Annotated in this window: 51 protein-coding genes (2 of these 51 running past the window's edge); 32 read left to right on the forward strand and 19 right to left on the reverse strand. The window is 65.5% G+C overall.

Going from position 1 to position 56,757, the window contains the following annotated elements:
- Window positions 1–855, reverse strand: the 5' end (the start) of a protein-coding gene (gene pdxA / locus ACIQTZ_RS03725; protein ID WP_402977620.1) for a 4-hydroxythreonine-4-phosphate dehydrogenase PdxA. Its footprint begins 1,476 nt before the window's first position; only the first 855 of its 2,331 coding nucleotides appear in the window; the start codon lies at window positions 853–855; the stop codon falls past the left edge of the window.
- 217 nt (window positions 856–1,072) lie between these two features.
- Between pdxA and ACIQTZ_RS03730 the strand changes: the two genes are divergently transcribed.
- The 10 genes from ACIQTZ_RS03730 (at window position 1,073) to ACIQTZ_RS03775 (ending at window position 10,903) form a co-directional block, all read left to right on the forward strand.
- On the forward strand, window positions 1,073–2,647 hold the full coding sequence (locus ACIQTZ_RS03730) for an ABC transporter substrate-binding protein (protein ID WP_402977622.1): 1,575 nt from the start codon (window positions 1,073–1,075) through the stop codon (window positions 2,645–2,647).
- 3 nt (window positions 2,648–2,650) lie between these two features.
- Window positions 2,651–3,586 (forward strand): ABC transporter permease, encoded by a 936-nt coding sequence (locus ACIQTZ_RS03735; RefSeq protein WP_402977625.1) that lies wholly within the window; start codon window positions 2,651–2,653, stop codon window positions 3,584–3,586.
- Window positions 3,583–4,521 (forward strand): ABC transporter permease, encoded by a 939-nt coding sequence (locus ACIQTZ_RS03740; RefSeq protein ID WP_402977628.1) that lies wholly within the window; start codon window positions 3,583–3,585, stop codon window positions 4,519–4,521. Before ACIQTZ_RS03735 ends, ACIQTZ_RS03740 begins: the two co-directional genes overlap by 4 nt.
- Window position 4,522: 1 nt before the next feature.
- Window positions 4,523–5,470, forward strand: coding sequence for an ABC transporter ATP-binding protein (locus tag ACIQTZ_RS03745; protein WP_402977631.1), 948 nt, complete (start codon window positions 4,523–4,525; stop codon window positions 5,468–5,470).
- The gene (locus ACIQTZ_RS03750; protein ID WP_402977634.1) at window positions 5,463–6,293 is read left to right on the forward strand and encodes an ATP-binding cassette domain-containing protein; all 831 of its coding nucleotides are present in this window, start codon (window positions 5,463–5,465) and stop codon (window positions 6,291–6,293) included. The genes ACIQTZ_RS03745 and ACIQTZ_RS03750 overlap by 8 nt, the downstream gene beginning before the upstream one ends.
- A gap of 33 nt (window positions 6,294–6,326) precedes the next feature.
- Window positions 6,327–7,316 (forward strand): aldo/keto reductase, encoded by a 990-nt coding sequence (locus tag ACIQTZ_RS03755; protein ID WP_402977637.1) that lies wholly within the window; start codon window positions 6,327–6,329, stop codon window positions 7,314–7,316.
- 47 nt (window positions 7,317–7,363) lie between these two features.
- Entirely contained in the window at window positions 7,364–8,140 is a 777-nt protein-coding gene (locus tag ACIQTZ_RS03760) for an HpcH/HpaI aldolase/citrate lyase family protein (RefSeq protein WP_402977640.1), read from the forward strand.
- 3 nt (window positions 8,141–8,143) lie between these two features.
- On the forward strand, window positions 8,144–9,376 hold the full coding sequence (locus ACIQTZ_RS03765) for an exo-alpha-sialidase (protein WP_402977643.1): 1,233 nt from the start codon (window positions 8,144–8,146) through the stop codon (window positions 9,374–9,376).
- A complete protein-coding gene (locus tag ACIQTZ_RS03770; protein WP_402977646.1) occupies window positions 9,373–10,050 on the forward strand; it encodes an SDR family NAD(P)-dependent oxidoreductase in 678 nt (225 codons plus the stop codon). The genes ACIQTZ_RS03765 and ACIQTZ_RS03770 overlap by 4 nt, the downstream gene beginning before the upstream one ends.
- 82 nt (window positions 10,051–10,132) lie before the next feature.
- Window positions 10,133–10,903, forward strand: a complete 771-nt coding sequence (locus ACIQTZ_RS03775) for a DeoR/GlpR family DNA-binding transcription regulator (protein WP_402977649.1) — start codon at window positions 10,133–10,135, stop codon at window positions 10,901–10,903.
- 15 nt (window positions 10,904–10,918) lie between these two features.
- Here the strand turns inward: ACIQTZ_RS03775 and ACIQTZ_RS03780 are convergent, their stop codons facing one another.
- From ACIQTZ_RS03780 to ACIQTZ_RS03805, 6 genes are all read right to left on the reverse strand, one after another.
- Window positions 10,919–12,295: a DUF3100 domain-containing protein gene (locus ACIQTZ_RS03780; protein ID WP_402977652.1), complete on the reverse strand. Its 1,377-nt coding sequence runs from the start codon at window positions 12,293–12,295 to the stop codon at window positions 10,919–10,921.
- Window positions 12,292–13,518 carry an amidohydrolase gene (locus tag ACIQTZ_RS03785; RefSeq protein ID WP_402977655.1) on the reverse strand — a complete coding sequence of 409 codons (1,227 nt, stop codon included), beginning with the start codon at window positions 13,516–13,518 and terminating at the stop codon, window positions 12,292–12,294. The genes ACIQTZ_RS03780 and ACIQTZ_RS03785 overlap by 4 nt, the downstream gene beginning before the upstream one ends.
- A 27-nt stretch (window positions 13,519–13,545) precedes the next feature.
- On the reverse strand, window positions 13,546–15,093 hold the full coding sequence (locus ACIQTZ_RS03790; protein WP_402977658.1) for an aldehyde dehydrogenase family protein: 1,548 nt from the start codon (window positions 15,091–15,093) through the stop codon (window positions 13,546–13,548).
- Between the two features lie 39 nt (window positions 15,094–15,132).
- A complete protein-coding gene (locus ACIQTZ_RS03795) occupies window positions 15,133–16,038 on the reverse strand; it encodes an NAD(P)-dependent oxidoreductase (protein ID WP_400332171.1) in 906 nt (301 codons plus the stop codon).
- Between the two features lie 46 nt (window positions 16,039–16,084).
- On the reverse strand, window positions 16,085–16,960 hold the full coding sequence (locus tag ACIQTZ_RS03800) for a MurR/RpiR family transcriptional regulator (protein WP_402977963.1): 876 nt from the start codon (window positions 16,958–16,960) through the stop codon (window positions 16,085–16,087).
- Window positions 16,961–17,172: 212 nt separating this feature from the next.
- On the reverse strand, window positions 17,173–19,086 hold the full coding sequence (locus ACIQTZ_RS03805) for an FAD-binding monooxygenase (protein WP_402977662.1): 1,914 nt from the start codon (window positions 19,084–19,086) through the stop codon (window positions 17,173–17,175).
- A gap of 160 nt (window positions 19,087–19,246) precedes the next feature.
- Between ACIQTZ_RS03805 and ACIQTZ_RS03810 the strand changes: the two genes are divergently transcribed.
- From ACIQTZ_RS03810 to hrpB, 6 genes are all read left to right on the forward strand, one after another.
- Window positions 19,247–20,203: a 5'-3' exonuclease H3TH domain-containing protein gene (locus ACIQTZ_RS03810; protein ID WP_402977665.1), complete on the forward strand. Its 957-nt coding sequence runs from the start codon at window positions 19,247–19,249 to the stop codon at window positions 20,201–20,203.
- Between the two features lie 166 nt (window positions 20,204–20,369).
- Window positions 20,370–20,921, forward strand: a complete 552-nt coding sequence (locus ACIQTZ_RS03815) for a Clp protease N-terminal domain-containing protein (protein ID WP_402977668.1) — start codon at window positions 20,370–20,372, stop codon at window positions 20,919–20,921.
- Between the two features lie 187 nt (window positions 20,922–21,108).
- Window positions 21,109–21,528, forward strand: a complete 420-nt coding sequence (locus ACIQTZ_RS03820) for a YciI family protein (protein WP_400332183.1) — start codon at window positions 21,109–21,111, stop codon at window positions 21,526–21,528.
- Between the two features lie 33 nt (window positions 21,529–21,561).
- A complete protein-coding gene (locus tag ACIQTZ_RS03825; RefSeq protein ID WP_402977671.1) occupies window positions 21,562–22,812 on the forward strand; it encodes an RNA polymerase sigma factor in 1,251 nt (416 codons plus the stop codon).
- 113 nt (window positions 22,813–22,925) lie between these two features.
- On the forward strand, window positions 22,926–23,969 hold the full coding sequence (locus tag ACIQTZ_RS03830; RefSeq protein ID WP_402977674.1) for an NAD(P)-dependent alcohol dehydrogenase: 1,044 nt from the start codon (window positions 22,926–22,928) through the stop codon (window positions 23,967–23,969).
- Window positions 23,970–24,032: 63 nt separating this feature from the next.
- Window positions 24,033–26,687 carry an ATP-dependent helicase HrpB gene (gene hrpB, locus ACIQTZ_RS03835; RefSeq protein WP_402977677.1) on the forward strand — a complete coding sequence of 885 codons (2,655 nt, stop codon included), beginning with the start codon at window positions 24,033–24,035 and terminating at the stop codon, window positions 26,685–26,687.
- 3 nt (window positions 26,688–26,690) lie between these two features.
- Here the strand turns inward: hrpB and ACIQTZ_RS03840 are convergent, their stop codons facing one another.
- Both ACIQTZ_RS03840 and ACIQTZ_RS03845 read right to left on the reverse strand, forming a co-directional pair.
- Window positions 26,691–28,328, reverse strand: a complete 1,638-nt coding sequence (locus ACIQTZ_RS03840; RefSeq protein WP_402977680.1) for an amidohydrolase — start codon at window positions 28,326–28,328, stop codon at window positions 26,691–26,693.
- A complete protein-coding gene (locus tag ACIQTZ_RS03845; RefSeq protein ID WP_402977682.1) occupies window positions 28,318–29,775 on the reverse strand; it encodes an APC family permease in 1,458 nt (485 codons plus the stop codon). Before ACIQTZ_RS03845 ends, ACIQTZ_RS03840 begins: the two co-directional genes overlap by 11 nt.
- A 160-nt stretch (window positions 29,776–29,935) precedes the next feature.
- Between ACIQTZ_RS03845 and ACIQTZ_RS03850 the strand changes: the two genes are divergently transcribed.
- The 3 genes from ACIQTZ_RS03850 (at window position 29,936) to ACIQTZ_RS03860 (ending at window position 33,565) form a co-directional block, all read left to right on the forward strand.
- The gene (locus ACIQTZ_RS03850; protein WP_402942674.1) at window positions 29,936–30,553 is read left to right on the forward strand and encodes a TetR/AcrR family transcriptional regulator C-terminal domain-containing protein; all 618 of its coding nucleotides are present in this window, start codon (window positions 29,936–29,938) and stop codon (window positions 30,551–30,553) included.
- A 29-nt stretch (window positions 30,554–30,582) separates the two neighbouring features.
- Complete coding sequence (locus ACIQTZ_RS03855; protein WP_402977685.1) at window positions 30,583–31,350, forward strand: M50 family metallopeptidase; 768 nt, start codon at window positions 30,583–30,585, stop codon at window positions 31,348–31,350.
- A 124-nt stretch (window positions 31,351–31,474) separates the two neighbouring features.
- The gene (locus tag ACIQTZ_RS03860; RefSeq protein ID WP_402977966.1) at window positions 31,475–33,565 is read left to right on the forward strand and encodes an elongation factor G-like protein EF-G2; all 2,091 of its coding nucleotides are present in this window, start codon (window positions 31,475–31,477) and stop codon (window positions 33,563–33,565) included.
- Here ACIQTZ_RS03860 and ACIQTZ_RS03865 read toward each other — a convergent pair.
- On the reverse strand, window positions 33,504–34,238 hold the full coding sequence (locus tag ACIQTZ_RS03865) for an alpha/beta family hydrolase (protein WP_402977688.1): 735 nt from the start codon (window positions 34,236–34,238) through the stop codon (window positions 33,504–33,506). The genes ACIQTZ_RS03860 and ACIQTZ_RS03865 overlap by 62 nt on opposite strands.
- Window positions 34,239–34,340: 102 nt before the next feature.
- On the opposite strand from ACIQTZ_RS03865, the gene ligD reads away from it, so the two are divergent.
- The gene (gene ligD / locus ACIQTZ_RS03870; protein ID WP_402942668.1) at window positions 34,341–35,378 is read left to right on the forward strand and encodes a non-homologous end-joining DNA ligase; all 1,038 of its coding nucleotides are present in this window, start codon (window positions 34,341–34,343) and stop codon (window positions 35,376–35,378) included.
- A 1-nt stretch (window position 35,379) separates the two neighbouring features.
- Window positions 35,380–36,564 (forward strand): serine hydrolase domain-containing protein, encoded by a 1,185-nt coding sequence (locus tag ACIQTZ_RS03875; protein WP_402977691.1) that lies wholly within the window; start codon window positions 35,380–35,382, stop codon window positions 36,562–36,564.
- Window positions 36,565–36,577: 13 nt separating this feature from the next.
- Here the strand turns inward: ACIQTZ_RS03875 and ACIQTZ_RS03880 are convergent, their stop codons facing one another.
- The 5 genes from ACIQTZ_RS03880 to ACIQTZ_RS03900 all read right to left on the reverse strand — a co-directional run bounded on the left by ACIQTZ_RS03880 (window position 36,578) and on the right by ACIQTZ_RS03900 (window position 41,226).
- Window positions 36,578–37,198, reverse strand: coding sequence for an L-threonylcarbamoyladenylate synthase (locus ACIQTZ_RS03880; protein WP_397321741.1), 621 nt, complete (start codon window positions 37,196–37,198; stop codon window positions 36,578–36,580).
- 20 nt (window positions 37,199–37,218) lie between these two features.
- On the reverse strand, window positions 37,219–38,082 hold the full coding sequence (locus ACIQTZ_RS03885; RefSeq protein ID WP_400332214.1) for an ABC transporter permease: 864 nt from the start codon (window positions 38,080–38,082) through the stop codon (window positions 37,219–37,221).
- Entirely contained in the window at window positions 38,066–39,034 is a 969-nt protein-coding gene (locus ACIQTZ_RS03890) for an ABC transporter ATP-binding protein (RefSeq protein ID WP_402977969.1), read from the reverse strand. Before ACIQTZ_RS03890 ends, ACIQTZ_RS03885 begins: the two co-directional genes overlap by 17 nt.
- 4 nt (window positions 39,035–39,038) lie before the next feature.
- Window positions 39,039–40,151, reverse strand: coding sequence for a DUF2092 domain-containing protein (locus ACIQTZ_RS03895; protein WP_402977695.1), 1,113 nt, complete (start codon window positions 40,149–40,151; stop codon window positions 39,039–39,041).
- Between the two features lie 169 nt (window positions 40,152–40,320).
- Window positions 40,321–41,226, reverse strand: coding sequence for an N-acetylglucosamine kinase (locus tag ACIQTZ_RS03900; RefSeq protein WP_402977698.1), 906 nt, complete (start codon window positions 41,224–41,226; stop codon window positions 40,321–40,323).
- A 151-nt stretch (window positions 41,227–41,377) separates the two neighbouring features.
- Here ACIQTZ_RS03900 and ACIQTZ_RS03905 point away from each other — a divergent pair, with 151 nt between their 5' ends.
- The gene (locus tag ACIQTZ_RS03905) at window positions 41,378–42,109 is read left to right on the forward strand and encodes a GntR family transcriptional regulator (RefSeq protein WP_400332222.1); all 732 of its coding nucleotides are present in this window, start codon (window positions 41,378–41,380) and stop codon (window positions 42,107–42,109) included.
- Between the two features lie 21 nt (window positions 42,110–42,130).
- Here ACIQTZ_RS03905 and ACIQTZ_RS03910 read toward each other — a convergent pair whose 3' ends face one another.
- Genes ACIQTZ_RS03910 through kynA form a run of 3 tightly spaced genes read right to left on the reverse strand, consistent with a single transcriptional unit; the run spans window position 42,131 to window position 45,135 of the window.
- Complete coding sequence (locus tag ACIQTZ_RS03910) at window positions 42,131–42,982, reverse strand: PaaX family transcriptional regulator C-terminal domain-containing protein (RefSeq protein WP_402977701.1); 852 nt, start codon at window positions 42,980–42,982, stop codon at window positions 42,131–42,133.
- Entirely contained in the window at window positions 42,979–44,217 is a 1,239-nt protein-coding gene (kynU, locus tag ACIQTZ_RS03915) for a kynureninase (protein ID WP_402977704.1), read from the reverse strand. The genes ACIQTZ_RS03910 and kynU overlap by 4 nt, the downstream gene beginning before the upstream one ends.
- A 33-nt stretch (window positions 44,218–44,250) precedes the next feature.
- Window positions 44,251–45,135 carry a tryptophan 2,3-dioxygenase gene (kynA, locus tag ACIQTZ_RS03920; RefSeq protein WP_402977707.1) on the reverse strand — a complete coding sequence of 295 codons (885 nt, stop codon included), beginning with the start codon at window positions 45,133–45,135 and terminating at the stop codon, window positions 44,251–44,253.
- Between the two features lie 110 nt (window positions 45,136–45,245).
- Between kynA and ACIQTZ_RS03925 the strand changes: the two genes are divergently transcribed.
- From ACIQTZ_RS03925 to ACIQTZ_RS03950, 6 genes are all read left to right on the forward strand, one after another.
- Complete coding sequence (locus ACIQTZ_RS03925; RefSeq protein ID WP_402977710.1) at window positions 45,246–45,755, forward strand: HAD domain-containing protein; 510 nt, start codon at window positions 45,246–45,248, stop codon at window positions 45,753–45,755.
- Between the two features lie 175 nt (window positions 45,756–45,930).
- Entirely contained in the window at window positions 45,931–47,118 is a 1,188-nt protein-coding gene (locus ACIQTZ_RS03930; protein ID WP_402942640.1) for an anion permease, read from the forward strand.
- Window positions 47,115–47,336 carry a hypothetical protein gene (locus tag ACIQTZ_RS03935; RefSeq protein WP_397321752.1) on the forward strand — a complete coding sequence of 74 codons (222 nt, stop codon included), beginning with the start codon at window positions 47,115–47,117 and terminating at the stop codon, window positions 47,334–47,336. Before ACIQTZ_RS03930 ends, ACIQTZ_RS03935 begins: the two co-directional genes overlap by 4 nt.
- A gap of 102 nt (window positions 47,337–47,438) precedes the next feature.
- Complete coding sequence (locus ACIQTZ_RS03940) at window positions 47,439–48,425, forward strand: hypothetical protein (RefSeq protein ID WP_402977713.1); 987 nt, start codon at window positions 47,439–47,441, stop codon at window positions 48,423–48,425.
- Entirely contained in the window at window positions 48,422–49,363 is a 942-nt protein-coding gene (locus ACIQTZ_RS03945; protein ID WP_402977716.1) for a hypothetical protein, read from the forward strand. Before ACIQTZ_RS03940 ends, ACIQTZ_RS03945 begins: the two co-directional genes overlap by 4 nt.
- A 48-nt stretch (window positions 49,364–49,411) precedes the next feature.
- Entirely contained in the window at window positions 49,412–49,963 is a 552-nt protein-coding gene (locus ACIQTZ_RS03950; RefSeq protein ID WP_402977719.1) for a dihydrofolate reductase family protein, read from the forward strand.
- Here the strand turns inward: ACIQTZ_RS03950 and ACIQTZ_RS03955 are convergent.
- Window positions 49,960–50,460 (reverse strand): hotdog fold thioesterase, encoded by a 501-nt coding sequence (locus ACIQTZ_RS03955; RefSeq protein ID WP_402977722.1) that lies wholly within the window; start codon window positions 50,458–50,460, stop codon window positions 49,960–49,962. The genes ACIQTZ_RS03950 and ACIQTZ_RS03955 overlap by 4 nt on opposite strands.
- A gap of 160 nt (window positions 50,461–50,620) precedes the next feature.
- On the opposite strand from ACIQTZ_RS03955, the gene polA reads away from it, so the two are divergent.
- The 4 genes from polA to rpsA all read left to right on the forward strand — a co-directional run.
- The gene (polA, locus tag ACIQTZ_RS03960) at window positions 50,621–53,263 is read left to right on the forward strand and encodes a DNA polymerase I (RefSeq protein WP_400332620.1); all 2,643 of its coding nucleotides are present in this window, start codon (window positions 50,621–50,623) and stop codon (window positions 53,261–53,263) included.
- Between the two features lie 76 nt (window positions 53,264–53,339).
- Window positions 53,340–54,647: a GNAT family N-acetyltransferase gene (locus ACIQTZ_RS03965; RefSeq protein ID WP_402977725.1), complete on the forward strand. Its 1,308-nt coding sequence runs from the start codon at window positions 53,340–53,342 to the stop codon at window positions 54,645–54,647.
- A 52-nt stretch (window positions 54,648–54,699) separates the two neighbouring features.
- Window positions 54,700–55,722, forward strand: coding sequence for a polysaccharide deacetylase family protein (locus ACIQTZ_RS03970; RefSeq protein WP_402977728.1), 1,023 nt, complete (start codon window positions 54,700–54,702; stop codon window positions 55,720–55,722).
- A 193-nt stretch (window positions 55,723–55,915) separates the two neighbouring features.
- A protein-coding gene (gene rpsA / locus ACIQTZ_RS03975; RefSeq protein ID WP_397321759.1) for a 30S ribosomal protein S1 crosses the window boundary here: on the forward strand, window positions 55,916–56,757 show its 5' portion. The gene runs 634 nt beyond the window's last position; only the first 842 of its 1,476 coding nucleotides appear in the window; the start codon lies at window positions 55,916–55,918; its stop codon lies beyond the right edge, outside the window.

The following is a 56,757-nucleotide window of genomic DNA, read 5'->3' on the forward strand; positions in this document are numbered from 1 at the left end:
GCGGAATCCGTTGCGTTCCAGGCCGTCCAGTTGCATCCGGGCCGCCGGGGAGGCGCTCCCGACGGCGGCAATCACCCGCCGCCGTCGTGTGTCCATAAGCAGCTCGCGGAGCGCTGGTTGCGCGTTTCGCGCAACTATGGTCTTCATGCTGGCGGCCAATGCCTTGGCCAAGCCGCCGGTGCCCGCCAACGCGATGGTTCCTCCGTTGTCGTCCTGCAGGGCCATGAAGGCGTCTGCGACCGCCGTGAGGTCGGAAGCCGTTTCGCCGTCGGCTATCACGATCCGGGGAGCGTGGCCGGACAGCAAGCCCGCAAGCCGCGCGGGTAAATGGGCGGAGCGGACGGTGTCAAGGGACAAACGTGCGGGCTGGGCTGCGCGCGGCTCCCAGAGTTCCCCTACGGCCGCAGGTGCTGGGCCGGATTCAGCACGCCAGGCGTCAGTGGCGGCAAGGGGAATACCTGCCACGAAGGGTTTTCCGTCCTTGACGGTCCTGTGCAGTTGCGGCAGCGCACCCGCGAGTACCACGTGGTAGCCCAGTGCGTTAAGCGCAGAGATTTCGGCGGCGATGTTGCCCCGCCAGAGCGAATCCGTCTTCTTGAAGACCACTGTCCGGGTGTCGCGGCGGGCTGAATCCAGGGCCTGTGCCACCGCAGCCCGGGCGTCGGTAGGGGAGGCTCCCCGGGTATGCGTGTCGAGTACCAGGACATCGGGGGAGCCCATGGAAAGGGGCGCTGTCCGGCCAGCTCCGCCCAAGGCGATGCCGGTTGTGAATCCTTGCGCGGCAAATGCTTGTCCCGCCTCTGCTGCGCCCGAGTAGTCGTCCGCCTGGATGATGAGGCGCGGGGGTGTGTCCACGTGTCCTCCTTCCTGACCTTGCTGTGGGAACCGGCCAGCGGGTTCGCTGGCCGGTCGCGTCGCCTGCAGATGAGGCGGTCCGTGGGACCATCATGGCATGATTGCGCGAAATGCGCCATGGCTGTTGCGTATTTCGCGCAGAGGTGGCAGAGTGATCCATGCAACACGGCGCAGCCAATCCGGCCGGCCGTCTCCCCAACCAACCGAGAGGTCAACGATGACCGTTCTTCCTCAAGGAACCGAGATCTCACGGCGCCGCCTCCTGCAGTTCGGCGCAGCCGCCGGATTTCTCCTGGGCACCGGCACCGTCGCAGGGTGCGCAGGCCCCACCGGACTTCCAGGACCAAGCACCCTGACGCTGGCCCTCAACCGTTCACTGGTCAGCCTCGACAACAAGCTCAACCAGTTCGATGCCGCAGTGACGGTGCAGCGTGCAGTACGCCAAGGCCTCACGGCAATCGGTCCCGAGACCAAGCCCGTGCTTGTCCTGGCCGAACGTTTTGAGATGACCTCACCCACTCAATGGACCGTTCGCCTCCGCGAAGGCATCAAGTACTCGGACGGCACCCCCGTTGACATCAACGACGTTGCCACAGCGCTCAAAATGTACCAGCAGGTCCAAGGTTCCTTCGTGGCGGGCTTCTTTCCGGAATTCCCCACGGTTGTGCCCGTGGATGACCGGACCTTCACCATGGAGTCGAAGAATCCGATCCCCATCCTGGACTCCCTGATGAGCATGATCCTGATCAGCCCGGCCGCTAGCAACAAGCCGGAAGAACTGCAGGACGGCGTGGGTACCGGCCCCTACATGGTGACCAAATTCAACCGCGGCGCCGGCACGTACAGCCTCCGGAGGAACGAAAATTACTGGGGTCCGGCTCCCGAGGTGGACAACGTCGAAGTGCGGTTCCTCCCTGAGGAATCCAGCCGCGTGATCGCCCTGCGCAGCGGCGAGGTGGACATTATCGACTCCATTACCCCGGACTCACGCGAACAGCTCGCGGGGCTCCCGGGCGTCGTGCTGGCAGAAGCTTCGAGCCTGCGCCTGAACCAGATCTTCTACAACTTCCGCAAGCCCGCGGGCCACCCCCTGGCAGATGTCCGCGTAAGGGAAGCCCTCAGCTGGGCCATTGATGGTGAAGCCCTGGTCAAGGACGTGCTGGTGGACTCTGTGAGCCAAGCCGAAGGCGTCGTCCCGTCCAGCCTCACCGGATACGCCAAAACCGGGACGTACACCTACGATCCCGCCAAGGCGAAGTCCACCCTGGAGCAATTGGGAGTCAGCAACCTCGAGCTGAAGATCATCTGGGAGACCGGCGAGTTCGCCTCCGACACCTCCGTGATGGAGGCCCTTGTGGAGATGTTTGGAGCCATCGGCGTCAAGACCCAATTGCAGCAGTTCGAACCCGGTGGCAACATCCTCGCCTGGCGCCAAGGCAAGCAGGGGGACTGGGACCTGCTCGGGAACGGCTTCAGCAGTCCCACGGGACTGGCCATCACCATGATGCAGGGAATGTACGCAGGTACTGCCGAAAAGGAGAAGACCCGCGATACCTACCAGGGATATGTCGTCCCGGACGTGCAGAAGAAGATCCAGGCAGCCTCGTCCGAGGTGGATCCCACCCTGCGGCAGGAACGGCTGGCCGCCGCCCAACAGGCCATCTGGGATACCTGGCCGTGTGCGTGGGCGTTCGTGCCGAAATCCGTCCTGGCCCACCAGAAGCGCGTAGACGGGCTCTCCTTGGCCCCCACCAACTCCTACCCCCTCGTCGATGTCCGGCTGGAGGCCTAAGCCATGACGAAGTACATCCTCAAACGGGCCGGCCAGGGACTCCTGACCGTGTTCCTGACGGTCTCCACCGTCTTTATCCTGATCCGCATGGCCCCGGGCGATCCCGCCGTGTCCTATGCCGGGCCGCTGGCAACAACCGAGGAGCTGGCGCGGGTCCGCGAGCAGTTCGGCCTGGACCGTCCCCTGCTTGAGCAGTACTGGATCTTCCTGCAGCAGCTGTTCACCAGCAACCTCGGAACGTCCTATTCGTTCCAGGCCCCGGCCATGCAGGTTGTGGCCGAAAGGATGCCCTATACCCTGACCCTGGCGACATCCGCTATTTTGTTGACCGCCGTCGTCGCCATTCCGCTGGGCGTCTGGATGTCCCGCCGCCCGGATACCAACCGCGAACTCGGCGTCAACGTCCTCACCATTGCCGGGCAGTCGATGCCGGACTTCTGGACGGGCATCATGCTCCTTACGGGATTCGCTGTCCTGGTTCCGCTGTTCCCGGCCTCCGGTTTCGCCACCTGGGGCGGGCTGGTTCTCCCCACGGTGACCATCGCGATCCTCCAGATCGCCTTGATCTCGCGCATGGTCCGCCGTGAAATGACCACCAACTTCGCCGCACCCTACCTGACGGTGGCCCGCTCCCGAGGCGTCCGGAACTCCCTCCTGACGTGGCGCTACGCCATGGGCAACTCGGCCATTCCCGTCTTCACCGCGTTGGGTACCCGCTTCGCGGCGATGCTCAACGGCGTGGTGGTAGTGGAAGTGGTCTTCGCCTGGCCGGGAGTCGGCTCCCTGATTGTCCGGGCCCTTGAAACCCGTGACTACCCCCTCATCCAGGCGACCGTCCTGATCACGGCTTTGCTGGCAGTGGCGGTCCAATTGGTCATCGACCTGGCCGACCCCCTCCTGGATCCCCGTGTTCGTCTTGGAAAGGCGGCAGCAGCATGAGCACCAGTCCTACCGCAACCACCCCGGCCGAAGTCCCGGCCGGACAGCCGGAGCGCAGGCCTTCCCCCAGCGCGGTCACCACGGCGATGATCGCCAAGGCTGGTGCCACGCGCCGCAGGAACGCCGCCAAATGGAAGATCCGCATCGGTGCCGTGTGCACCTTGATCGTCATCATCCCCATCCTGCTGGCACAGGTACTTCCCCTCCCGGACGCCAACCACCAGGACTTGTCCGCCCGGCGCCTGGCGCCCTTGGTGGATGGCCACCTGTTCGGCACAGACCAACTCGGCCGCGACCTGCTGTCCCGCGTCCTCCACGGTGGCCAGGTCTCGCTGACCATCGGAGTCCTCTCCGTGGTGGTGTCCGGTGCCATCGGCATCATCCTTGGCGCCGCTGCGGGTTACTTTGGCGGCTGGGTGGACACTGTGGTTTCGCGCATCCTGGAAGCACAGATGTCGTTGCCCCTGCTCATGATGCTGCTGCTGGTGGTGGCGCTCTTCGGCCCGTCCATCCCGGTGATCACGTTCGTGATCGCCATCGCCCAATGGCCTGAAGTCGCCAGGCTCACCCGGTCCATGGTGTTGGTGGAACGGGAGAAACCCTACGTTTCCGCAGCCCGCATCCTGGGCCTGCACCGCATCCAGATCCTGATCCAGCACATCATTCCCAACGTCATCAAGCAGGCCACGCTGGTTGTCCTGCTGCTCCTGGCCCAGGCGGTATTGCTGGAAAGCGCCCTCAGCTTCCTCGGCGCCGGTCCGCAGCGTCCCTTCGCCACCTGGGGTCGCATCATTTCCGATGGACAGGACTACATCACAACCTCCTGGTGGATGGTCACACTGCCCGGCCTGGTGATCGTATTGATGGTGGTAGGCGTCAACCTCCTCGGTGACGGCCTCCGCGACCGTCCGCGCCGCAAGAAGAAGGGTGCCTGAGATGAACACGCAAACCCGCACCGAACCCGCCCTGCTGGACGTCCGGAACTTCCAGGTTGAATTGATCACCGAAGCCGGGATCATCCGCGCCGTGGACGATGTCAGCTTCAGCATCCACAGGGGCGAGACCGTCACCATCATTGGCGAGTCCGGTTCCGGCAAATCAACGACGGCGATGGGCATCCTCCAGTTGCTGCCCCCTGACCTCGCCGTCCTCTCCGGAACGGTAAAGATCGAAGACGTAGACGTGGTGGCCAACCCGAAAGCCATCAACAAGGTCCGGGGAAAGACGCTTGCCCTCATTCCACAAGACCCCATGACTGCCTTGAGTCCGGTCCACTCGATTGGCAGCCAACTCTTCGAAGCCATCCGCATCGCCGGTGCCGCATCGGCCAAGGACCAGGATGCTGTCCGGGCCCGTGCCATCCGCTTGCTGCAGCAGGTCCACATCCCGTTGCCCGAACAGCAACTGAAAAAGTACCCGCACCAACTCTCCGGTGGCATGCTGCAGCGCGTGCTGATCGCCATCGCCCTGGCCAGCGAACCGCAACTCCTGGTTGCCGACGAACCAACCTCAGCCCTGGACGTGACGGTCCAGGCAGGCATCCTGGACCTGCTCCTGGAACTGCAGGAGCAGCGGGGCATCGGCATCCTCATGATCACCCACGACCTTGGAGTGGCCCGCCTCATCTCCGACCGGATCCACGTCATGAAGAACGGGACCTTTGTGGAGTCCGGGGAAGTCCAGCAAATCGTTGACAGCCCGGCCACGGAGTACACCCGCAGCCTGCTGGCCGCTGTTCCGGTACTGGGCGCGTGGGACGAAACCCCGGATGAAACCCCGGATGAAACCCAACCCCGGACGGCCCGCACGGAGGCACCCACGCCAGGTTCCGCCGTCGAGCCTCCACCCACCACGCTCACCCGGACAGGAGTCCGCCATGACTGAACCGTTCCTCTCCGTAGAAAACCTCGTGGTGGATTACCACGTGCCCGGCGGAACGTTCCGGGCCGTGGACGATGTTTCCTTCTCGGTGGACAAGGGCAAGACCATCGCCGTGGTGGGGGAGTCCGGTTGCGGCAAATCCACCATTGCCAAGGCGCTCATGCGGCTGGTAACCCCCACCAGCGGCAGGATCAACCTGGACGGCACAGACCTCGCCTCCCTGAGCGAGTCGAAACTGCGCCCCCTCCGCTCGAAGTTCCAAATGGTCTTCCAGGATCCCTACGGCTCCCTGGACCCGCACCTGACCGCCCAGGAGATCGTGGCGGAACCGCTGAAACTCCAGGGCATCAGGTCCAAAGCCGAACGCCACAAGGCAGCAGCCACACTCATCGACCAAGTGGGCCTGCCCTCCGCATCGCTGCAGAAACACCCGGCAGAATTCTCCGGTGGCCAGCGGCAGCGCATCGGAATCGCCCGTGCCCTGGCCTCCAAGCCGGAACTCCTGGTCTGCGACGAAGCCACCAGCGCGCTCGATGTCTCCGTACAGGCCCAGGTGCTCAGGCTGCTGAAATCCATCCAGGAAGAAACCGGCATCACCTACGTCTTCATCTCCCACAACCTGGGCGTTGTGCAGGAGATCAGCGATACCGTCATGGTGATGCGGCGTGGCCAACTGGTGGAAGCCGGCCCCACCGCGTCAGTGCTGACCAGTCCTGCGGAAGACTACACACGGCGGTTGCGCCGCGCCGCCCTGGACCCGTCCGGCATGCACGGACTCAAGCCCCGCCACATCGTGTCCTCCCTGGCCCTCAAAGCCAGCGCCTGAAACCAACCATCCAAACCCGAGGAACCACAGCACATGAGCAACCAGCACACAGGGACAAGCATCGAAGGCCTGGGCCTGCCGATTTCCAAGCTTGTCCTGGGAACCATGACCTTCGGCGACACAGCGGACGAAGCCACCGCAGGGCGCATGGTGGATGAAGCGCTCGCCGCCGGGATCACCACCATCGACACCGCGAACGCCTACGTGGGAGGCGCCACCGAGGAGATGCTCTCCCGGCTCCTCAAGGACCGCAGGGAACAAGTGCTCCTGGCGTCCAAGGCCGGCATGCCGCACGCAGACCACGGGGATGCCTCTCCCTTGTCCGCCAGGGGACTGCGTACCAGCGTCGAAGGCAGCCTGCGCCGGCTCGGCGTGGACAGCATCGACCTGTTCTACCTCCACCAGCCGGACCGTGCGGCGACGCTGCAGGAAACCCTGGGGACGGTGGCCGAACTGGTTGCCGAGGGCAAGATCGGTGCCCTGGGCGTCTCCAACTTCGCTGCCTGGCAGATCGCGGACGTGATCCATGTTGCCCGGGAAGTCGGCGCCCCGCGGCCCGTAGTGGCCCAGCAGCTATACAACCTGGTGGCCCGCCGCCTGGAAGAGGAGTACCTCGAATTCGCGGCATCGCATGACGTGCACACCATGGTGTACAACCCCCTGGGCGGCGGCCTGCTGACCGGGCGGCACAGCTTCGACTCGAAACCTTCAGAGGGCCGGTTCGGTGACTCCAAGCTCGCGGCCATGTACACCCAGCGCTACTGGGACAAGCAACTGTTCGACGCCGTGGCAGCGCTCGCAGGGATTGCCTCCGACGCCGGCATTGGACTTCCGGAGCTTTCCCTGCGGTGGCTTGGCTACCGGGACGGCGTCGGTTCAATGTTGCTGGGCGGTTCCAAAGTGGAGCAGCTGGTATCCAACATCGCCGCAGTGGCCAAGGGGCCGCTCGACGCCGACACGGTGGCCGCATGCGACACGGTGGGGGCCGGGCTCCGCGGACCCATGCCGGCCTACAACCGCTGACACACACTCCTGACCACGCAACCCACGACGAACCAAAGGTAGAGAACATGACTTCGGAACTGGCCCTCGAATTCGCCCGGAAGATCCGGGCCCGTGAACAGACCGTTGGATACTGGGCAGTCCTGGACGCCCCGGTGGCCACGGAACGCATCGGCCGGCTCGGCTACGACTACGTTGCGCTGGACGCCCAGCACGGCCTGCTCGGATACTCGGGCGTCCTGAACGGGCTCATGGCCATCGACGCCGGGCACACCGCCGTCGGAATGGTCCGGGTGGAAGACAACAACCTGACGGCGATCGGCAAAGCCCTGGACGCCGGAGCCGTCGGCGTCATTGTTCCGCTGGTCAACACCGGGGCCGACGCAGCCGCAGCCGTGGCTGCAGCCAAGTATCCGCCGATGGGCGGCCGTTCTTATGGCCCCATGCGCTCCGCGTTGCGGATCGGTCCGGTCCCGGCCGACGCCAACGCCGCCACGCTTGTCTTCGCGATGATCGAGACCCCGGACGGGCTGGCGAACGTCAAGGAAATCTGCGCCACTCCGGGCCTCGACGGCATCTACGTTGGCCCATCGGACCTGGCCATCGCCGTGGGTGGCGCCTTCCCGGGCGACCCCGCCGTGGAAGCGGAGTTCAACGCGGCCCTCGAGACCATTGCGGACGCTGCGGCTTCCGCAGGCATCGCGGCGGGCATCCACACGCCTGCCGGTTCCGTGGCGGCGGAGCGCCTCAAGCAGGGATACACCTTCACCACGGTGGCCTCCGATTTGACGCACCTGGAACAGATCGCCAAGTCCCACCTCGACGCCGCAAAAGCCAAGGACTGAACCGTGCAGACCACCACCGATTACAGCACCATCACCCCGGACGGACTCGTGAAGGAGGCCCTGGATGCGGAGTTTGCCTACCTGCCCGCGCCCACGGTCCAGAGCCACGCCGCCAACCTGCTGACACTGCCCGACGGACGCCTCGCCTGCGTCTGGTTCGGAGGTACCCAGGAAGGTGTCCCGGACATTTCCATCTGGTTCGCCACCCTTGACGCCGGCGGCCGGCAGTGGTCGGCGCCGGAGCAGCTCTCGAACGACTCCACCCGTTCGGAGCAGAACCCCATCCTCTTCAACGCCCCCAACGGTGAGCTGTGGCTCCTGTACACCGCCCAAAAGGCGGGCAACCAGGACACAGCCGAGGTCCGGCGTCGTACATCAACGGACAGTGGCCGCACCTGGGGCGCAGTGGAAACCCTCTTCGCCGCCAATCAAACGGGCGGTGTCTTCGTCCGGCAACTGCCGGTCGCCTTGCCGTCCGGGCGCCTCATCATCCCCATTTTCCGCTGCATCACCACACCCGGCGAGAAATGGGTGGGCAACAGCGACGACAGCGCCGTGATGATCTCCGACGACGCCGGAACCACGTGGTCTGAACAGGTGCTGCCCGGAAGCCTCGGCTGCGTCCACATGAACATCCAGGTTCTCCAGGACGGCAGCCTGCTGGCGCTCTTCAGGAGCCGCTGGGCCGACGCCATCCATGAGTCCCGTTCCACCGACGATGGCAGCACGTGGAGCGAGCCCGTCCCCACGGAGCTGCCCAACAACAACTCCTCCATCCAGTTCACGGCCTTGGCGGATGGTCGCCTGGCGCTGGTCTACAACCACAGCCGCGCCGAAGAGGGCACCGAACGCCGGCTCTCCCTCTACGACGAAATCGACGACGACGGACTGGCCGAGGAACAGGGACAGCTGGCTCCCGTGGAACCCACCGCAGAGGCAAGCGACGAGCGGAAGGCCTTCTGGGGAACTCCGCGATCGCCCATGACCCTCGCGATCTCCGAGGACGGCGGACGCAGCTGGCCAATCCGGCGGAACCTGGACGTCGGAGACGGCTATTGCTTGTCCAACAACTCCCGCGACGGCCTGAACCGGGAGTACTCCTATCCTTCCATCCACCAGGGACCGGATGGCGCGGTTAACATCGCGTACACGTATTTCCGCCAGGCCATCAAGTTTGTCCGGGTTGGCCCGGAGTGGGCCTATCAGGGCACGTCCACCCCGGGTGGACAGGAATGACGCAACAACACGCGTTGGTCACCGGGACGAGCTCCGGCATCGGCAAGGCGATCGCAGCCAAGCTGCTGGCGGATGGCTGGCGGGTGACGGGGCTGAGCCGTGGCGAGTCAGCGCTCGGGGAAGGTTTCAGCTGGGTGCAGGCCGACCTGGCGCAGCCTGAATCGCTCGTTGCGGCCGTCAGCCCGCATGGACCCTTCGATGCCCTGGTCCATGCCGCCGGGTTCCAGCGGACCGCGCGCCTCGGCGAGCTGGACGCCGCGGCCCTGGCCGGCATGTTCACGGTCCACGTCGCTGCTGCCGAGCTCCTCGCCAACGCGGTGGTGCCGGAGATGCCCGACGGCGGCCGGGTCCTGTTGGTGGGCAGCCGGACCTCCACCGGCGCACCGGGCAAGAGCCAGTACGCCGCGACGAAGGCCGCCTTGATGGGTTTGGGAAGATCGTGGGCGCAGGAACTGGCTCCGCGGGGGATCACCGTCAACGTGCTCTCTCCCGGACCCACCGACACCCCGATGCTGGCCGATCCCGGCAGGTCCGCCACACCGCCCATCCTGCCCGCGCTTGGTTCCTTGGTGGACCCGGAGGACGTCGCGGCACTTGCGGCGTTCCTGTTGGGGCCGCACGGCAAATCCATCACGGGGCAGAACTACGTCATCTGCGGAGGCGCATCGCTGTAGGACCGGTCCCTTCCCGGCGAACGGGACGCCGTGCCCCTACGATGTGACAAGCAGCCATGCACAGGCCAAAGGAGAGCCCACCATGACCACCGCCCGGACCAGGCGCGAGGAGATCTACCACCTCGCCGTTACCACTGGGCTTGCTTCCGTCGAGGAGCTTTCCAAGCATTTCAACGTCACGCCATCCACCATCCGGCGCGATCTTGCGCAGCTGCACACAGAGGGCAAACTGGCCCGCACCTATGGCGGGGCGCTTCCCTTGGGCGCCCACCCCGAGCCGTCACTGCGGCAACGCACGGGCGAAGCGTATGACCAGAAACACGCCATTGCGGCGTGGGCTGCCGGCCAGGTACGGACCGGCGAGAGCGTCCTGCTCGACGGCGGATCGACGGTGGGTGCCTTGGCACACGCACTGCGCGGCTCAGAGGCCCTGACCATCACCACCCCCGGCGTGAATACCCTGCAGGAACTGCAGGACGCGCCGGGGGTGGTGGTCAACTGCCTCGGAGGCAGGTTCCGCGAAGTCAGCCAAACGTTTGTGGGTCCCCTCGCCGAGGCAGCACTGGAGCGGATGACTTTCGACAGGGTGTTCCTCGGTGCCGATGCCGTGACCGCAGACGACGGCTTGTGCGAGGCCGACCACGAGCAAACCCGGCTCAAGGAACTGATGGCGCGCCGCGGCGAAGCCGTCTACGTCCTTGCTGATTCGTCCAAGCTTGGCAAGCGTCCGTTCCATTCCTGGGTCCGGTTGCCGCTGCCGTGGACGCTCGTTACGGATGCCGGCGCCTCGGAGGAGCAGTTGGCGCTGTTCCGGACCGCGGGAGTGAAGGTTGAGGTTGCAGGCTTGGCGTAAAGTGCTCTCTTCGGGCTAGTGCCAGAGCCCCAGGGCGAATTCGGCGATGACGGCAGACAGCAGGAAAGACGCCGTGATGGCCACGAGGCCCACCGGGATGATCTTCCAACCGATGTTGCGCAGCAGCGGGATGTCCTTGCCGAGGGAAAGGCCGGCCAAGGTCAGCATCACAGTGGCGATGGACAGGAAGTCCACGGTCTTGACGGCCTCATTCAGCACGCCGGCACCGAAGAACCAGGGGCTGGAAATGTAGGCACCGATGGTGGTGATGAACACGATCGCCGAGATCTTGCGCGTGATCTTCGCGAGCAGGAGGCTCATCAGGACCAGAGCCAGCATGATGCCGTAACCGGCGAGGATGGACAGGCTCAGGCCCTTGGCCGCAACAGCCGCGGTTCCGACACCCAGGACGGTCAGGACAGAGAGTGAAAGCCACAGTGGCAGCTGCATGTGTGCCGAGGATTTCGCGACTTCCTCACGGAAGCGACGGTTCTCTTCCGCCTGGGCCTCATCGTGGTCGCTGACGACGGCGCGTCCCGCCTTGGGTGCGTCCACCACGCCTGCTGCCACTTTGTTCCCGTCCTTGTTCCGGGTCAGGAACTTGTAGAACTTGTCTGCCAGCGGAAGCGCAATGAAGATTCCCACATACACGCCGAGGACCGTAGTGATGAGGTTCGAGACGGCGGCCATGCCCAGGATGGCATCCTGGTGCCCGGGGTAGGCGGCCACGATGCTGGCCGCCGAAGCCGCCATCATGGACCCGGAGCCAACGCCGGCACCCATGGCAAGGGCCAGCGGATCGAAGATCTTCCAGTTGGAGACCAGCGAGGTCAGCAGCGTGATGAACACGGCGCCGAACAGAGTGCCGAAGACGTACATCGCCAGAACCCCGCGGTACTGGTCCGAGTCGGGGCCGTACTTTTCGGAGACCATGGCGAAGGAAGGCTCGCGGTCCAGGGAAAAGGTCGCACCTACCGTGGCCTTGCCCATGCGGAGCAGCACGGCAAGGGGGAGTGCTAGGACGATGGTCCCCAGGAGGTGTCCGACTTCCTGCAGCAACAGTGCCGGTCCCGCCTTGATCAGGCTGGGCAGGCTGGGACCGATGTTGAAGGCCAGGCGTGCCACCAGCAGAAGGACGGCCACACCCACCAGGGCAGAGGCGACGCGCTGGAGGTCAAGGCCCAGGGGCTTGAATTTCTGGATGGAGACGAGGAGGCCCAAAATCAGGCCCCACACCATGGGGAAGATGATGATTGCGCCAATGCCGAGATCGATCTTGGCCTGGCCGATGAATTGAACAGCAAGGGCGATGACAAACGCCAGCGCGGCAATGGGGAGGGTCAGCCGCATACCGGCTTTGTCCGTCCGCGCAGTTTCGATGCGGGTGCTCATGATGTTGCTTCCTGAATCAGGGCTCCGCCGCGGTAGGCCGCGTTGGCGAAGCGTTCTCTTTGTTGGGGATGGGTTGCGGCTCCGGCCACGGTCCAGGCAAGTGCCACGGCCGCCTCGAACATGACGTCGTAGGCCTCAGGGGTGTTGGCCAAGGCAGCGAAACCGTGCGAGTGGATGGGTACGTTGGCGCCAGGAATGCTGAGCCACGGGTGGAGCGAGGGGATGACTTGGGAGATGTTGCCCATGTCGGTTGATCCGCCGCCCATTCCGGCGGACGGTGAGGTGTCCTTGCCAAAGGCGTCCATGGCTTCGGTCCAGTAGGCGGCAAGGTCGTCGTCCTGGATCAACGGTTCGTACAGTGGTTCCGCGGCGCTGATCTCCAGGGTTGTCCCGGTGGCGAGGGCTGCCCCTTCGAAGCAATGCTTGACGCGTTCCAGGAGTGCTTCATATTCCGGCAGGGTGAACGCCCTGCATTCGAAGGGAACCACCGCGTGGTCCGGGATGATGTTGGTGACATGGCCGGCCTCAGCCACGTAGCAGGCGATCCGGTGATCCCCGGGGATCTGCTGGCGAAGCAGCCCGATGGCCACTTGGCTGAGCACAGCCGCGTCCCCGGCGTTGACGCCAAGGTGCGGGGCCGCGGCGGCATGCGCTGCCTTGCCGGCGAAGACCGCCTCATACCTTCCTACGGCCTGAGCGGTGGTCCCGGCAGGGTTGTAGGTCACGCCGTCCTGTACGGGGTGCACCATGAGTGCCAGTCCCACTCCGTCAAAGGCGCCCCGCTCCAGCATCAGGGCTTTACCGCCGCCGTGTTCCTCTGCGGGTGTACCTATGGCCTTCAACGTGATGCCCAGCTCGTCCACGTGGGGGAGGAGGGCGAGTGCTGCGGCTACCGATGCCCCTGCAATGAGGTTGTGCCCGCAGGCGTGTCCTACCGACGGCAGCGCGTCGTATTCCACACACAGGGCTACTGTCAGATCGCCGCTGCCGGCAGTGGCCGTGAAGGCTGTGGGAAGGCCGGCTGTACCGGTTGCCACCTCGAAGCCGGCTTCAGCCAGGACAGCCGTGATGGATGCGGCGGCCCGGACTTCTTCGAAGGACAGTTCGGGATTGGCGTGCAAGTCCTGCGACAACGACTGGACCTGGGGGCGCCAGGCGTCCACTCCGTCCCTCAGTGCCCTGCGCAGGGCCTCCATCGCCGGTTTCGTTCCGGTCGGTTCCATGGTTCTTCCTTTCCTCAACCGGCCGTTTTAGTACGACAGGGACGGGAACGGGGAGCCCGCGGCCCGCGTGGGCACCCAGATCGCTTTTGTCTGCGTGTATTCGTCCAGGACGCCGGGACCGGACGAACGGCCATGGCCCGAATCGCCGAAACCACCGAAGGGAACGGCTACGTGGATGGTCTTGTACGCGTTGATCCAGAAGGTTCCCGCCTTCACTTCGCGGGCCACATGGTGCGCCCGGGAAACGTCCGAGGTCCAGACGGCCCCTGCCAGGCCGAAGTTGGTGTTGTTGGCCCTCGCGATCGCCTCCTCCTCAGTGTCGAAGGCGTCCGCGCCGACTACCGGACCGAACACCTCGGTTGTTTCGAGCCGGTTCGACGGCGTCACGCCGTCCAGCAGCGTGGGCATGACCCAGTGGCCGCCTGCCAGGGCAGAGCCAGCCAGGGAATCCGGTAGGTTTCCGCTGGTGACCCGGCGTCCGCCGTCGTTCATTCCTGCTTCGATCAGCGAGGTGACGGTGGCGAACTGCTGGGGAGTGATGATCGGACCAACCTCGGTACTGGCGTCCAGGGGGTCTCCGACACGAAGGCGGGCAGCGCGGTCGGCCACCAACTCGACGAAGCGGGCGTGGACGGTGCGTTCCACCAGGAGCCGCGAACCGGCGACGCACGATTGGCCCGCGCCGGAGAAGATGGCGGAGATGGCACCGTCAGCGGCACGTTCCAGGTCCGCGTCGGCAAAGACGATGTTGGCGCTCTTGCCACCCAGTTCCAGCAACGCGGGGATACCTGCTCCGGCAGCGGCGACGGCGACGCGGCGGCCCGTGGGTACCGAGCCGATAAAGCTGACCTTGCCGACCCGCGGGTCCGTGGTCAGGGCCGATCCCACCGTCTGTCCCAACCCGGTTGCCACGTTGAAGACGCCATCCGGGAGCCCGGCTTGATGGGCCAATTGCGCCAGGCGAACGGTTGAAGCCGGAGTGAATTCGCTGGGCTTGATGATCACGGAGTTACCCGCTGCGAGGGGCGCTGCGGAGTTCCATCCGGCCGTGAAGAGCGGAGCGTTCCACGGAGTGATGGCTACCACGACGCCCCACGGCACGCGTTCGGTGTAGGTGTGCCAGTTGCCGGGAACCGGGATGGTCTGGCCGGTGAGTTTGTCCGCCCAACCCGCGTAGTAGCCGAACATTTCTGCGACTTTGGCGGATTCTGCGCGGGCGTCGCGGATGGGCTTGCCGGTGGTGGCCGACTCGAGGATGGCGAGCTCTTCGGCGTGCTGTTCGACGACACGGCCCACGTTGCGGAGGATGGCTGCCCGTTCGAATCCGTTCAGCTTTCCCCAGGCTGCGGCGCCACGGACGGAACTGGCCAGCAATGCGTCGGCACCTTCCTTTCCGGGGTCGGCGTAGCTGGCGAAGGGCTCGCCGGTTGCGGCGGACGTCAGGGTGATGTCTGCGCCTGAGCCGGTCACGACGGCGCCGTCGACGAAGGCACCGAGGCCGGAGGGGAAGGCGGCGTCGAGGACTGCCCGGGCCGTGGCCGTGGAAGATGCGGAGGGGACTGTGGTGATGCTCAAAATCGTTCCTTCTGGTGCGTGGGGGATGTTCGGGGCTGGCTAGGCGGCGTCACCGGATGCAGGGGCTCCTGCAGGAGTGACTGCCGGGGCTACGGTCCGGGCGATTTCGGTGAAGTCCGCTGCCGGACCGAGGAGCGCCAAGGCCTCCTGCCATTGGCCCGCGGCCGCTGCGAGGAGTTCCGGCTGTTCGCCGATTTCGCGGGCCACGTCAATGGCCAGGGCCGCGTCGCGGGCCATCAGGCCAAGGGAGAAACCGGAGTCATGGGTGCCGCTCAGGACCCAGTTGGGGTACATGTTTGCCGAGACCTTGCTGCCGCCCGAAGCGTTGCTGATGCTCTCAGCCGCTACTGCGGGGTCGATGCCGTACGCCTTGGCCACTCCCAAGGCCTCACCCACGGAGACCAGGTTGGCCGCGGCGAGGACATTGTTGAGGAGCTTGACCACGTTGCCGCTGCCGGGTCCGCCGATGTGGGCAAAGTTCCCTCCGGTCAGCGCCTGGAGGACCGGTTCGGCACTGGCGAGGGCAGCTTCCGTTCCACCTGCAAAGGCGCTCAAGGTCCCTGTGGCTGCGCCGGCCCGACCACCGGACACGGGGGCGTCCACGAAAGCGGCATCCTTGGATGCGGCCAGTTCCGCCATTGCCTTGCTGGTGCCGGGTTCGGAGGTGGTGGTGTCCACGATGGCCACCACGCCGGGCGTCGCCAGCAGCGTCGGCACGGTGGCCTCGACGATCGTGGCCGAGGGGAGGGACAGGACCGCATACGGGGTCCCGGCCAGGTCTTCGAGGCTGGCCGTAGTGGTGATTCCACCCTCGGCGGCGGTGGCGCGGGCACCTTCGGAGGGGTCGAATCCGATGACGTCCCACCCTGCGGTGTGCAGGGTCGAGGCCATGGCTCCGCCCATTGAGCCGAGGCCGATCACGGCGACGCGGCGGTTGGTGTTCATGAAGTACTCCTTGGGTCTTGAGGGTGTAGCGAGGGGGAGGCTGTTCCTAGTCGAGGTAGACGTCCAGGTCTTTCCACAACTGCTGGGTCCGGCGGATGGCGGCACGGCTTCGTTCGGGGTGTGCCGCTTCCATGCCGGCGAGGAGCCCGTAGACCATGGAGTTGGCCGCGGTGACGGACTGGAAAAAGGAGATGCCTTCCGAAGCGACGATCAGGAGCTGGTCGGCTGCTGCGGCGAGGCGGCCGCGGCGCATGTCGCTGATGCCGACGACGGTGGCTCCCGCCTCCTTGGCGGCCTCTGCCGTGAGAATGATCTGCTTGACCGAACGCCACATGTTGATGACCACCAGGACGTCGCCGGGTCCAAGGTTGTTGGCTGCCGAGGCGAAGTGCACGCCGGCCCGGTTCTCCAAGGTGATGGGGTAGCCCATGGTTGAGCCAAGGTGGGCCATGACGCTGGCCGGTCCAGCGAACGAGCCGAGGCCAATGACGGTGATGGATTTCGCCGTTGCCAAGGCAGCGATGGCGGCTTCGACGTCGTCCGGGGTATTGGAATCAAGGGTGAGCCGCAGGTTCTCGATGTCGTGGTTAAGGGCGTCATGCAGGGGGCTGCGGTGTTCGCCGTGTTCATTGAGGGTGTCTTCGGTGGAGATCATCACCAAGTACCTGGACCGCAATTCACGCTGCAGGTCCGGCCAGCCGCGGTAGCCAAGGCGTTGGGCCGTGCGGACCACCGTCGAGTTGTTCACGTCCGAGCGTTGGGCGATTTCGGCGATGTCCGCGTAAGAGGACAACTGCGGGTTGCGGGCGATGACTTCCACTACCCGGGCCTGTGACTTTGAAAGCGTGATGTTGGGAAGGGCGTCCCCCAGCCACGCGTAGTCCGTGGATTCCCAGGTGCTTACGCCCGCGTTGCCCGCCACGGTTTCGAGCTGCTCGCTCTTCACGGCCATCCTCCTGTAACGTACATCACTCTGCAATCTGCATTGCAATAAAGATACTCTGCAATTTTGATTGCCGCTAGTGGATAACGTTTCCGCGAGGTAAAACTTTCCGGCCATTCAGGCAACGCCCGTTAAAGCACGGTTGCCGGGAGCCTTGCATGGCTCCCGGCAACCTCGTCATGGCGTTTCGGTCAGGCGTTGCTGAGTTGCTTGGTGTTTGTGGGTGTGGTGTGGAGGCCTGCGAAGAAGGCTCCGAGTTCGGCGGTTGCGGTCAGCGGCAGGATGTTGGCGACGTACTGGTCTGGCCTGACGACCACCACGACGCCGTCTCGGCTGAGGCCACGCTGTTCGTAGATATCGTTGGCGGGGTCGGTGCCGAAGACCTTTTCGAGGTAGGTGAGTTTGAAGGGGCCGACGGTGGGTTTGAACACGGCGGGGACGGTGTTGATGTCCACGCCGGTGTGGTCTTGCTGGTAGATGACTTTGACGTCGAACCAGGCGTCGCGGTCAAGGCTCGACGGCGTCGCGGCCAGCGGGGAGTCGGGTGCGGTGTCGAGCCACTGGGCCAGGTCAGCGACGGCTCCCGGGGTTCCGGCGGCTTCGGTGTCGGCGAAGACGTAGATCCGCCAGCGGCCGTCGGCTTTGGCGTGGTGGCCCAGGTGCATGGGGTTCGTGTCGCAGACCCGCTGCACGGGGGCGGACTTGAACCGTTTGCCGACCGGGAATCCGGTGGCGAGGTCCTGGTGGGCGGGTTCGGCGACGAGCATGGAGGGTGCGTATTGGGTCATGAACCCGGCCGGGAACTCCGCTGTGCTGGTGTAGAAGGTTTCCAGTTCGGTGGGGTCCTTGAATTCCTCGGGTTTCTTGGCCATGAGGGTGGACCATTCCTTGTCGAAATCGATCAGGTTCTTCGCCACCACCTGCCGTTCGGCCGAGTAGGTATCCAGCAACGATTCGGGGGACCGGCCCTCCAGGACGTGGCCGAGTTTCCAGCCGATGTTGAACCCGTCCTGCATGGACACGTTCATGCCCTGCCCGGCCTTCGCCGAGTGCGTGTGGCACGCGTCCCCGGTGATGAACACCCGCGGAGTGCGCGTACCGCGCTCGGCCGGCAGGACGTCGTCGAACCTGTCCGTGAGCCGGTGGCCTACTTCGTAGACGCTGTGCCAGGCCACATTCCGCACATCCAGGGTGTAGGGGTGCAGGATGGCGTTGGCCTTGGCGATGATCTGCTCAATCGTGGTCTTGCGCACCGCACCATGATCATCGGCCGCGACCTCGCCCAGGTCCACATACATCCGGAACAAATGCCCGCCCTCACGCGGAATCAGCAGGATGCTCCCACCGGTGCCGGACTGGATGGCGCACTTGGTCCGGATGTCCGGGAAATCCGTCACCGCCAACACGTCCATCACACCCCAGGCATGGTTGGCCTGGTCCCCGGCGAGGTGGCAGCCGATCGATTCACGGACCTTGCTCCGGGCGCCATCGGCACCCACCACGTACTTGGCCCGCACCACACGTTCCTGGCCCTCGTCCGGTCCGGCGGTGTGCATCAGGGTCACCTCCACGGGGTACCCGCCCTCGCCCGTGTTGTTCAGGCCGACGAACTCGTACCCGTAATCCGGGCGAATCCGGGCGGGGGAGTTCGCCGCGAACTCCGCGAAGTAGTCCAGCACCCGGGCCTGGTTCACGATCAAGTGCGGGAATTCGCTGATCCCCGCAGGGTCATCCACCGCCCGCGCGGCCCGCACGATCTTGGAGTGATCGGCCGGGTCCGGCTTCCAGAACGCCATCTCCGTGATCCGGTACGCCTCGGCAATGATCCGCTCGGCAAACCCGAAAGCCTGGAACGTCTCCACGCTCCGGGCCTGGATCCCATCAGCCTGCCCGATCGCCAAACGACCCGGACGCCGCTCCACAATCCGGGTGGTGACATCAGGGAACTGAGCCAACTGCGCCGCCGTCAACATCCCGGCAGGCCCGGTGCCCACAATCAGGACGTCAACCTCATCCGGAAGCACCTCCGGACGGTCCAAGCCAACCCCGGCCGCGGGCTCCACCCGCGGGTCGCCGGATACATAACCGTGATGATGAAACTGCACGGGCTTTCCTCACTTCTTCGTGGGCACAAACGCCTCGGATAGGTAGCTTGTTCGATAATAGAATTAGATGTTCGATTATCGCTCACACAATGGTAATCCGGCTCACAGGGACGTTCAAGTCCCCACAGCAAGCGCGTTGGGTCCCCAAACGGTCGGAGGCATGTCAGGATCAGGTATGCCTCGCCTCATGTTGCTGGATACCGCCTCGTTGTACTTCCGTGCCTTCTACGGCGTGCCGGACACGATCCGCCGTTCAGACGGGACATCCGTCAATGCCGTCAGGGGGCTGATGGACATGATTGCCCGGCTCACCGCGGACTACGGCGCTACCCACCTGGTTGCCTGCTGGGACAACAATTGGCGTCCGTCGTGGCGGGTAGCCCTCATCCCCAGCTACAAAGCCCACCGGGTTGCGCGGCAGGTGGAGGACGGACCGGACATCGAGGAAGTCCCGGACGCCCTGGAGGCCCAGATTCCGCTGATCCGGCACGTCCTGTCACTGGCAGGGATTGCCGTCGTCGGCGTGGACGACCATGAGGCTGATGACGTCATCGGCAGCTACGCAAGCCAGGCAACGCTTCCCGTGGACGTCGTGACAGGGGACAGGGACCTGTTCCAGTTGGTCGATGACCAGCGGGATGTCCGGGTCATCTACACCGCCCGCGGAATGCGGAACCTCGACGTGCTGACCGAGGTGGACGTGGTGGGAAAGTACCGTGTCCTGCCCCAGCAGTATGCGGACTTCGCGACGCTCCGTGGCGACTCCTCGGATGGCCTGCCGGGGGTGGCCGGCATAGGGGAGAAGACCGCAGCCTCGCTCCTGGCAACGCACGGCACGCTGGACGGCCTCCTCGAAGCGGCAGGGCGCCCCGACGGCGGGTTGTCGGCCGGGGTGAAAGCCAAGCTGTCCGCCGCCGCGGACTATTTGGCCGTGGCGCCCACCGTGGTCAAGGTGGCCCGCGACCTTGACGTTCCAGCACTCGACGAAGCCGGCGCGGCCCTTCGGCCCGTGACCGGTAAGGCGAGGGAGGAACTGGAAGGCCTGGCTTCGGACTGGAACCTCGGTGGCGCCGTCAAGCGCTTGATGGACTCCCTCGACGCAGCGGGCCGGGGCTGATTCACAGCTTTGCGGGCTGCTTTCACAGCTAATCAACAGCTTCGCGACAGGGCGGACTGGGTTCCATGCAGGATGCTGGGAAAAGGACGGCGCAACCTGCTGTCCGCATGTCACCAGCCGTACTACGGTGCAGCAACTGTTCCGGCTGCCGAATCAGGAGAGGCATATGTCAAAAACCAAGACGATCACGCTGGGCGTAACCGCCGGAGCGCTGGCTTTGGGTGCTGGCCTGGGAGTCACGAGCGTTGCCTCGGCCACCAGCACCCCGACGCCCAGTGCCACCTCGTCCACTGACGGGTCCACGCAGGGCAACGGCCCGGGACGCCATGGCGGCCACGGTCGTGACGGTGACCAGCTCGCATCCAAGCTCGCCACCAAGCTGGGCGTTGACGAAGCCAAGGTCACCGAGGCGTTGAAGGCGTTCCGTGATGCCAACAAGCCCACTACTCCGCCCAGCGAAGGTACCGAAGGCACGAAGCCGGACCGTACGGCGCGGGAAGCGGCCCTGGCCAAGTCCTTGGCCCAGGCCCTGGGAATCGATGAGTCCAAGGTGACGACGGCGCTTGAGGAAATCCGTTCCGAGGCGAAGGCCGACCGCTCCGCAGAGCTCAAGTCCCGCCTGGACAAGGCTGTTTCCGACGGCAAACTGACGCAGGCTGAAGCGGACGCCGTCACCAAGGCAGTCAACGCGGGAGTCATTGGGGGCGGCGGCCGGTAGTTTTCGGCCCGCGCCCGAAAACCGACAACAGATACACCACATGAGGGCAGGATCCGCCGGGCCACCGGAAGGATCCTGCCCCTCTTTTGAGAAATATTGGTTTCCGTGTCGATTCTTCCTCGATCCGTTCGACCTATCAGTGAGAAGGTCGGAAAGCGACCTTCCACAACCGAGGAGATTGAGTGCAATGGCCAAGTACATGCTGATCATGCGGGCAACCGATGAGTCGATGGAGAAACTCCAGACCGCCGACTTCAACGAAATGCTCGAGGTCATGGGCAAGTTCAACGACGAGCTCATCCGCGCCGGGGTGCTCCTGGCGGCGGAAGGACTCGACGACCCCGCGGAGGGCGTGGTGGTGGACTTCACCGGCGAGACTCCCGTGGTGACCGACGGCCCTTACGGGGAGACCAAGGAATTGTTCGCCGGCTACTACATCCTTGACGTGGCGTCCAAGCAGGAAGCGGTGGAATGGGCAAAGCGGGCGCCCATGACGGCGGGCACCAAAACCGAAATCCGCAGGGTCCCGGGGATTGACGAGTTTCCCCAGGACAACGAATGGATCCAGAAGGAACGTGCCTGGCGGGAACAGACCGGGCAACTCTGATCGCCGGGCCTGACTCTCCGGGCGATACCCGACGTGGGCAACACTGCGGCAAGGGCCGCCGTCGAAGCTGTATGGCGGAGCGAATCCGCCCGCATCGTCGGCGCCCTTGCCAGGTACACAGGCGACTTTCCGCTGGCTGAAGACCTCGCCCAGGAAGCAGTCGCCGAGGCACTGGTGTCGTGGTCCGTCAATGGCGTCCCCACCGAACCGGTTGCCTGGCTGCTGACTGCCGGACGGCGTCGTGCGATCGATGCTTTCCGCAGGCGCGCCGCCCGTGACGCAAAATATGCGGTGCTGGCCGGCGGGCTGTCGGAAGAGGACTCTTCAGTGGATGCGCTGTTCAACCCCGAAGCGGTCCAGGACGATGTCCTGGCGCTGATGTTTATCTCCTGCCATCCCGTCCTGTCCAAGGAGTCCAGGATCGCCTTGACCCTGCGTGTGGTGGCCGGCATGGGCACGGATCAGATCGCCAAAGCGTTCCTGGTGCCTGTGCCCACCATCCAGGCCCGCATTACCCGGGCCAAGAAGACGCTTGCCGCTGCCCACATTCCGTTCGCCGTGCCGGAAGAGCACGAACTCCCCGAGCGGCTGGGTTCCGTGCTGCAGGTGGTGTACCTCATTTTCTCGGAAGGGTCCTTCGCCAGTGCCGGCGATGACTGGATGCGCAAGGATCTGGCCGGGGAAGCCCGCCGGCTGGCCCGCATTCTCGTGCGGCTTTCGCCCGAGCCTGAGGCCTTCAGCCTGCTGGCCCTGATGGAATTGACCGCAGCCAGGTTCCCGGCACGGCTGGACGCTGCCGGTCGCCCGGTCCTCCTTGAAGACCAGGACCGACGGCGGTGGGACCAGTCCGCCATTCGGCGCGGCCGGGCGGCACTTGCCACCGCGGTTGCCGCCGGACGCGGGCTGGGCGCGTATGGACTGCAGGCGTCGATTGCGGAGTGCCATGCTGCCGCTGCCAGCGTCGCCGATACCGACTGGGCCCGCATCGTGATCCTTTACGAGGCGCTTGGCAGGCTGACCCCCTCGCCGATCGTCGAACTGAACCGGGCCGTGGCCGTCGCCATGGCCCAGGGACCCGCGGCGGGCCTGGACGTCCTGGATGGGCTGGCGGACGACGGCGGGCTGCAGGGCTCCCATGTGTTGCCGGCGGTTCGCGGGGAGCTGTTAACGCGTATGGGCAGGACAGCCGAGGCCCGGGAAGCGCTCCTGCTGGCGCATGGCCGTTGTTCCAACGCTGCCGAACGGTTCGTGCTCGCCCGGAAAATCGAGGAACTGGGCGCTTGATCGGGGCAGCGCCATGGGTAGGACTCCCAATCCCAGTCTCAACAGACACTCCCTCCCGTCGAAAAAAGCAGCTTTGATGGAATCATCCACACATCATGATCAACAGGAGAAACATGCCTTCCGCTACCGCATACGCAGCCCCTTCGGCCACGAGCGATCTGGTCCTGACCACCATTGAGCGCCGCGAGGTGGGACCGCGCGACGTCCACATCGATATCAAGTTCGCGGGCATCTGCCACTCAGACATCCACACGGTCCGCGGCGAGTGGGGTCCACAGCAATACCCGCTGGCGCCGGGCCACGAGATCGCCGGCATCGTCACCAAGGTGGGCGCCGGGGTGACCAAGCACAAAGTGGGCGACCGGGTTGGCGTGGGCTGCATGGTCAATTCCTGCAAGGAATGCGCAAACTGTGAGGCCGGGGAAGAGCAGTACTGCCTGAACGGCAACGTGGGCACTTACGGTTCGGTGGACCGCGACGGCACCATCACCCAGGGTGGCTACTCCAGCGATGTGGTGGTTAACGAGGACTTCGTGGTCACCATCCCCGAGGGCCTCGAGCTCGACGCCGCAGCGCCGTTGCTCTGCGCTGGAATCACCACGTACTCGCCGCTTCGCCACTGGGGTGCTGGCCCCGGCAAAAAGGTGGCGGTGGTAGGACTGGGCGGCCTGGGCCACATGGCCGTCAAGCTGGCACACGCGATGGGAGCCGAGGTGACTGTTCTTTCGCAGTCGCTGAAGAAGATGGAAGACGGGCTCAAGCTGGGCGCAGACCAGTACTTCGCCACCAGCGATCCCACCACGTTCGAACAGCTCGCCGGCACGTTCGATCTCATCATCAACACGGTGAGCGCTTCCATCGACATCAGTGCCTACCTCCAGTTGCTCGCCCTTGATGGCACCCTGGTCAACGTGGGTGCGCCAGCCGAGCCGCTGCCCGTCAATGCGTTCGCCCTGATCGGGGGCCGCCGGTCCTTCGCGGGTTCCGCCATCGGAGGCATCCGCGAAACCCAGGAGATGCTCAACTTCTGCGCCGAACACCACCTCGGGGCCGAAATCGAGGTCATCCCCGCGGAGAAGATCAACGAAGCCTACGAGCGGGTCCTGGCATCCGACGTCCGCTACCGTTTCGTCATCGACGCCGCCACCATCGCCTAGGCGTCAAGCCCGGCCCCGGGTGGGCTGTGTGGTGGGGCAGTGCGTCCAAGGGAAAATGGTTCGGTGACTTTCAACCTGGACACCATCGGCAAAGGCCTGGTCTTCGCCGATTCCCTGGACAAGCTTGCCTCGGCCCTCAAGGCCAAACCCGGCGGCACGGCCGTGGTGCAGGCGCCGCCCGGTACGGGTAAAACGACCCTGGTGCCGCCCTTGCTGGTCAATCTGCTGCACCATGAAGGCCACCTCCGGCCCCGCGTGGTGGTTACGCAGCCCCGGCGCGTCGCTGCCCGTTCCGCGGCGCGCCGCCTCGCTGCCCTGGACAGCCTCGCGCCCGTGAAGGGCGGGACGAGTGGCGGTAGTCCCGGAGGCCGCGTGGGCTACACCGTCCGCGGTGAATCGCGGACGGGCAAGGACACGTTGGTGGAGTTCGTCACGCCGGGTATCCTGCTGCGGCGGCTGCTGTCGGACCCGGCCCTTGAAGGCACCCACGCGGTAATCCTGGACGAAGTCCATGAACGTGGACTCGAAACGGACCTCTTGCTCGGCATGCTGGCCGAAGTCCGCCAGGTACGCGAAGACCTGCTGCTGGTGGCCATGTCCGCCACCCTGGACGCGCCGCGCTTCGCTGCCCTCCTCGGGGAAGCGGACCCCGACGGCGGATCACCGGCACCGGTGGTTGACTGTCCTTCCGCGCTGCACCCCTTGAGCGTCGAATGGGTTCCGGGGCCTTCCCTTCGACTGGATGACCGCGGTGTGGCCCGGAGCTTCCTGGACCACGTTGCGGACACCGCGGCGCAGGCCCACCAGCGGATGCTCCACGACGATCCGCAGGTTGACGCGCTCGTTTTCCTGCCCGGTGTCCGCGAAGTGGCCCACGTTGCCGCCCGCCTGCGCGATCGCGCGGACCATGGCACGGAGGTCCTTGAATTGCACGGCCAGGCATCGCCACAGGAACAGGACCGGGCAGTGTCCGGCCGGGGTCCAGGCGGACCCGCGCGCATCATTGTGTCCACGGCCCTTGCCGAATCGTCGCTGACCGTCCCCGGCGTCCGCTTGGTCATCGACTCGGGCTTGTCGCGGGAACCACGCAGGGACGCGGGCCGGGGAATGTCAGGGCTGGTCACGGTTTCCTGCTCGCGGGCTTCGGCCGGGCAAAGGGCCGGGCGTGCCGCACGCCAAGGCCCGGGAACGGTGGTCCGCTGCTATGACCAGCAAGCCTTTGCCGCAGCCCCGGAACACCAGACCCCGGAAATTGCCGTCGCGGACCTGACCGGAGCCGCGCTGCTCCTGGCCTGCTGGGGTGCTCCGCGCGGACGGGGACTGGCCCTCCCCGATGCGCCGCCGATGGTGTCCATGGACGATGCCGTGGAGGTCCTCCGTGAGCTCGGGGCGGTCACCGCGGAAGGCAAGGCCACGGGCCTTGGCAGGACCCTGGCAGGGATCCCGGCGGATCCGCGCCTCGCCCGGGCACTGCTGGATGGGGCAGCCGTGGTCGGTCCGCGGACAGCGGCGGAAACAGTGGCCCTCGTCTCCGGCGACCAGCGCGCGCCGGGCGCCGACCTCACGCGCCTGCTTTCCGAGCTCGGCTCCGGTTCAGGTCCGGCCGGCAAGCGGTTCGCCGAGGAGGCCAAGCGCTTCGAAGCGATCGCGCGGAAGGGCGGTACCGCCGTCGTTCATTCCGCACCGCACCGCAGCCCGACGCGGGACGAAGAGCCGGGGTTCGTCGTGGCGCTGGCGTTCCCGGACCGCATCGCGCGCCGCGTGGCGGGGGACGGGCCAGCGAGTTACCTTCTCACCTCCGGCACGCGCGCCGGACTCCCGGGAGGAAGCCCCCTCGCGGGGCAAGAGTGGCTCGCCGTGGCTGAGGTCTCCCGGGCGCACGGGCGGGATGCCGCCGGTACGGGGGCCGTCATCAGGTCCGCGGCCCCGCTTGCCGCGGACCTGGCGCTCTCGGCGGCCCCGGACCTGCTGGAAGAGGGAGTCCGCGCACGCTTTGACGGAGGCAAAGTCTCCGCACGGCTGGAACGGCGCCTCGGTGCCATCGTGCTATCGTCCACACCGGTCCGGCCGGGCCCGGAAGCCAGCCGCGCTGCCGTGGGCGAGGCCCTCGCCAAGCGCGGGCTGTCCATGATCGGGTGGTCGGATGCCGCCGATGCGTTCAGGCGCCGCTTGGCCCTCCTCCACAACGTGCTCGGCGAACCGTGGCCGGACGTCGGCGAAGAGGCACTCCTCTCCCGCCTTGACGAGTGGCTCGGCCCCGAGCTGGAGGCCCTCGCCAACGGCAAACCGGCCACGGCACTGGACCTTTCCGAGCCGCTGCGCCGGCTCCTCCCGTGGCCCGAGGCTGTCCACCTGGACAACCTCGTTCCCGAGCGCCTGCAGGTTCCGAGCGGCTCCCGGGTGCGGATCGACTACCCTGACGTTTCCGGCCACCCTGGGGAGGACCACGACGTCGGACGCCCGGTTGTGGCGGTCAAGCTGCAGGAATGCTTTGGCTGGGACAGGACGCCGCGGCTGGTGGACGGCAGGGTGCCGGTCCTCTTCCATCTGCTGTCACCGGCGGGCCGTCCGTTGGCGGTGACGGACGACCTCGCGTCGTTCTGGTCCGGTCCCTACGCCCAGGTCCGGGCCGAGATGCGGGGACGCTATCCCAAGCATCCCTGGCCCGAGGATCCATGGACAGCCCGGGCGACGGCCAGGACCAAGAACCGTATGTAGCCCCTACAACCTGTCCAGCATGAACTGGACCTCGCCCTCAACAAACGTGCCCAGGACGGCGCTTGCCGCAAGTTCGTCGGGCGCCGTGGTGAGGGGATCGAGGTCGAATACCGTGAAGTCGGCCCGCTTGCCCACGTCGATGGAGCCTGAGACGTCCCAGAGCCCGGCAGCCTTGGCGGCATGGGAGGTGTATCCCTCCAAAGCCTGCAGGGCCGTGAGCGCCTGGGCGGGAGCGATCGGTTCCTGCCCGGGGTGCCCGGAACGCCTGCGCAATTGGGCATCGGCCAGGATGGGGAGGGGTTCGTAGGGAGCAATGGGCCAGTCCGAGCCGATGCCCAGGACGATGCCCGCGTCCCGGAGGTCCCGGCAGCGCCAGGCACGGTCCGCGCGCTCCGGGCCGAGCCGGGTGGACCAGTTGTCGCTGTGGTCGGCGAGCGAATAGTGGGTGCAGTGCGTGGGCTGCATGCTGGCCACCACTCCGGCGTCCTTGAACCGCTCCACGAGTACGTCGGGGACCGTCTCGATGTGCTCAATCCTGTGCACCGTGTGCTGGTAGCGGGACCGGACAGACCGGGGGAGCGAGCCGAAGGCGTTGAGCACATGCTCCACTCCGGCATCACCGATGGCGTGCGTGGCGGTCGGAATTCCGCGGGCCGCAAAGTAGTGGACCGCCGCGGCATATTCTTCCGGCCGCGGCCAGAAGGGCGCCGTGGATTGGCCGTAAAGGTCCGGCTCGTCAAGCCATGCTGTTCCATTGTCGATGGTGCCGTCCACGAAGAGTTTGATGGCTTCGATGGACCAGCGTTGCCCTCCTGTCCCGATGGAGGCCGCCAACTGCCCCCACTCCGCTTCTCCCGAGCCGGGCATGCACCAGGGTGCGGTCCGGAGCCGCAGGGGCAGCCCGCCGTCGGCCTCCAAGGCATTCAGGAGGGCGGTTGTTTCTTCCCCGTGGTCCATGACATGTCCGCCGGTCAGGCCCGAACGCGCGAAATCCTGCAGCAAGCGGCCCAGCCGGACCTTCCGTTCCGCAAAGGATTCCCGGGGAATGTACTGCTGCACGAGTTCCATGGCGGCCGCTTCGAGGAGCAACCCGGTGGGAGTGCCATCGGCATCACAGACGATTTCGGCCGCTTGCGTGAAGTCGCGGCGACCGTCGATGCCGGCAATCTCCAAGGCACGGCTGTTGGCTAGTGCTGAGTGACCGTCGAACAAGCGGATCATCGCGGGACGGCCACCTGCGACGTCGTCGATCACCGAGCGGTGCAGCGGTTCTGTTCCAAAAGCGTTCGGGTTCAGTCCCCACCCGCGCAACCAGCCGCCGTCGTTGGTCCGTTCCGACTCCGCCTTCAGCATCGCGCGGACATCTTCCAGGCCCACCGCTGCGGAAAGGTCGACGCCGATGGTCAGGTCCAGCCCGAACACCGGGTGGATATGGCAGTCCACCAAACCCGGGGTCAGGGTGGCCTCGCCAAGGTCCACCACCTCGGTGCCGGACCGTCGCCAGTCGTGCGCATCGGCTCGGCTCCCGACGGCGGCTATCACGCCGCCATTGACGGCTACGGCTTGGACGGGCTGCTTCCCGTCGGCACCCTTGCTGAGGGTGTGGACGGTATCTGCCAGGACGATCAGGTCAGGAGTCATGGGTTTCAAAGCTTCCAATGCGGTTGAAGACGTGTGGGCGGGCAGTGCGCAGGCGGCGTGCGATCAGCAGGCCGGCCAGGAAAACAACGGGGGAGACCAGCAGGAGGATGGTGTTGGTCAGGGCGTCGGCGAAGGTCAGGAGCTCGATGTTGACGGCAATGAGCACCACAACGCCGAAGAGGAGAATCGCGGACGCCACGCTCACCGGAACCAGCAGCCGGTTGGTGACAGCTGCGGGAGTGCGGCGGAGGTAGATAAAACAGGCCACGGAAACCAGTCCCTGGAGCGCCACGATTCCGAAGATGCCGGGGGTGTTCACCCAGATCAGCAACTGCTTGTAGGGGTCGGCCCCGGCAACGGCGCACACGGCAATCACGACGGCGGCAAGCACGGTCTGGATCTGCCCGGCGCGGTGCGGGGATTTGTACGTGGGGTGGGTCTTGCCAAGGAAGGCAGGGAGGACGCCGTCTCTGGCGAGCATGTAGACGTAACGGTTGATGGCGTTGTGGAAGGCCAGTTGGGATGCGTAGACGCTCGTGACGATCAGGACGTACATCACCACTTCCGCCCAAGGCCCCACGTAGTGGTTGATGGTGGCAAAGAACATCCCGTCGGCCAGTTCGCCCGCTGCCGCCACCACGTCGCCGTCGCCGAAGGCCTGGACCACCGTCCAGACGACGAAGGCGTAGAAGACAGACATGAAGCCCACCGCAATGTAGGTGGCGCGGGGTACGGACTTGTCGGGATTCCGGGCCTCGCGGCGGTAGAGCACCGTGGATTCAAAGCCCATGAATGCGGCGAAGCAGATGGCCAGGATCGCGAGGACGCCGGGCGTGAAGGCGTTCCCGGGTTCGAACGATGCCCCGCTGATGCCGTGCGCCCCACCGGAGGCAAGGATGCCCGCGCCCATGATGGCCAGGATGGCTGTTTCGGCAATGAGGAGGACACCAAGGACCTTCGCTCCGACATCGATGCCGCGGTATCCGAGGAACCACACGGCGCCGATCGCCACGAGGGCCACGGCGGGCCAGGGCACGTCCAGGCCGAAGAGCGTCCGGAGCATGGCCTGCGTCTGCACGGCGAACAGTCCGTACACGCCGATCTGGAGACAGTTGTAGGACACAATCGCCAGGATGGCGGAGGCCAGCCCCACGGTCTTGCCCATGGCGAGGGTGATGTAGGTGTAGAAGCCGCCGGCGGCTTTGACGTGTTTGGTCATGGCCATGAAGGCGACGGCAAAAACGAGCAGGACAGCGCCGGCGATGAGGTAGCCCATGGGGGCGCCAATGCCCCCGATGCCGATGGCTACCGGGGCCACGCCGGCCATGACGGTCAGTGGTGCCGCTGCGGAGATGACCAGGAAGGCGATGCCTCCCGTTCCGATGGCATTGCGTTTGAGCCCATTGGCAGCCTCGGCTGTGGGCGGGCGGGTTTCGGTGTCAGACATGGGGTCCTCGAGTGGTCTGGAAGCTGGGAAGTGTGGGAATCGAGGCGTTAGCGAAAGCCTTTCGTTTTATCCTAGGGCGTTGTGATCCGCCGCACAATACTTTCCTGCAAAGTCATGGGAGTTGTGGCTAGAGTCGTAGCAACAACCGATTGGAGTACCCATGCCACGCCCGCCTGTCCCACTCATATCCATCGACGCCTTGGTGACGGCCGCTTTGGAACTGGTGGACGAAGCCGGCGATTTCAGCTTGCCCAAGCTGGCCAGGAAAATTGGAGTCAGCCAATCGTCCATCTACAACCACGTCAGCGGCCGCGACGAAATCCTCGAGCTCATGCGCGGACGGATCATCTCCGAGAGCCCCTACCAGCTTCATGAGGGCCAGGGTTGGGAAGAATCGCTCCGGGCCATCGTGCGCAGCTACCGGGACGCGTTCGCCAGGCACCCCCGGCTGGCACCGCTCATGGTCCTTCAAACGGTGCAGGATCCACAGGTGCTGGCCCTGTACGAAAATCTGGCGATTGCCCTCGAAGAGGCCGGGTTCCGCGGGCAGGACGTGGTGTCCGCCATCTCCACCATCGACAGTTTCGCGTTGGGCTTCGCCCTGGACCTGGCAGCGCCGGAGGTGGTCTGGGCTCCGCCCGTGGACGGATACCCGGCGTTGTCCGGTGCCCTGGCGCAGGCTGGCCCGTCCGTGGAACGTGGTGAAGCGGCTTTCGACTTCGGCCTGGAGATCCTCATGGCCGGCCTGCGCTCCCGTCTCAAGCAGGCGTTGGTCTGACTCCCAGATTTCTTGCGTACCATTCGACGGTGACCCTCACCGCCTTCGATCCCGCTTCCATGCCCGAAACCTGGTGGGCAGCCGTCGTCCGCGGCTTCACCGACGTCCACACCACTGCCGTGCCCCTGCCCGTGCTCCTGGCGATCGTTGCCGGCGCCACGCTGCTGAGCATCCCCAGGGCGACGTGGCGGTGGTTTGGCCTGTACGTCACATTCGTGCACGAACTCGGCCACGCCTACGCGGCCCTCATGACCGGTCGTTTCGTGCACAGCCTGCGGATCGGCCTGGACCATTCCGGCCGCCTCGTCAGCAGCGGGCGGAGTGCCTTCGGTGCGGCGTGGTCCGGGTTCTGGGGATATCCGGCCCCGGCGGTGGTGGGCCTTGCCCTGATCGCCGCCTTCTCCGCCGGACGGTCTGGTGCCGCCATGTCCATCGGCGCCCTCATCCTCCTGGTTTCACTGGTCTTCCTGCGGAACCTGACGGGGATTCTGGTAGCAGTGGTCAGTGCTGCCACGGCCCAGTCACTGATCATCTTCGGTTCACCCGAGGCCGTGAACTACGTGGTGCTGGCGCTGGGTATTGCGCTCACGGTGGGTGGCGTCCGTGACCTGCTGAAGCTCGCGGGGGTGCACACCAGGCGCAGGGAGCGTATCCAAGCCTCGGACGCCTGGATCCTGGGTCGTACCACGGGCGTCCCCAGCTTCGTCTGGATGACGGGCTTCACACTGGTCATCACCGGATGTGCCGCTGTTTCCGCAGGGCTGCTCTGGGGAATGCTGGGGATAGTGGCGGGATAGCGCCTCGAATCTGCGCTGCTGCCTCTTGCCCTGTGGTTGCTTGAGGGTGTCCAATCCTTGTACACGTTCGAACCAAGCCATGCGTTCGGACTCCGAGCCTGGATACGAACACCGGGAGGCGCCCATGTCCGCGAAGGGCACGCGCGAGACAGCCAAGGCCACGGGATCAAGCGCCGCGGAACCCCGACGAAGCGAGAATGGTGCAGCACTGACAGCCAGGAACCCGGCCCGGATCAGGAACGTCGCCCTGGTGGGACATTCGGGAGCAGGCAAATCGATGCTGGTGGAAGCCCTTCTCGCAGCCACCGGTGCGATCTCCCGGATGGGTTCCATCACCGAAGGAACCACGGTCAGCGATTCGGATCCCTCAGCTGTTCATCAGCAACGTTCCGTCTCCTTGTCCGTGGCGCCGATCCTGGTGGGCGACATCAAGGTCAACCTGATCGACACCCCGGGCTACACCGACTTCACCGGCGAGTTGCGCGCCGGTCTCCGGGCCGCGGACGCGGCCCTTTTTGTTGTCTCGGCCATCGACGGAATAGACGGCGCCACCATCGCCCTGTGGGGCGAGTGCGAGCGGGTCCGTCTGCCGCGGGCCGTGGTTGTCAGCAAGCTGGACCATCCGCGCGCAGACTTCAGTGCCGCCGTCGCGCGCTGCCAGGAAGCCTTCGGCGAGTCGGTGCTGCCGCTGTACCTTCCGGACGCTGACGGGGTGGCAGGAGTCCTGCACGGCGGCGGCCAGGCCGATGACGCCGTGCTCGAGGAAGCGCGCGGGCCCTTGATCGAGGGCATCATTTCGGAGAGCGAAGACGAGACACTCATGGACCGGTACCTCGGCGGCGAGGAATTGCCGCTGGGGGACTTGATCGAGGACCTGGAAAAGGCTGTTTCCCGGGGCAGTTTCTTCCCGGTCATGCCAACGTCGGCCGAAACGGGCCGGGGGCTGCCGGAACTGATGGCGCTCCTCACCGACGCGCTGCCGTCGCCCTTGGAACGTCCCGCCCCGCCGGCCATGCAGCTCGACGGGTCTTCCCTCAAGGACCTTGCCTGCGACCCGGACGGGCCGTTGGCTGCCGAGGTGGTGCGCACAACAGTGGATCCCTTCCTCGGCCGGGTATGCCTGGTCCGGGTGTTTTCGGGAACGTTGAGGGAAGACTCTTCCATCCATATCGGCGGAAGGGGCCTCGCGGACAGAGGCCATGAGGACCACGACTCCGACGAACGGGTAACGCATCTGTACTCGCCGGTGGGGTCCAGCCTGAAGCCCGTCCGGGAATGCGTTGCCGGGGATATTTGCGCCATCAGCAAGCTCGCCGGCGCAGAAACCGGGGATACCGTGTCGGATAAGGAAGCACCGCTGCTTCTCGAGACCTGGCACATTCCCGAGCCCTTGATGCCTGTAGCCGTGGAAGGGGCGTCCCGCAGCGACGAGGACGCCCTGGCCAAGAGCATCGGCAAGGTGGCAGCTGCGGATCCCACACTGCGGGTGGAACGCAACCAGGACACCCATCAGTTGGTCCTCTGGTGCATGGGGGAGGCGCACGCCGAGGTGGTCCTGGACCGCCTGCGTGGACAGGGAGTCAAGCTCCAGACTGTGGACGTGATCACGCCCTTGCGGGAGACGTTTGCCGGCAAGGCCGCCGGTCATGGCCGGCACGTGAAACAGTCCGGCGGGCACGGCCAGTTCGCCATTTGCGACATCGAGGTTGAACCCCTGGGGCGCGGCGAGGGCTTCCAGTTTGTCGACAGGATTGTGGGTGGCGTCATTCCCGGAACCTTCGTGGCGTCAGTCGAGAAGGGCGTGCGCGCCCAGATGCTCAAGGGCGTCGCTGAGGGCTTCCCCGTGGTGGACATCAAAGTGACGCTGGTGGGCGGAAAGACCCACAGCGTGGATTCCTCGGATGCAGCCTTCCAATCGGCCGGGGCTTTGGCCCTTCGCGAAGCGGCTGCGGCGGCAAAGATCCAACTCCTGGAACCCGTGTCCCGGGTGGTTATCAGCGTTCCTGACGAATATGTCGGAACGGTGATGAGCGACCTTTCAGGCAGAAGGGGGCGTGTGACCGGCACCGACAGTGGTGGCGGCGAAGGCGCCGAAGTCAGTGCCGAAGTGCCGGACCAGGAACTCCTGCGTTATGCCATCGAACTCCGGGCCCTCACTGCGGGTACTGGGCGGTTCCGCCGGGAGTACCTGCGCCACGAGCCCCTGGCGAAGTAGCCCCTGCCGGGCGCTCGGTGCGCATGAAGCCCGCCACGGCCGGTGCCAGCGATGCGCCGACTTCCGCTGCCGTGCGTTTGACGCCTTTGACGCCGAAGGAGTGGTCCCCGCCTTCCACCCATTGAAGGGTGGCCGTTGGCCCGATGCGGGACACCACGGACTCGAGCAGTTCGGGTGTTGCGAACGTGTCCCTGGTGCCCTGCAGGAAAAGCATGGGCGTGGTGATCCCGTACAGGTGCTCGTCCCGGAGCTTTTCGGGTTTGCCCGGAGCATGCAATGGATAGCCGAGGTACACGAGGCCTTGGACGTCCATGCCCTCGGCCACGGCCATGGATGCCATGCGTCCGCCGAACGATTTCCCCGCCGCCCAGAGCGGCATACCGTGGGAGACTTCGACGGCTTTGGCCACCACGGCCCGCCACGTGGCGATGGCAAGCGGTGGACGGTCGGGGAACCGGCGTCCTGCGGCCCGGTAGGGGAAGTTGAAGCGGAGCGTCGCAACACGCTCTGCCGCCATTGCCTCGCAGAAACCCTGCAGGAACGGGTGCTCCATGCCCGCCCCGGCGCCGTGGGCCACCACCAGGGTGGCGGACGGGTCTTCCGGACTGAGGTGGATGCCCGGGACATCGCTGTCGTCCACGGAAATGGTCAGGGCGGTTTCGGTGTTTGGCATGCATCCATCATGGAGCAGGTTTACGTGGGGACGCGCACCAATTTCGCCCAAAACGATCCCCACCTGCTGACGGGCAGGGTCCCCGCACGGTAGCTTGTGGCCATGGCGAGTGAATCCACCACCCTGACCGTGCCCGGCCCCGACGGCCCCCGCGAGGTCCGTATCTCCAGTCCAAGCCGTGTCATCTGGCCCGAAGCAGGGCTGACCAAGCTGGACCTGGCAAGCTACCTCTCGGACGTGGGGGAAGCCTTCGTGGCTGCCAATGGAAACCGGCCGGTCAGCCTGCAGCGCTATTCAGGCAACATCGAAGGAGACATGTTCTTTTCGAAGAACCCTCCCAAGGGTGCCCCGGACTACATCCGCTCGGTCATGGTCACCTATCCCAGTGCCAGATCCCATCCGCAACTGGTGATTGACGAGCCGGCCGCCGCCGTGTGGGCGGCCCAGATGAACACCGTGGTCTTCCACCCCTGGGCTTCGCGGGCCAACGATCCCGACAATCCTGACCAGCTGAGGATCGATCTCGACCCTCAGCCAGGCACGGATTTCGCCGATGCCATCCCGGCAGCCCAGGAGCTCCGCTCCGTCCTGGACGAGGCCGGCCTGACGGCCTTCATCAAGACCTCCGGCAACCGGGGGCTGCACGTTTATGCGCCGATCCATCCCCAGCACGAATTCCTGGACGTCCGGCACGCCGTCATTGCCGCAGGCCGGGAATTGGAGCGCAGGATGCCCCGCCACGTCACCACGGCGTGGTGGAAGGAGGAACGCGGTTCCCGGATCTTCGTGGACTTCAACCAAGCCAACCGGGACAGGACCATTGCCGGCGCCTACAGTCCCCGCGCCGTGGCCCAGGCCCAGGTCTCCTGCCCGCTGGCGTGGGACGAACTGGAGAATGCCGACCCCGCAAAGTACACCATCCAGACCGTCCCGGACCGGCTCAGGACCACCGGCGATCCGTGGGCGACCATGCATGAAAAGCCCGGCAAGATCGATGTCCTGCTGCAGTGGTGGGAACGCGACGTGAAGAACGGGCAAGGCGAGATGCCGTTCCCGCCGGAATTTCCCAAGATGCCCGGCGAGCCCATGAGGGTCCAGCCGAGCCGCGCACGCAAGCCGGAGGAGCAACCGGAGAAGTGACATGAAGCGGGCGTCTGCACCCGGGGCCGCCGGATTCTGCTGCGGCCTGTTGCTCGCCGCCTGCCTGGCGTCTTCGTGCACTGATCCACCGGGGCCGCTCCCGCCGCCGTCAACAGCGCCGTCAACAGCGCCGTCACCGGCGCCGGTGACGGGCACGACGTCGGCCCCTCCTTTCGCCCGGACCACGCCGCCGGTTCCCACTTCGCCAATACCGTCGGCGTCCGCGGATGCCACCAACTCCATGGTGTTCCTGGAGCTCCAAGCCTCACTGGAAGTGTTCAGCAGGGAACTGATCAGCCAGGGGGCTCCGGCGGTGCTTATGGAAGCACGCTCCGGCCTGCAAAGCTGGACGTCTGCGGCAGGGGTCCGCAGCCTCGAAAGTGGACTGCCGGTGGATGCGAGCGATCCGATCGTGGTGGGCGGGGTGCTCCGGAGCATGCTTGCCGTGTCCGTCCTTAAGTTGGTGGAGGAAGGCAAAGCCGCCCTCGACGTCCCCGTCAGCGCCTACCTGCCGGACTTGACCGGTGGGGTGGCCGGGGGCAGCGACGGTCCCGTGGGAGACCTTTCCCTCCGCTACCTGTTGGCCGACTCGTCGGGCCGCGATTCGAGCCGATGGGCGGACACGGTGCTCATTCGTGTGGTGGAGCGGCTCAGGGGAGCTGCCCTCATCGACGTGCTCCGCCGCGAGGTGTGGGGCCCCCTTGGGCTGCGATCCATGGCCCTGCTGGACGACGCCGGGGCCATTCCCAACCTCGTCCACGGGTATGCCTCCACCGATGGCGGGACCGTGGACATCACAGAGACCCCACCAACGGCAGGCCAGTCGCCGCCGCGGCTGGTGTCCTCAGCGGCGGACGTGAATACCTTCCAAGCGGCCCTCCTTGGCGGACGCCTGCTGGCGCCGTCCAGCCTGCTCCTGATGAAGGGCATGGTGTCGGCCGACTATGGGCTGGGACTGGACCAATGGGATGACAGGTGCACCAATGGAAACTACTACGGCCATGCCGGCGACCTTCCCGGCTTTGGAACCATCACCATGAGCAGTGCGGACGGAAACCGCCAACTCACCATCGCTGTCGCCACTCCGCCGGAGCCGGTCACCGGCCAGCCCTCGGCCATCGTCCTTGAACTGACCCACCTCGCGCAGGTAGTCCTCAACTCAAGCTGCCGTTTCCGCTTTGGCTAGTGGCGGCGTCGTCCTATTCGAAGCGGGAAGGATCCCCGGTGCCGCGGCGGACCACCTCGGCCACGCCGCTGGAGAAGTCAATCACCGTGGTGGGTTCGGAGCCGGTGTCTCCTGAGTCGATGACGGCATCCACCTCATTGTCCAGGCGCTCCTTGATCTCCCAGCCCTGGGTCAACGGTTCTTCCTCGTCAGGCAGCAGGAGCGTGCTGGACAGGAGCGGCTCGCCCAGCTCCGCGAGGATCGCCTGGACCACCTTATGGTCCGGAATACGCACGCCAACAGTCTTCTTCTTCGGGTGGAGCAAGCGCTTGGGCACTTCCCGGGTAGCGGGAAGGATGAACGTGTAGCTGCCGGGGGTCACGGCCTTGATGGCGCGGAAGACGTCGTTGTCCAGCATCACGAACTGGCCCAGCTGGGCAAAATCCTTGCAGACCAACGTGAAATGGTGCTTGTCGTCCAGGTGTCGGATCGCCCTGATCCGGTCCAGGGCTTCGCGGTTCCCGATCTGTGCACCCAACGCGTAGCAGGAATCGGTGGGGTAGGCGATCAGCCCGCCGTCCTGCAGCATGTTCACCACTTGGCCGATGGCCCGGGGTTGGGGATCTACGGGGTGCACGTCAAAGAATCTGGCCATGGGACGAGCCTACGCCAAAGCTAGGAAAGGACGTCCTTGGCGGAGAACTTCGCGTACGCCAGGGCACCGCACACTGCCACATAGCCGGCTTGGAGGAGCGCGTTGTCAGCAAAGGATCCCCACGCCATGGGCTGCCGCAGCAGGTCGGCAAACCCGAGCCAATGGTGGCTGAACAACCACGGATGGAGCCACTCGAGCTGGGGGAGGTTGTCCAATACCTGCGAGACGACAGCCAGGACGATGGTGGCAGCCATGGCACCTACCGGCACGTCCGTGAACGTGGAGATCAGCAGTCCGATCGCGGACAGGCCCAGCAGCGAGACGGTGATGTAAGCGGCGATCAGCAACGACCTCACCACAGATTCGCCCACGCTGATGGTGTCGCCGGACAACAGCGTCACAGGGCCGATCGGAAAGAGCACGACGCCGGCCAGCGCACCGGCAGCGGCGACGGTTGCCGTGGCGGCGATACAGAAAGCGACGGCCCCGGCGTACTTGACCAGGAGGAGCCGTATCCGGCCGGCCGGTGCCAGCAGAAGGTACCTCAGGGTGCCAAGGTTGGCTTCGCCCGCAATGGTGTCTCCGGCTACCACGCCAACGGTCAGCGGGAGGAACAACGGGACGCAGACCACCAAGGCCGTCACTGCCACGAACAGGCCGTTTTGGCTCACCCGGTCAAGGAACAAGGGGCCACGGCCGGGCGGCACTTGCCGCGAGGAGAGCTTGACTGCCACGGCAATCAGGATGGGCACGCCGGCAAGCGCCAACAGCATCGCCCACGTCCGGAGCCTGCGGAAAAGGACAGCCAGTTCGGAGCCCAGGAGGCGCCAGCCCACGCCTGGGCGGACAGTTGGCCCGGATACAGCGTCAGCCGACAACGTCAAACCCCTCTCCCGTGAGTGACACGTACCGTTCCTCCAGGCTGGCGTTCTCCACGGAGAAGCCACGCACGCGGACCCCGTCGCCAACCAAGGCAGCGACGATCGCCTCGGGTGCCATGCCGTCGAGGCCACCGCCCAGCACGGTGCCGGGCGTTGGTGCCGGGCCTGGAACCAGCCCCAGCCGGGCCAGGACCCGGGTGGCATGTCCGACGTCGGGCGTTGTCACCAGAACGGCAGATTGCCCCGTGGAGCGCAGTTCGTCCAAGGTACCCTGGGCCACGAGCCGGCCGGCGCTCATGATGCCTACATGGGTGCACTTGTGTTCCACCTCGGCCAACAGGTGGCTGGACACGAAAACCGTGGTGCCACCTGCTGCCAGGGAACGTACCAGGTTGCGGACTTCGCGGGTGCCTTGGGGATCCAGGCCGTTGGTGGGTTCGTCCAGGACCAGGAGCTTTCGAGGCCGGAGCATGGCGTTGGCCAGTCCAAGGCGTTGCTTCATGCCCAGCGAGTAAGCCCGCACCTTCTTTCCCGCGGCATGCCCCAGGCCCACCCGTTCCAGGGCATCATCCACGCGCTGGCGTCGTGTTGCGGGCGGAGCGTGCCTGTCCGCGGCATCAAGCCTCAGCAGGTTTCCTGCGCCGGTCAGGAACGGATAGAAGCCCGGTCCTTCCACCAACGCGCCAACATCCGGCAGCACCTCTGAGAGGCTCCGGGGCATATCCCGCCCCAGGACCTTGATGGTGCCCGCGTCAGCCGAAACCAGGCCCAGGAGCATGCGGATGGTGGTGGTCTTGCCGGATCCGTTCGGGCCCAGGAAACCGAAGACGGAACCGCGGGGTACGGCCAGGTCAATGCCGTCCACGGCAGCGCGGTGGCCGAAGCGTTTGGCTAATCCCCGCGTCTCCAGGGCGAGGTCAGTGCCGGCCGCGCCGGGCGATTCCGTGGCACGCAGCCCCTCAACCGGCGGCAGCGGCTGACTCAAGTCGGTCCAAGGGAACCATGCCCGCAAGCACGCGGCCGTCGTCGAGAATCAGCACGCTGGCCAGCGAAGTGGTCAACGCCCGTCCACCGGAAACCGGCTGGAGCAGTTGGGTGAGCTGGGGGTTGCTTGTGAGCCCAGGGGGTGCGGAACCCACCGGCAAGGTTGCTATGGCGTCCCAACCCTTGCCGGTCACCGCCGGACGGGCATGGGAGGACGGGTTCGCTGGAGTTGTGCCGGGGGCTGGAACCGTTTTTTCGGGTGCTGGAACGGCAGGTACCGGGAGAGCGGGCTTGGCGGGGAATGCCTTCTCTGTCACGCTCGCCCCGGGCGGTGGTGTGAAGGTGAACAACGACGCATCCGGGGTGGCCAGGTTCAGGTCCGTATAAGCGAGGGAAAAGGCGGGTTCCGCCTGTCCTTTGGCTCGCACGGTGACGCCAAGCGGCAGGCCTGTTTCAGCATCGACGCTGAGGGACACCGATTCCACCAGGGTTCCGTCGCTGCGGGGAGTAAGCGTCAGGCTGTAGGCGCTTCGACCGGCAACAGTTGCCGATTGGCCCACAGTTACCTCCGTGGTGGAATCAATGGCCGCCAGGAAGCGGGTGGCGAGGGCCGCAGGGGTAGCGGCCTGGGGCCTGGGAATCTCCGAAGGCGTGCTTCCCGTGCCGGGCCGTGCCGGCAAGGCCGTATGCACCACGCTGTTGTCGGTCGAGTCGTAGTACCAGGCATCGGTTGCGTTGACCACAACGTCGCGTTCGGCCAGCTGGTCCAGGATCTGTAGGCGTGCCTTGCCGGGCGCATCGAGATAGACGCGGGCCGTGTGCGTACCTGTCAGGAACTCCAGGGGTGAGCCGGCGCCGGGTCCGCCACTGGTGCCGGAAAGATCCGGTAAACCAAGGTTTGCTTCCTGCGACACCGTCCCGGATAACGACCGCACCGTGCTGTTGGCGATCATGGCCATCAGGTCCTGGGCCGTCTTGGGCGGCAGGGAGGGAGCCGCGCCCGCCTGGATGGAACCCACCAGAATCCCGGCAATCAGCACAAGCGGCACCAAGAGGGCGGGCAGCCACCGTTGTTTAATCCGTGCCATTGCTACCGACCACCGTCCGTGTGAGGCATGTTTCCAGACTACTCCGGTTGACTGCCCGCATCACGGGTGGGTCGGTAGCTGGAAACGGATGGTCTTCGCCAGGGCTGCAACCTGCTGGCGGCCGTGGTCATGGTTCCTGTCGGTTGTTGGGAGGGCAGACCCCAGTGGTTCAGGCCCGAAGGAGTTCGCTTGCAAGCCGCACGGCACCGCGTACCGGAGACTCGGAAAGGATGCGCACGGCTGTGGGATCCTCGAGGGCCACTTTCCGGGCCACGGCGCCGGCAAGCTGTTGTTGGTTGACCAGCAAACCTCCGGCCATCACCAAGGGCAGGTCGAGGCCGAGTTCGCCCAGCACCTGGCGCGCCATGGTGGCGAGCGAGTGTGCTGCCTCCGCCTGGATGCGCAGGGCAGCCGGATCGCCGTCCACTGCCAGTTCCAGGACGAGCGGAGCGAGGCTTGCCCAGTGGTCGGGCTCGGGTTTCGCGTAGAAGAAGTCCATCAACTGCAAGGCATCACCGCTGGCTGTGGCTGCCAGGAGTGCCTGCACCAAAGTTCCTGGTTCCAGCCCCGCGTAGTGCTCGCGGAGAGCCTCCCTGACGGCGTCCCGGACCACGGAGTAGCCGCCGCCCTCGTCGCCCAGCAAGTAGCCGAAGCCGCCGCTGCGGGCCTCCCGGCCTTCGCGGCTCCGTCCCCAGGCCACCGAGCCCGTTCCGGCAACCAGCACCACACCGGCGTCGAGGCCAGCGGCGGCGAGGATGATGCGGGTGTCATGGACCACGTCGATCCTGGCTCCCGGAAAGTGCTCGGCCAGGAGCCCCGAAAGCACCGCGCGGCTGGCGGGGGTATCGGCGCCGGCCGCTCCCGCGCACACGGCCCGGACTTCGCTGCCCGTGGCACCCGCGATCCGGCGCAGGACGGCGTCCACCCCCTGGTGTCCAACGGACGAGAGGTTGGCGCTGGACTCGGTGATTTCCGGAAGGTCGACGCCATCGCCGTTGCCGGCATGGTCCAACTCGGCACGCAGGGCGTGAGTCCGGGATCCGCCGATGTGCAGGCCGAGGACGGCGGGGCTCATGCGCCTGCCGCCTGGAACGCGGGGGCTTCGAGGGAGCCCGGGACTTCGAGGGAATGAGGGCGGTGCGTGGCGAACTTCATGGGATGATCCTTCCGCTTCAGGCCAACTCGGACTAGATTGGCATAGACCAATATTTGTGTCTACACGTAGGATGTCCAATATGGCGACAGATGTCGTACCCGGTGCTCCGAAGTACTACGTGCTCAAGACCGAGGTCCTTGCCCTCATCTCGGGACTCCAGCCAGGCACCCTCATCCCCACCGAGCGCGCACTCGCCGAGACCTACAAGACCTCGCGCACCACCGTCCGGCAGGCCATCAGCGAACTGGTGGCCGAAGGCAAGCTTGGCCGTGTCCAGGGTCATGGAACGTTCGTGGCGCCTCCGAAAATGACGCATGTCCGCCAATTGACGTCGTTTTCGGACGATGCCCGCAGCCAAGGGCTCCGCCCCGACTCGAAGCTCCTGGCGCTGGCGGTAGTGAGAGCCGACGCCGACGTGGCGGCCCACCTGGGGCTGGACCACGGAGACCCCGTGACACGCCTGGAACGCATCAGGCTTATCGATGGTGAGCCGCTGGCCCACGAAGTTGCCTGCCTTCCCGGGAAGCTGCCCCGGTTCAAGGGCAACCTGTCCAAAGCGGGTTCGCTCTACGCAGCCCTGGCCGATGTGTACGGCATCCGGATTTCCGACGTCGAGGACACCGTGGAGACTGCCCTCGCCGGGCCCGGCGACGTGCAATTGCTCGGCATTGAAATGGGTGCGCCCCTGCTGGTGGTCCACCGCCTGGGCCGGGACGCCGCAGGCCGTCCGGTGGAGTGGACGCGCAGTGCCTTCAGGGGGGACCGCTTCCGGTTTGTGTCGCGGGTGAAATCCGGCAGCTGATGCACGCCGTCGGCCGTGACGTCAGGAGACCGTGGCGCCCAGCGTGTTCCGGACGAACGCCGCACTGGGAGCTGAGAGTGTTTCCACCATCCGGCCGAAGAGTGCTGCGGCCTCGGCTCCGGGCCAGTCCGTTGGCAGCAAGTCGGCGGGCAGTCCCGGGTCGAGGTACGGAATGATCCGCCACCGGTCGATGCTCCGGACGTAGGTGGCAAACGCGGCGGCGCCGCCGTCAAGGTCCTGCCCCATGGCTCCTGTGCCTGCAGGGCGGTGGTGGTGGAGGAAATCCCGGTGCAGGCCGGCGATCGCGTCCAGGTCCCACCACTTGGCGGCGGCATCCGGCAGGGTCCCGCCCACCATCGGGGAGCCGGTGACGAACAGCGTGGCCATGTCCCGCAAGCCAAGGTCGGCCAGGATTTCCTCCACCTCGTCCCGCAACGAATCGGGACAGATCCACAGGCCCGCGGCGACGGTTCCACAGCCGATCCAATGGAGTCTGCGGCGCAACTGGTGGCGTTTTTCCCGTTCGGTTTCCGGGATCGAAAAGGAGACGAGGCACCATGGATCGCCGGGCTCCATGGAGCGGGGTGTGAAGATCCGGCGGTCGCCACGGGCCAGCATGGTTGCTGCGCCCCCGGTCAAGGTGAAGCCGGGATTGCCGTCGCGCGTTTCCAGGCGGACCACTTCCTTCTTCCGCAGCCGCCCCAGAGCGGTCCGGGTGACGGTCCCGGACGTCCCCAGGGCGTCCATCAGGAGCACGAGGTCCTTGGTGGACATCCATCCGCCGGCCTCACGCAAGTAGAGCCCGATCACGGTGCGCAGCAACGACGTCGTACTCCCTGGTCGGGAGTCCATGTCGTCGAGGACGGCGCTCACTGGAGTTCGGTGAGGGCGTCGCGGATGGCTTGGACGCCGAGTTCGACTTCGGCGTAGCTGGTGCTGAGCGGCGACAGGCCGATGCGGAGGCCGTGTGGGGGACGGAAGTCCGGGATGACCCCGCGTTCCCACAGCCGGGCGGTGACATCGGCGAAGAGGGGGTGGTCCACCGTAATGTGCGATCCCCGTTCGGCCGGGTTACGGGGGCTGACGATCTCGGCGCCGAGGGGGACCAGGAATTCTTCGGCCAGTTCGATGGCGTACTCGGTGAGTTTGATGGATTTCTCCCGGACGGCGTCCATGCCGACGGAGGCGATCAGTTCCACCATGTCCTTGAGTGGTTGCATGGCCAGGACGGGTGGGGTTCCGGTGATGAAGCGGCGGATGCCCTTGGCTGGTTCGTAGGCGTCGGTCATGCCGAAGGGGTTGGCGGCGCCCATCCACCCCCAGATGGGTTGCTGCAGGAGGTCTTGGCGGGCGGTGTTGACGTAGGCGAAGGCGGGGGAGCCGGGACCGCCGTTGAGGTACTTGTAGGTGCAGCCGACAGCGAGGTCCACGTTCCAGGCGTCCAGTTCCAGGGGTACGGAGCCAACGGAGTGGCAGAGGTCCCAGAGCATGAGCGCACCGGCCTGCTGCACTTTCGCCGTGATGGCTTTGGCGTCGGCCAGGAACCCTGAGCGGTAGGCGACATGGCTGAGGACCACGACGGCGGTCCGCTCACCCAGGAGTCCGTCGAGGTCAGCGGCGCGGACGCCGCTGGCCGGGTTGGGTGCGATCCATGTGATGGTGGCGCCGCGTTCGGCGGCGATGCCTTCGATGATGAAACGGTCGGTGGGGAAGTTGTCCCGGTCGATGATGATCTCGTTCCGGCCGGGCTGCGCATCTACGGCGGCGCGGATCAGTTTGTAGAGCATCACCGATGTCGAGTCGCCCACGGTCACTTGGCCGGGGGCGGCGCCGAGGGTGACTTCGCCGATGCGGTCCCCGACGCGGGTGGGTTCGTCCATCCACTGTTCGTCCCAGCCGCGGATCAGCCGGCCGCCCCACGCCTCTTCCACGAAGGACTGCAGGGAAGCGGTAGTCGCTTTGAGGGGCCTGCCCAGGGAGTTTCCGTCCAGGTACGAGGTGAGCTGGCCGGCGTCGGGGGTGTAGAAGGCCTCACGCTGGGTGGCGAGGGGATCGGCGGCGTCCAGTTCCGCGGACGTTGGCCGCTGTGTTTGTTGTGCGGTGGTCATGGCTGCTCCTGCGGGCGGGGTGGGGGAAGGATTTCAGTTGCCGATCTCGGTGCGGACGGCGTAGAGCTCGGGGAAGAAGGTCAGGTCCAGGGCCCGCTTGAGGAAATCGACGCCGGAGGATCCACCGGTTCCTACTTTGAAGCCGATGGTGCGCTGGACCGTGCGGAGGTGGCGGAAGCGCCAGGCCTGGAAGTTGTCTTCGACGTCCACCAGGTCCTCGCAGGCCTCGTACAGGCCCCACGGGGTGTCATCGGATTCGTAGATCTTCTGGAAGATCGGGACAAGATCCGAACGGTAGGACCAGGGTTCGCTGGTGTCCCGGTCCAGGATGTCCGCGGGAATCTCGTAGCCGGCGCGGGCCAGGACGCGGAGGAAGGCGTCGTAGAGCGTGTGCTCGTCCAAGAGCCTGCCCAGGAGGGCGTGTGCTTCGGGGTCGCTTTCGAAGACCCGGAGCATGCCCCGGTTCTTGTTGCCGAGGAGGAACTCCACCCCGCGGTACTGGTAGGACTGGAAGCCGGAGGAACTGCCAAGGAAACCCCGGAACTGGGCGTATTCACGGGGCGTGAGCGTGCCGAGCACGGACCATTGCTCGGTCATGGTCCGCTGGATGGCCTTCACCCGGGCGATGCACTTCAAAGCCTTGCCAAGCTGGTCCTGATCAAAGAGGCTGCGGGCTTCCAGCAATTCGTGGAGCACCAGCTTGAGCCACAACTCACTGGTCTGGTGCTGGATGATGAACAACAACTCATCATGATGCTCCGGCTGGCTCAACGGATGCTGCGAACTCAACAACCGGTCCAGGTCCAAATAACCGCCATAAGACATCGCATGCCGGAAATCCGTCCGCACCGACTCCTCGATAGGGCGGACGCTTCGGTGCGAGTGGGCGTTCGGCAACTCTGCCGCAGGCTTTTCCATGAAGCAAGAATATCATCCACATGACGCACGTCAAGGAAGTGATTTTGGCGGTTTTTCCGTCCGGAAAGCGTGCCGTACGCTGAACGTGAACCTTTGGGGAAGGGAGAACGATGCCGATGTCCATCGTGCCGGTGTCCATCTATCTGGATGTCGACGGCGTGGTGAATCCGTTCAGTCCGTTTGGCGTCACGGACTGGGGCGGCGAGTGGCACATCGCCGATGCCGGCATTCTCGAGGTCGCCTACGCGCCTGAGCTGGTTGCCGAACTCAACCTCATCGCCCAACACCCGGCAGCGCGCTTTGTGTGGCTCACCACGTGGGAGCGGCTCGCTCCGGAGTTCCTGTGCCCGGCGATCGGCCTCAATGGCCGGGAGTGGCCCGTTCTGTCCAGTGAGGGATGGGACGCGGGTCCCGAATGGTGGAAATTGACGGCCCTCCAGAAGGATCTCGCCACTGCCGGGGCCGACCGCTTCATTTGGCTCGATGACCAGCTGGGGCAGGAGGCGGAAGCGCAGTCCTGGGCCGACTACCAGCAGGACCGTGTGCTGTGTATCTCACCGGATCCCCGGCGAGGGCTTTCCCGGCGCGACCTGGCGGCGGTCAGGGATTTTCTCGGCTGAGCATGCCCGGGATTCGTTTGTCCCCTCGGGGGCTGGCACGTAGGATTCTTAAGGTTTCAAGCCCGCCTCGATATTTCTGCATGTCCAGCCTGTGAACAGTTGCTGAACTATGCTGTGCTTGGCAGGTACGGGGAAGTGAAACTGCTGAACGTCGACTCTGCAGATTGGGCAACAGGTGGAAATCACCTTCATGGTCGCGCTGGTAATAGCGTTGGCCCTTTTCTTTGACTTCACCAACGGGTTTCACGACACAGCCAATGCGATGGCCACGCCTATCGCCACGGGGGCCATCAAGCCCAAGACCGCGGTAGCCTTGGCGGCCGTCCTCAACCTGGTGGGCGCCTTCCTCTCAACGGAGGTAGCCAAGACCATTTCCGGCGGCCTCATCCGGGAAGGGTCCGATGGCATCCACATCACCCCGGACATCATCTTCGCCGGGCTTATGGGCGCTGTCCTGTGGAACATGGTCACGTGGCTTAAAGGCCTCCCGTCCAGTTCCTCCCACGCACTCTTCGGCGGCCTCATAGGAGCTGCCGTGGTGGGCATAGGCCTGCATTCGATCAACTTCGAGACCGTGCTCCTCAAAGTCATCCTTCCGGCCGTTTTCGCTCCGTTGATTGCCGGTGGAGTGGCCTATATCTGTACCCGCCTCGCCTATGCGCTGACATCGCGCCACGATCCCGAGACGGGAGACAAGCTCACCCAAAAGCGCGGTGGTTTCAGGACGGGCCAGATCTTCACCTCCAGCCTCGTCGCCTTGGCGCATGGAACCAACGACGCCCAGAAGACCATGGGCATCATTACCTTGGTCCTGATCGCAGCCGGTACGCAGGCGCCCGGCTCCGGGCCGCAGTTCTGGGTGATCGCAGCCTGTGCCTTCGCAATCGCCATCGGAACCTATGCAGGTGGCTGGCGCATCATCCGCACCATGGGTTCCGGCCTTACCGAGGTCAAGCCCGCCCAGGGCTTCTCGGCTGAGACGAGTACGGCGTCGGCGATCCTTGCCTCCTCGCACCTTGGCTTCGCCCTCTCCACCACGCAGGTTGCTTCCGGATCCGTCATTGGTTCAGGACTCGGCCGCAAGGGCACCTCGGTCCGGTGGGGCACTGCCGGGAAGATTGCCCTGGGTTGGCTCTTCACCCTTCCGGCCGCCGCCATTGTCGGCGCGCTCACCGCCCTGCTGGTCAACATCGGTGTGGTAGGTGTGGTCATCGCGGCGGTCGCAGGTACGGCCGCGATCCTGTTCATGTTTGTCGCCTCCCGGAAATCCCACGTGGGCCACCACAACGCCGTGGAAGTCGAAGAGGCAGGCCACGCTGTCCGCTTCCGGAAGAAGAAGAAAGCCAAGGGTGCTCAGCGATGAAATGGTTGGAACTGCTTGAAGTAGCCGGTGTCACGCTCGTGGCGGCCGTGACCCTCGTGGTGTTGTATTCCCTGGGTGTGCGCTTGACAGCCATTGCCGGTGACGCCCAGCAAAAATCGCCCGCCCTGGTCAGGTCCCTCGCCTATGTCTGCTTCGGTGTCTGCGGCCTGGCCGTACTGTTCGGGATTTACCTGATCGTGCCCTACTTCGGAAAGTAGCGGGAGAGCGCGGCCGCTCTGGCAGTAAAGTCCATTCGGGAGAATAATCAGCAGTGAACTTACATCACTGCATGATGGTGATCCGGCAGATGTGGGGCTGTCATGAAGAGCCAATCCCTAAGCCACGTCATCGGACTGGCCTTGGTCCCGGTCCTGATGCTGGGACTCACTGCGTGCCTGCCGCCCGCCGGGAATCCTGACAGTCCGTCTCCCAACCCGGCGCCTTCGGCAACCACCGCTTCCGCCGCCGCCCAGCCCACCGCCGTCGGACCTACCGCCCAACAGCCAGTGGGACCCGCCGGCCCGGCAGCCCCCCAAGCTGAAGCGCCCGTGGTCCGCTGGGTCCCGGTGGGACCCGTTGGCCCCAACGACCCCACATCCGGCCAGCGCTACCTCCTCCTGCAGCAGTTGCAGTGCGATGCCCTCGCCCTCAACGTCGACGGCGACCAGGAGGCGGCCGTGTGGCAGGCCGCGGCTGCTGTCTGCAAGGCGCTCCAGACCGGCAGCCAGCAGGACTGGGCGAAAGCGTCCACTGCGGTAGCCGCGACGCCGCGCATCCCGCAAACCCAGTGCCTCGAGTCGACTGTGGCAGCCACATCGGCTGCGGTGCTTGCCCAACACCGGGTCAGTCCCTCGCTCACCCTGCAGCCGACGGCGGCTCCCGGCCAAGCTTGTCCACGCCACCTCAGTGGCCTCACGGTGGTTGACCAAAATTTGTTGCCGGTGCCGGGGCTGCAACGCGCAGCGGGGCCGCGCGCAGGCGGCACCATCGTTCGCCTGGACGGGTACTACGTGCGCGTGGGCGAGGTCCGTTTCGACGGCAGTCCGGCGCAGCAGGACCCGGTGGTCAAATACGACGGCGATTACCAGACGATGTACATCCAGATGCCGCCGGCAGCACCCGGCAGCGATACCGTCAAGGTTTCCATCACTGACACGGTGGACATCACCGGCACGGTGACCTTCTTCTATGAGGACGCGGCCAACGCCCAGCCGGATCCCACGGCAAGCCCGGGCCCCTCGGCGGTCAGTTCCAGTCCCTCACCCGGCAGCCCTTCCGCGACGCCGTCACCGACGGCAACGCCATGAGCGCAGGCGCAGTGCCGGACGCCGCCCGGGAAGCGGAACCGCAACCAGAGCCAACAGCCACCACCGAAACAGCGGACCTCAATCTGGTCAATACCCGCTGGCAGCGCACTTTGGACGTGCTGTCCGTGATCGGCCCACCCCTGACGGTAGCCACGGCCCTCCTGGTCTACTTTGGCTGGGCGCGCACCGACGCGCAGGCCAAGGCCATGGGCCTGGACGTGAGCCTGTTTGGCTACACGGTCCAGGATTTCATCCTGCGGAGCATCCAGTCGCTGTTCCAACCCCTCGCATGGCTCGTGGTGCTGGGCTTGCTGTGGCTGATGCTGGACCGCGCGGTCTCCCGGCTTTTGGGCGCAGCCCGGCACAGGGTTCTGCTCCATCGGACAGCCATGGTGGTGGTGGTCCTCGGATTCGCGTATGCCGCGGTGATGTGGGTGGTGGTGGTTGCCCAGCCAGACCGCACGCTGCTCTACGTTCCCTTCCTGATCGCTGCCGGGCTGGTGGTGGGTGCCTGGGGCCTCAGCGTCCGGCGCCGTTCGGCACCGCCAGCCAGGAACCTCAGGTTGACGCCGAAGGCACTGGAGCGGTCGCTGGTTTTCGTGTTGGTGACGTTGCTGCTGTTTTGGGGCACATCGGACTATGCACAGGCGTTGGGCCGCGGTGCCGCCGTCGACTACCAGCAACGGTCCAGCCTCCTGCCAACGGCTGTGGTGTACAGCAAGGAACGGCTCGCCGTCACCGCTCCCAATGTGCGCGAGGAATCGGCAGGAACCGATGCTGCTCCGCTGTACCGGTACTCGGGGCTGCGGCTGCTGGTAGTGAGCGGCGGCCGGATCTTCCTGCTCAACGATGGCTGGACGCTGGCTCAAGGCCGCGTGGTGGTGCTGCGCGATGACGGCAGCGTCCGGGTGGAGTACGGAAACGCCGGATCCAACTGAAGCGCTCCACTGGCTGCTCCAGGCCGGCGGATTGGCTAGTCTGGGGCCATGCCACTCTTCCAGTACTACGTCGCGTCCACCATTGACGGCTTCATCGCCTCACCCGAGGACGATCTCGGATGGCTGCTCCAGTTCGACCAGGTGGAAGGCGTCAGCGGAAGCTACGAGTCTTTCTTCGCAGGAGTGGGAGCGATTGCGATGGGCGGCGAAACGTATCGCTGGCTCATGGAGCATGAGGCCGGGAAATGGCCCTACCCGGACCATCCGTGCTGGGTGTTCACGCACCACGAATACCTTGCGCCATCGGGCGCCAACGTGACGTTTGTCCGGGGCGACGTCCGCGAATTCGCTCCGGACCTGGTGGCCGATGCCGGGGACAAGAACGTTTGGCTTGTCGGTGGTGGCGACCTCGTGGCACAGTTCGCCAATGCGGGACTGCTCCACGAGATGATCGTCACCATCATTCCCGTGGTACTTGGCGCGGGGAAGCGGCTTTTGCCGTTGAAGGGCCCGACGGCGCCGCTTGAGTTGGTCTCGTCGCGCATCCTCGGTGGCGCGGCGGCCGAGCTCCATTACCGCTTGCCCCGGAAGGGGGCTTAGTCCGCCGGGGCGCCGCCCGGACCGTCGGTTCGTTGCGGACGGTTGTCCCGGATCATGTTGGTGATCCGGGCGGTGGACAGCCGGCGTCCCTTCTCGTCGGTGATGACTATTTCGTGGGTAGCCAGGGTCCCGCCGAGATGGATGGCGGTGCACGTGCCCGTCACGGTGCCGGCGGCAACGGACCGGTGGTGCGTGGCGCCCACTTCGATTCCCACGGCATGGCGGTCCTGCCCGGCGTGCAGGGACGCGGCAAAGGACCCAAGGGTTTCCGCGAGGACTACATGCGCCCCGCCATGCAGGATGCCGGCCACTTGCGTGTTTCCCTCCACGGGCATCGTGGCAACGGTGCGCTCGGCGCTGAGCTCTGTGAAGCGGATGCCCATTTTGACTACCAGGGCGCCCACGCCGTGGGCGGATAGCCAACCATGGAACTCCTCGGGGATGCCTGCCTGGTTCAGTTCGTCGACAAACCGGTTCGGCGTGAAATTGTCCATCATGCCAACTAGGCTGGCACCTGTGAGTGAAACAACCAAACCGGACCAGGTTCCAACGGCCCAGGCTGCTGCCGTCGCAACGGCACCAGCACCCTCTTCCGCAGCAACACCTTCCATCACAGGGGAGGAGCGGCCCCGGCTGCTGGTCCTGGACGGCCACTCCATGGCGTTCCGCGCCTTCTACGCGCTTCCCGCGGAGAATTTCTCCACCGCCCGTGGCCAGTTCACCAACGCCGTGCACGGCTTCACGTCCATGCTGATCAACTTGATCAAGGACCAGAAGCCCACCCACGTTGCCGTGGCCTTCGACGTCTCGGACGACACCACCTTCCGCAAGGCCGAGTACAGCGAATACAAGGGTGGCAGGAATGCCACGCCGGCCGAGTTCGCGGGACAGATCGGCCTGATTGCGCGGGTGATGGAAGCGTGGGGCATCAAGACCATCGCGTTGCCCGGCTATGAAGCGGACGACATCCTGGCCACCTTGGCATCCCAGGGCGACGCCGAAGGGTTCGAGGTCCTGCTGGTCTCGGGAGACCGGGACTCCTTCCAGCTCATCAATGACAACGTGTTTGTCCTCTACCCCAAGCAGGGCGTCAGCAACATTCCCAAGCTTGACGCGGCAGCCATCGAGGAGAAGTACTTCGTCAAGCCCGCTTTCTATTCCGACCTTGCAGCGCTGGTCGGCGAGACAGCGGACAACCTGCCGGGCGTTCCGGGCGTCGGTCCCAAGACGGCCGCCAAATGGATCAACCTTTATGGCGGACTTGAAGGCATCCTCGAGAACCTGGACTCCATTGGTGGCAAGGTGGGTGGGGCGCTCAAGGAAAACGTCGAGAACGTCAAGCGCAACCGGCGCCTCAACCAACTGCTGACGGACCTGGAGCTCCCGGTCTCGCTGGCCGACCTCCACGAACCCCGTCCGGACCGCCAGGCGGTGGAGGACCTCTTCGAAGAACTTGAGTTCCGCACCCTCCGCACCCGGCTGTTCGACCTCTACGGCGATGACACCGCCGGCGCAGCCCCGGACACCATCGACGCCCCGGAACACGCCGTGTTGTCCGATGCTGCCGGCCTGGAAGCATTCTTCGCCGCCGGCTCGGGCATGCGCTCTGCGGTTTCCGTGCAGTTCGTTCCCGGGCGCATCGGCGAAGACGCTTCAGCCATTGCCGTGGTCCGGAACAACGGAGCCGCGTTCATCGAACTCAGCGGGCTGGATGCTGCCGCGGAAGCCGTCCTGGCCACTTGGCTCAAGGATCCCGAGGAAGCCAAGATCCTCCACGAGTTCAAGTCCGCCCTCAAGGCCCTGCACAACCGTGGCCTGGGCCTGGAAGGCGTGGTGGATGACACTTCCATCTCCGGTTACCTCATCCAACCTGACCGGCGCAGCTACGATCTCGCCGAACTCGCCCAAGTGCATCTCAAGATCACTATTGGTGCGGCCGCGGCTCCCTCGGGCCAGCTGGAACTGGACCTTGCCGGGGACAGCGACCAGGCCGCCGCCGCGGCGCTGGTCCAGCAGGCCGCCGTCGTGCACGCCCTCAGCAAGCACTTCGAGAAGGAGCTTGCCGAGCGAAAGGCAGATGCCCTGCTGACCACGTTGGAACTCCCCGTGGCCCGTGTCCTGGCGCACATGGAACTGACCGGCATCTACGTCTCCATGGACCGGATGAACGAGCAGCTCGCCGACCTGACCAAGGTGATCGAGAATGCCCAGGAGCAGGCGTTCGCCGCGATCGGCCACGAGGTCAACCTCGGATCCCCGAAGCAGCTGCAGACTGTCCTGTTCGAGGAACTCGGCCTGCCCAAGACCAAGAAGATCAAGTCCGGCTACACCACGGACGCAGCCTCGTTGAAGGCCCTGCTGGAGAAGACCGGCCACGAGTTCCTGGTCCAGCTCATGGCCCACCGCGAATCGTCCAAGCTGGCCCAGATGGTGGAGACACTCAAGAAGTCCGTTGCGGAGGACGAGCGGATCCACACCACGTACGCCCAGAACATCGCCGCGACCGGACGTATTTCCTCCAACAACCCCAACCTCCAGAACATCCCCGTCCGAAGCGAGGAAGGCCGCCGGGTCCGTGGCATTTTCGTGGTGAGCGAAGGCTACGAATGCCTCTTGTCTGCGGACTACTCGCAGATCGAAATGCGCATCATGGCCCACCTTTCCGGGGACGAGGCACTGATCCAGGCGTACCGGGACGGCGAGGACCTGCACCGTTTTGTGGGCTCCAGGATCTTCAATGTGGCCCCCGAGGACGTCACCAGTGCCATGCGCTCCAAGGTGAAGGCGATGTCCTATGGCCTGGCTTATGGTTTGACGTCCTTCGGCTTGTCCAAGCAGCTGGAAATCTCGGTGGATGAAGCCCGTACGCTCATGAAGGACTATTTCGACCGCTTCGGCGGCGTGCGCGACTACCTCCGCGGCGTTGTGGACCAGGCCCGTGTTGACGGCTACACGGCCACCATCGAAGGTCGCCGCCGCTACCTGCCGGACCTGACCAGCACCAACCGCCAGGCACGCGAAGCTGCCGAGCGCATCGCGTTGAACTCGCCCATCCAGGGTTCGGCTGCGGACATCATCAAGCGGGCCATGCTCGGCGTGGCGGCCGAATTGGCAGGTCAGGGCCTGAAGTCCCGACTCCTGCTGCAGGTACACGACGAACTCGTCCTGGAAGTGGCCCCCGGCGAACGCGAGGCCGTGGAGAAGCTCGTGGCGGAGCAGATGGGTGCCGCCGCGGAGTTGTCCGTTCCCCTCGACGTCCAGATTGGCGTCGGTTCGAGCTGGCACGAGGCCGGACACTAGGACTTCCGAACGTCCGCAGGAGGGCGCGCCGCCGCGATGGTGGCGCGCCTTCCTGCTGCTGGCTAGGCTCGGGATCGTGGCTGATCCGAATGAAACGAACCAAGCAAAGTACACCGTCCACCGATTCCCCGCCGCCGGCCAGGACAACCCTGGTTACGCCCGCAGCGCGGCATGGGTCCACGCAGTCTCCCACGGCTTCCACCAGCACCGTCGGAACGAGGAGTTCGTCGCCAAGACGCTCGCCAGCTACGCCGTCGACCAGCGCGAGCTGACCGGCGTGTACGTCGAAGGCGACGTACCCCAACACTCCGTGGGTGCCGACGTTCCGGTTGCCACGTATGGCACCATGCGCAAGCCCCTCAACATCGGCTTCGGCCGGCAACTCGAGTCCAACCTTGTCACCGCAGTCACCGTCCGCGGCACCCACCGGCGCCAAGGCATCCTGCGCGGCATGATCACCGCCGACCTCGAGGGGGCCAAGGATGACGGCCTGGCCATGGCCGCGCTCACGGCCTCCGAGGGCACCATCTATGGACGCTTCGGGTTTGGCGTGGCCACCTTCGAGCGGAGCATCAAGGTGGATACCGGTCCCCGGTTCCGTGTCCGCGGGCCAATGACGGGAACCGTGGAAGTGGCAGATCCGGCAGTCCTGCTGGACATCGCACCGCAGATTTTCGAGCGCGTCCAGCGCGCCACCCCGGGGTCCATTGGACGCCAGGAGTATTACCGGCTCCTGGCATCGGGTTCGATCGACCATGATGGGCAACCGGACCTTGCCGTACGCAGCGCACTGCATTACGACGCCAAGGGAACCGTTGACGGCTACGTCTCCTACCGTTTCAAAGGGTGGGACGCCAAGCCCTTCACCATGGAGGTTGTTGACCTCGTGGCCGGCAACGATGCCGCGTACCTCGACCTGTGGCGCTTCCTGGGCAGCATCGACCTGATCGACGTGGTCACCTGGAATGAGGCCCCGGTGGATGATCCCCTGGCCTGGGCGCTGGAGGATCCACGCTGCATCGATTCCTCCGACGTCCGGGACATGCTGTGGCTCAGGATCCTCGATGTGCCCGCGGCTTTGGCCGCCCGGCACTATCCCGTCACAAGCAAACTGGTCCTGCAGGTTTCGGATACCCTCGGCTTGGCTGGCGGCACGTGGGAAATCGCGTCCGACTCCGGTTCCGCCACAGTGCGGGACGTTGCCGGCACGGACCCGGACCTCAGCCTCGACGTCTCTGACCTGGCGTCGATCTACCTCGGCTCCGTGTCGCCCGTGACCCTCGCCGCTGCCGGCCGGATCCAGGTCCACGCACCCGGGGCAGCTTTTGCGGCCCAGCAGTTGTTTGCCGTTGAACGGCCGGCGCACTGCCTCACGCATTTCTAGTTCCATCCACAGCTCAACAACTGCATAGCACGCAACAAGAAGAGGGACATCCATGGGGGATTCCAAGCGGCGGCCGCTGGCCGGCCGGCGATCAGTGCTGCTTGGAATGGCGGGCCTCGCGTCCGCCGCCCTGGCCGCATGTTCCACCGACGGCGGGAGCGACGCGCCATCTGCGGGGCCCGCCCCCGGCAGTGCCGGTCCGGCCACTCCGCCGCCGTCCATTGCCGAACTGTCCAAGGAGGAAGAAGCAGCGGCCTTGGCGGTACGGAACCACGGTCAACAAGCTGGAGGCGTCGACGCCGGCAGCGGTGAAGCCACCGGCGGCGTGGACGCCGGAAGGGGAGCACCGGCGTCGAACGCTGTGCCTGCGCCGCCCGGCAGGGAGCAAATCCTGGCCGAATTCAGTGCCTTGCGCCCCAAGGAGTGGGGACTGCACGTGACAGGCGTGGTGGACAAATCACCTGGCCGCCACGTGGCCCTGACGTTCGATGCCTGTGGCGGTCCCGGCGGGGCCGGCTGCGACCACAAGTTGCTGGCGACCCTCCGCAGCCTCAAGGTGCCGGCCACGTTGTTCGTCAACAGCCGCTGGCTGGCCGCGAACCCGTCGCTGGCTGCCGACCTCGCCGCCGAACCGTTGTTCGAGCTTGCCAACCACGGAACGCGGCACCTGCCGCTGTCCGTCAGCGGACGGGCGGCCTACGGCATCACGGGCACGGCCAGCGTGGCGGACGCCTATGACGAGTTGACCGGGAACCAAGCCGTGCTGCACTCACTGACCGGCACCTGGCCCCGCTTCTTTCGTCCCGGTACGGCCTATTACGACGACGTCGCGGCGGCCATGACGCGCAGGCTCGGCATGCTGCCGGTCAACTTCACCATCAATGGCGACGGCGGAGCGACCTTCCCGCCGGCAACGGTCGCCGCCGAGGTGGGCAAGGTGAAAGCGGGCGACATCGTGATCTCGCACTTCAACAGGCCGGCTTCCGGTACCGCCGAAGGCTACGCCAGGGTGTTGCCCCGGCTCCTGGACGGCGGAACCACCTTTGCTCAGTTGGGACAGGTCCTCCCGGCCTGAGGCTGCATGGAGTCCTTTTGACCCTGCTTTGCAGAATCGACTACAATAAACGGGCGTGTACTACGTGCGCGCATCCATTTTGTAATAATCCACAAATCAGGATGACCCGGCCCTTCGCCGTGTTCTGCCGTCCGGACCCGGGCGGCAGCGGTTTGCCTGACCGACATACTATCCACAACGGAGCCCCTACTACATGACCATCACCTCCACCGAGAAGCCCGGTACCCCCGTAGTCGCGATCAACGACATCGGTACCGCTGAGGACTTCCTCGCAGCTGTCGACGCCACCATCAAGTACTTCAACGACGGCGACCTCGTCGAAGGTACTGTCGTCAAGGTTGACCGCGACGAAGTCCTGCTCGACATCGGTTACAAGACCGAAGGTGTCATCCCTTCCCGCGAGCTTTCCATCAAGCACGACGTTGACCCCGGCGAAGTTGTCGCCGTTGGCGATCAGGTCGAAGCCCTGGTTCTCACCAAGGAAGACAAAGAAGGCCGTCTGATCCTCTCCAAGAAGCGTGCTCAGTACGAGCGTGCCTGGGGCGACATCGAGAAGGTCAAGGAAGAAGACGGCGTCGTTACCGGTACCGTCATCGAGGTTGTCAAGGGTGGCCTCATCCTGGACATCGGACTGCGCGGCTTCCTGCCCGCCTCCCTCGTCGAAATGCGTCGCGTCCGCGACCTCGCTCCGTACATCGGTCAGCAGATCGAAGCCAAGATCATCGAGCTGGACAAGAACCGCAACAACGTTGTTCTGTCCCGCCGTGCATGGCTCGAGCAGACCCAGTCCGAGGTTCGCTCCACGTTCCTCAACAAGCTGGAAAAGGGCCAGGTCCGCCCCGGCGTTGTTTCCTCCATCGTCAACTTCGGTGCCTTCGTGGACCTTGGCGGCGTAGACGGCCTCGTCCACGTTTCCGAGCTGTCCTGGAAGCACATCGACCACCCGTCCGAGGTTGTCGAGGTTGGCCAGGAAGTCACCGTCGAGGTCCTCGAAGTGGATCTGGACCGCGAGCGTGTCTCCCTGTCGCTCAAGGC

Source organism: Paenarthrobacter sp. NPDC090520, from assembly GCF_044769205.1.
GTDB lineage: Bacteria > Actinomycetota > Actinomycetes > Actinomycetales > Micrococcaceae > Arthrobacter.

Bases quoted from the DNA above. Each gene is read 5' to 3' on its own strand.
- ACIQTZ_RS03955 (WP_402977722.1), bottom strand. From the start codon at position 50,460: ATGATGGACAATTTCACGCCGAACCGGTTTGTCGACGAACTGAACCAG.
- ACIQTZ_RS03760 (WP_402977640.1), top strand. From the start codon at position 7,364: ATGACTTCGGAACTGGCCCTCGAATTCGCCCGGAAGATCCGGGCCCGT.
- ACIQTZ_RS03730 (WP_402977622.1), top strand. From the start codon at position 1,073: ATGACCGTTCTTCCTCAAGGAACCGAGATCTCACGGCGCCGCCTCCTG.
- ACIQTZ_RS03845 (WP_402977682.1), bottom strand. From the start codon at position 29,775: ATGTCTGACACCGAAACCCGCCCGCCCACAGCCGAGGCTGCCAATGGG.
- ACIQTZ_RS03785 (WP_402977655.1), bottom strand. From the start codon at position 13,518: ATGGAACCGACCGGAACGAAACCGGCGATGGAGGCCCTGCGCAGGGCA.
- ACIQTZ_RS03820 (WP_400332183.1), top strand. From the start codon at position 21,109: ATGGCCAAGTACATGCTGATCATGCGGGCAACCGATGAGTCGATGGAG.
- ACIQTZ_RS03775 (WP_402977649.1), top strand. From the start codon at position 10,133: ATGACCACCGCCCGGACCAGGCGCGAGGAGATCTACCACCTCGCCGTT.
- kynU (WP_402977704.1), bottom strand. From the start codon at position 44,217: ATGACCACCGCACAACAAACACAGCGGCCAACGTCCGCGGAACTGGAC.
- kynA (WP_402977707.1), bottom strand. From the start codon at position 45,135: ATGGAAAAGCCTGCGGCAGAGTTGCCGAACGCCCACTCGCACCGAAGC.
- ACIQTZ_RS03795 (WP_400332171.1), bottom strand. From the start codon at position 16,038: ATGAACACCAACCGCCGCGTCGCCGTGATCGGCCTCGGCTCAATGGGC.
- ACIQTZ_RS03875 (WP_402977691.1), top strand. From the start codon at position 35,380: ATGAAGCGGGCGTCTGCACCCGGGGCCGCCGGATTCTGCTGCGGCCTG.
- ACIQTZ_RS03900 (WP_402977698.1), bottom strand. From the start codon at position 41,226: ATGAGCCCCGCCGTCCTCGGCCTGCACATCGGCGGATCCCGGACTCAC.
- ACIQTZ_RS03850 (WP_402942674.1), top strand. From the start codon at position 29,936: ATGCCACGCCCGCCTGTCCCACTCATATCCATCGACGCCTTGGTGACG.
- ACIQTZ_RS03880 (WP_397321741.1), bottom strand. From the start codon at position 37,198: ATGGCCAGATTCTTTGACGTGCACCCCGTAGATCCCCAACCCCGGGCC.
- polA (WP_400332620.1), top strand. From the start codon at position 50,621: ATGGCGTTCCGCGCCTTCTACGCGCTTCCCGCGGAGAATTTCTCCACC.
- ACIQTZ_RS03750 (WP_402977634.1), top strand. From the start codon at position 5,463: ATGACTGAACCGTTCCTCTCCGTAGAAAACCTCGTGGTGGATTACCAC.
- ACIQTZ_RS03945 (WP_402977716.1), top strand. From the start codon at position 48,422: ATGAGCGCAGGCGCAGTGCCGGACGCCGCCCGGGAAGCGGAACCGCAA.
- ACIQTZ_RS03950 (WP_402977719.1), top strand. From the start codon at position 49,412: ATGCCACTCTTCCAGTACTACGTCGCGTCCACCATTGACGGCTTCATC.
- ACIQTZ_RS03970 (WP_402977728.1), top strand. From the start codon at position 54,700: ATGGGGGATTCCAAGCGGCGGCCGCTGGCCGGCCGGCGATCAGTGCTG.
- ACIQTZ_RS03815 (WP_402977668.1), top strand. From the start codon at position 20,370: ATGTCAAAAACCAAGACGATCACGCTGGGCGTAACCGCCGGAGCGCTG.
- ACIQTZ_RS03735 (WP_402977625.1), top strand. From the start codon at position 2,651: ATGACGAAGTACATCCTCAAACGGGCCGGCCAGGGACTCCTGACCGTG.
- ACIQTZ_RS03865 (WP_402977688.1), bottom strand. From the start codon at position 34,238: ATGCCAAACACCGAAACCGCCCTGACCATTTCCGTGGACGACAGCGAT.
- ACIQTZ_RS03895 (WP_402977695.1), bottom strand. From the start codon at position 40,151: ATGGCACGGATTAAACAACGGTGGCTGCCCGCCCTCTTGGTGCCGCTT.
- ACIQTZ_RS03810 (WP_402977665.1), top strand. From the start codon at position 19,247: ATGTCAGGATCAGGTATGCCTCGCCTCATGTTGCTGGATACCGCCTCG.
- ACIQTZ_RS03925 (WP_402977710.1), top strand. From the start codon at position 45,246: ATGCCGATGTCCATCGTGCCGGTGTCCATCTATCTGGATGTCGACGGC.
- ligD (WP_402942668.1), top strand. From the start codon at position 34,341: ATGGCGAGTGAATCCACCACCCTGACCGTGCCCGGCCCCGACGGCCCC.
- ACIQTZ_RS03935 (WP_397321752.1), top strand. From the start codon at position 47,115: ATGAAATGGTTGGAACTGCTTGAAGTAGCCGGTGTCACGCTCGTGGCG.
- ACIQTZ_RS03755 (WP_402977637.1), top strand. From the start codon at position 6,327: ATGAGCAACCAGCACACAGGGACAAGCATCGAAGGCCTGGGCCTGCCG.
- ACIQTZ_RS03740 (WP_402977628.1), top strand. From the start codon at position 3,583: ATGAGCACCAGTCCTACCGCAACCACCCCGGCCGAAGTCCCGGCCGGA.
- ACIQTZ_RS03780 (WP_402977652.1), bottom strand. From the start codon at position 12,295: ATGAGCACCCGCATCGAAACTGCGCGGACGGACAAAGCCGGTATGCGG.
- ACIQTZ_RS03770 (WP_402977646.1), top strand. From the start codon at position 9,373: ATGACGCAACAACACGCGTTGGTCACCGGGACGAGCTCCGGCATCGGC.
- ACIQTZ_RS03745 (WP_402977631.1), top strand. From the start codon at position 4,523: ATGAACACGCAAACCCGCACCGAACCCGCCCTGCTGGACGTCCGGAAC.
- ACIQTZ_RS03830 (WP_402977674.1), top strand. From the start codon at position 22,926: ATGCCTTCCGCTACCGCATACGCAGCCCCTTCGGCCACGAGCGATCTG.
- ACIQTZ_RS03860 (WP_402977966.1), top strand. From the start codon at position 31,475: ATGTCCGCGAAGGGCACGCGCGAGACAGCCAAGGCCACGGGATCAAGC.
- ACIQTZ_RS03905 (WP_400332222.1), top strand. From the start codon at position 41,378: ATGTCCAATATGGCGACAGATGTCGTACCCGGTGCTCCGAAGTACTAC.
- ACIQTZ_RS03940 (WP_402977713.1), top strand. From the start codon at position 47,439: ATGAAGAGCCAATCCCTAAGCCACGTCATCGGACTGGCCTTGGTCCCG.
- ACIQTZ_RS03840 (WP_402977680.1), bottom strand. From the start codon at position 28,328: ATGACTCCTGACCTGATCGTCCTGGCAGATACCGTCCACACCCTCAGC.